The organism is Arthrobacter sp. OV608, from assembly GCA_900110595.1.
GTDB lineage: Bacteria > Actinomycetota > Actinomycetes > Actinomycetales > Micrococcaceae > Arthrobacter.
The window spans coordinates 514,691-572,361 of the sequence record FOEZ01000001.1; the positions used below are offsets into that span (position 1 = coordinate 514,691).

The 57,671-nt window shown below is 65.2% G+C and carries 47 protein-coding genes, 2 tRNA genes and 1 pseudogene (2 of these 50 running past the window's edge); 39 read left to right on the forward strand and 11 right to left on the reverse strand.

The features are described from left to right. The 5 genes from BMX78_RS02405 to BMX78_RS02425 form a co-directional block, all read left to right on the forward strand. A protein-coding gene (locus BMX78_RS02405) for an ABC transporter permease (protein WP_091415828.1) crosses the window boundary here: on the forward strand, window positions 1–1,537 show its 3' portion. Its footprint begins 1,262 nt before the window's first position; 1,537 of the gene's 2,799 nt are visible here — the last part of the coding sequence; its start codon lies off the left edge, out of view; the stop codon is at window positions 1,535–1,537. After that, a complete protein-coding gene (locus BMX78_RS02410; RefSeq protein WP_091415831.1) occupies window positions 1,534–2,289 on the forward strand; it encodes an ABC transporter ATP-binding protein in 756 nt (251 codons plus the stop codon). The genes BMX78_RS02405 and BMX78_RS02410 overlap by 4 nt, the downstream gene beginning before the upstream one ends. 33 nt (window positions 2,290–2,322) lie before the next feature. Further along, window positions 2,323–3,882, forward strand: a complete 1,560-nt coding sequence (gene metG / locus BMX78_RS02415) for a methionine--tRNA ligase (RefSeq protein WP_091415834.1) — start codon at window positions 2,323–2,325, stop codon at window positions 3,880–3,882. 70 nt (window positions 3,883–3,952) lie between these two features. Beyond that, window positions 3,953–5,005, forward strand: coding sequence for a 3-isopropylmalate dehydrogenase (locus BMX78_RS02420; RefSeq protein ID WP_091415837.1), 1,053 nt, complete (start codon window positions 3,953–3,955; stop codon window positions 5,003–5,005). Window positions 5,006–5,108: 103 nt separating this feature from the next. After that, window positions 5,109–6,221 carry a branched-chain amino acid aminotransferase gene (locus BMX78_RS02425; RefSeq protein ID WP_091415840.1) on the forward strand — a complete coding sequence of 371 codons (1,113 nt, stop codon included), beginning with the start codon at window positions 5,109–5,111 and terminating at the stop codon, window positions 6,219–6,221. 102 nt (window positions 6,222–6,323) lie between these two features. Here BMX78_RS02425 and BMX78_RS02430 read toward each other — a convergent pair whose 3' ends face one another. Beyond that, window positions 6,324–6,932 (reverse strand): hypothetical protein, encoded by a 609-nt coding sequence (locus tag BMX78_RS02430; protein WP_091415843.1) that lies wholly within the window; start codon window positions 6,930–6,932, stop codon window positions 6,324–6,326. A gap of 88 nt (window positions 6,933–7,020) precedes the next feature. Between BMX78_RS02430 and BMX78_RS02435 the strand changes: the two genes are divergently transcribed. The 9 genes from BMX78_RS02435 to BMX78_RS02475 all read left to right on the forward strand — a co-directional run bounded on the left by BMX78_RS02435 (window position 7,021) and on the right by BMX78_RS02475 (window position 15,967). Beyond that, window positions 7,021–7,824: an MBL fold metallo-hydrolase gene (locus BMX78_RS02435; RefSeq protein ID WP_091415845.1), complete on the forward strand. Its 804-nt coding sequence runs from the start codon at window positions 7,021–7,023 to the stop codon at window positions 7,822–7,824. Window positions 7,825–7,867: 43 nt separating this feature from the next. Then, on the forward strand, window positions 7,868–8,644 hold the full coding sequence (locus BMX78_RS02440) for a fumarylacetoacetate hydrolase family protein (protein ID WP_091415848.1): 777 nt from the start codon (window positions 7,868–7,870) through the stop codon (window positions 8,642–8,644). A gap of 48 nt (window positions 8,645–8,692) precedes the next feature. Next, on the forward strand, window positions 8,693–10,207 hold the full coding sequence (gene gltX / locus BMX78_RS02445; RefSeq protein WP_091415850.1) for a glutamate--tRNA ligase: 1,515 nt from the start codon (window positions 8,693–8,695) through the stop codon (window positions 10,205–10,207). Beyond that, complete coding sequence (locus BMX78_RS02450; RefSeq protein ID WP_091415852.1) at window positions 10,207–10,944, forward strand: HAD family hydrolase; 738 nt, start codon at window positions 10,207–10,209, stop codon at window positions 10,942–10,944. The genes gltX and BMX78_RS02450 overlap by 1 nt, the downstream gene beginning before the upstream one ends. 161 nt (window positions 10,945–11,105) lie before the next feature. Then, window positions 11,106–11,177, forward strand: a tRNA-Gln gene (locus tag BMX78_RS02455). A 138-nt stretch (window positions 11,178–11,315) separates the two neighbouring features. Next, window positions 11,316–11,391, forward strand: a tRNA-Glu gene (locus BMX78_RS02460). Between the two features lie 121 nt (window positions 11,392–11,512). Then, window positions 11,513–12,568, forward strand: a complete 1,056-nt coding sequence (locus BMX78_RS02465; protein WP_170850660.1) for an acyltransferase family protein — start codon at window positions 11,513–11,515, stop codon at window positions 12,566–12,568. Between the two features lie 7 nt (window positions 12,569–12,575). Then, window positions 12,576–14,357, forward strand: coding sequence for a dynamin family protein (locus tag BMX78_RS02470; RefSeq protein ID WP_091415858.1), 1,782 nt, complete (start codon window positions 12,576–12,578; stop codon window positions 14,355–14,357). Next, window positions 14,354–15,967: a GTPase gene (locus BMX78_RS02475; RefSeq protein WP_091415861.1), complete on the forward strand. Its 1,614-nt coding sequence runs from the start codon at window positions 14,354–14,356 to the stop codon at window positions 15,965–15,967. Before BMX78_RS02470 ends, BMX78_RS02475 begins: the two co-directional genes overlap by 4 nt. A gap of 25 nt (window positions 15,968–15,992) precedes the next feature. On the opposite strand, the gene BMX78_RS02480 is transcribed toward BMX78_RS02475, so the two are convergent. Next, complete coding sequence (locus BMX78_RS02480) at window positions 15,993–16,541, reverse strand: DUF1697 domain-containing protein (protein ID WP_091415863.1); 549 nt, start codon at window positions 16,539–16,541, stop codon at window positions 15,993–15,995. Window positions 16,542–16,603: 62 nt separating this feature from the next. Beyond that, window positions 16,604–17,323 (reverse strand): IclR family transcriptional regulator, encoded by a 720-nt coding sequence (locus tag BMX78_RS02485; RefSeq protein ID WP_009356552.1) that lies wholly within the window; start codon window positions 17,321–17,323, stop codon window positions 16,604–16,606. A 111-nt stretch (window positions 17,324–17,434) separates the two neighbouring features. On the opposite strand from BMX78_RS02485, the gene leuC reads away from it, so the two are divergent. From leuC to BMX78_RS02515, 6 genes are all read left to right on the forward strand, one after another. Then, window positions 17,435–18,901 carry a 3-isopropylmalate dehydratase large subunit gene (gene leuC / locus BMX78_RS02490; RefSeq protein ID WP_091416072.1) on the forward strand — a complete coding sequence of 489 codons (1,467 nt, stop codon included), beginning with the start codon at window positions 17,435–17,437 and terminating at the stop codon, window positions 18,899–18,901. An 8-nt stretch (window positions 18,902–18,909) separates the two neighbouring features. Then, window positions 18,910–19,512, forward strand: a complete 603-nt coding sequence (leuD, locus tag BMX78_RS02495; RefSeq protein WP_091415866.1) for a 3-isopropylmalate dehydratase small subunit — start codon at window positions 18,910–18,912, stop codon at window positions 19,510–19,512. A gap of 149 nt (window positions 19,513–19,661) precedes the next feature. Continuing rightward, window positions 19,662–20,987, forward strand: coding sequence for a UDP-N-acetylglucosamine 1-carboxyvinyltransferase (gene murA, locus BMX78_RS02500; protein WP_050054700.1), 1,326 nt, complete (start codon window positions 19,662–19,664; stop codon window positions 20,985–20,987). Window positions 20,988–20,997: 10 nt separating this feature from the next. Continuing rightward, on the forward strand, window positions 20,998–21,774 hold the full coding sequence (locus BMX78_RS02505) for a lysophospholipid acyltransferase family protein (protein ID WP_091415869.1): 777 nt from the start codon (window positions 20,998–21,000) through the stop codon (window positions 21,772–21,774). After that, window positions 21,764–22,816, forward strand: a complete 1,053-nt coding sequence (locus BMX78_RS02510) for an NAD(P)H-dependent glycerol-3-phosphate dehydrogenase (protein WP_091415872.1) — start codon at window positions 21,764–21,766, stop codon at window positions 22,814–22,816. Before BMX78_RS02505 ends, BMX78_RS02510 begins: the two co-directional genes overlap by 11 nt. 2 nt (window positions 22,817–22,818) lie before the next feature. Next, window positions 22,819–23,967 carry a D-alanine--D-alanine ligase family protein gene (locus BMX78_RS02515; protein ID WP_091415875.1) on the forward strand — a complete coding sequence of 383 codons (1,149 nt, stop codon included), beginning with the start codon at window positions 22,819–22,821 and terminating at the stop codon, window positions 23,965–23,967. A 52-nt stretch (window positions 23,968–24,019) separates the two neighbouring features. On the opposite strand, the gene BMX78_RS02520 is transcribed toward BMX78_RS02515, so the two are convergent. Continuing rightward, window positions 24,020–24,523, reverse strand: coding sequence for a DUF3515 domain-containing protein (locus BMX78_RS02520; RefSeq protein ID WP_091415877.1), 504 nt, complete (start codon window positions 24,521–24,523; stop codon window positions 24,020–24,022). Between the two features lie 183 nt (window positions 24,524–24,706). Here BMX78_RS02520 and thiL point away from each other — a divergent pair, with 183 nt between their 5' ends. Genes thiL through rsmD form a run of 4 tightly spaced genes read left to right on the forward strand, consistent with a single transcriptional unit; the run spans window position 24,707 to window position 29,628 of the window. Then, window positions 24,707–25,657: a thiamine-phosphate kinase gene (gene thiL, locus BMX78_RS02525; RefSeq protein ID WP_091416075.1), complete on the forward strand. Its 951-nt coding sequence runs from the start codon at window positions 24,707–24,709 to the stop codon at window positions 25,655–25,657. Between the two features lie 22 nt (window positions 25,658–25,679). Then, the gene (locus BMX78_RS02530; RefSeq protein WP_091415879.1) at window positions 25,680–26,666 is read left to right on the forward strand and encodes a DAK2 domain-containing protein; all 987 of its coding nucleotides are present in this window, start codon (window positions 25,680–25,682) and stop codon (window positions 26,664–26,666) included. After that, window positions 26,656–28,920, forward strand: a complete 2,265-nt coding sequence (locus BMX78_RS02535) for an ATP-dependent DNA helicase RecG (protein ID WP_091415882.1) — start codon at window positions 26,656–26,658, stop codon at window positions 28,918–28,920. The genes BMX78_RS02530 and BMX78_RS02535 overlap by 11 nt, the downstream gene beginning before the upstream one ends. A 45-nt stretch (window positions 28,921–28,965) precedes the next feature. Further along, window positions 28,966–29,628: a 16S rRNA (guanine(966)-N(2))-methyltransferase RsmD gene (gene rsmD, locus BMX78_RS02540; protein ID WP_091415885.1), complete on the forward strand. Its 663-nt coding sequence runs from the start codon at window positions 28,966–28,968 to the stop codon at window positions 29,626–29,628. Window positions 29,629–29,652: 24 nt separating this feature from the next. On the opposite strand, the gene BMX78_RS02545 is transcribed toward rsmD, so the two are convergent. Together BMX78_RS02545 and BMX78_RS02550 are read right to left on the reverse strand one after the other, a co-directional pair. Then, entirely contained in the window at window positions 29,653–30,441 is a 789-nt protein-coding gene (locus BMX78_RS02545) for a spermidine synthase (protein ID WP_170850661.1), read from the reverse strand. Next, entirely contained in the window at window positions 30,441–31,670 is a 1,230-nt protein-coding gene (locus BMX78_RS02550; protein ID WP_286138746.1) for an aminotransferase class I/II-fold pyridoxal phosphate-dependent enzyme, read from the reverse strand. The genes BMX78_RS02545 and BMX78_RS02550 overlap by 1 nt, the downstream gene beginning before the upstream one ends. Before the next feature lie 43 nt (window positions 31,671–31,713). On the opposite strand from BMX78_RS02550, the gene coaD reads away from it, so the two are divergent. The 8 genes from coaD to BMX78_RS23340 all read left to right on the forward strand — a co-directional run bounded on the left by coaD (window position 31,714) and on the right by BMX78_RS23340 (window position 38,115). Beyond that, window positions 31,714–32,214: a pantetheine-phosphate adenylyltransferase gene (gene coaD, locus BMX78_RS02555; RefSeq protein ID WP_091415891.1), complete on the forward strand. Its 501-nt coding sequence runs from the start codon at window positions 31,714–31,716 to the stop codon at window positions 32,212–32,214. A 123-nt stretch (window positions 32,215–32,337) separates the two neighbouring features. Next, window positions 32,338–32,862 (forward strand): YceD family protein, encoded by a 525-nt coding sequence (locus tag BMX78_RS02560; RefSeq protein WP_091415893.1) that lies wholly within the window; start codon window positions 32,338–32,340, stop codon window positions 32,860–32,862. Window positions 32,863–32,898: 36 nt separating this feature from the next. Further along, window positions 32,899–33,102 (forward strand): 50S ribosomal protein L32, encoded by a 204-nt coding sequence (gene rpmF, locus BMX78_RS02565; protein WP_009356569.1) that lies wholly within the window; start codon window positions 32,899–32,901, stop codon window positions 33,100–33,102. 21 nt (window positions 33,103–33,123) lie between these two features. Further along, window positions 33,124–33,867 (forward strand): ribonuclease III, encoded by a 744-nt coding sequence (rnc, locus tag BMX78_RS02570; protein WP_091415895.1) that lies wholly within the window; start codon window positions 33,124–33,126, stop codon window positions 33,865–33,867. A 4-nt stretch (window positions 33,868–33,871) separates the two neighbouring features. Further along, entirely contained in the window at window positions 33,872–34,843 is a 972-nt protein-coding gene (mutM, locus tag BMX78_RS02575; RefSeq protein ID WP_091415898.1) for a bifunctional DNA-formamidopyrimidine glycosylase/DNA-(apurinic or apyrimidinic site) lyase, read from the forward strand. A 595-nt stretch (window positions 34,844–35,438) separates the two neighbouring features. Continuing rightward, complete coding sequence (locus tag BMX78_RS22675) at window positions 35,439–35,759, forward strand: hypothetical protein (RefSeq protein WP_139204858.1); 321 nt, start codon at window positions 35,439–35,441, stop codon at window positions 35,757–35,759. A 53-nt stretch (window positions 35,760–35,812) separates the two neighbouring features. Next, a complete protein-coding gene (locus tag BMX78_RS02585; RefSeq protein WP_286138747.1) occupies window positions 35,813–37,078 on the forward strand; it encodes an MFS transporter in 1,266 nt (421 codons plus the stop codon). Between the two features lie 449 nt (window positions 37,079–37,527). Beyond that, a complete protein-coding gene (locus BMX78_RS23340) occupies window positions 37,528–38,115 on the forward strand; it encodes a TolB-like translocation protein (RefSeq protein ID WP_286138748.1) in 588 nt (195 codons plus the stop codon). A gap of 237 nt (window positions 38,116–38,352) precedes the next feature. Here BMX78_RS23340 and BMX78_RS23345 read toward each other — a convergent pair. After that, a pseudogene (locus BMX78_RS23345) lies at window positions 38,353–38,508 on the reverse strand (transposase); the annotation flags it as partial. A gap of 13 nt (window positions 38,509–38,521) precedes the next feature. On the opposite strand from BMX78_RS23345, the gene BMX78_RS22985 reads away from it, so the two are divergent. Beyond that, window positions 38,522–38,677, forward strand: a complete 156-nt coding sequence (locus BMX78_RS22985; RefSeq protein WP_170850639.1) for a hypothetical protein — start codon at window positions 38,522–38,524, stop codon at window positions 38,675–38,677. A 39-nt stretch (window positions 38,678–38,716) separates the two neighbouring features. Here the strand turns inward: BMX78_RS22985 and BMX78_RS02600 are convergent, their stop codons facing one another. Then, the gene (locus BMX78_RS02600; RefSeq protein WP_091415908.1) at window positions 38,717–44,263 is read right to left on the reverse strand and encodes a DUF4082 domain-containing protein; all 5,547 of its coding nucleotides are present in this window, start codon (window positions 44,261–44,263) and stop codon (window positions 38,717–38,719) included. Window positions 44,264–44,662: 399 nt separating this feature from the next. On the opposite strand from BMX78_RS02600, the gene smc reads away from it, so the two are divergent. Together smc and ftsY are read left to right on the forward strand one after the other, a co-directional pair. Then, complete coding sequence (gene smc, locus BMX78_RS02605; protein WP_170850662.1) at window positions 44,663–48,247, forward strand: chromosome segregation protein SMC; 3,585 nt, start codon at window positions 44,663–44,665, stop codon at window positions 48,245–48,247. A 25-nt stretch (window positions 48,248–48,272) separates the two neighbouring features. Then, a complete protein-coding gene (gene ftsY, locus BMX78_RS02610) occupies window positions 48,273–49,481 on the forward strand; it encodes a signal recognition particle-docking protein FtsY (RefSeq protein WP_091415911.1) in 1,209 nt (402 codons plus the stop codon). 20 nt (window positions 49,482–49,501) lie between these two features. Here ftsY and BMX78_RS02615 read toward each other — a convergent pair whose 3' ends face one another. Further along, entirely contained in the window at window positions 49,502–50,743 is a 1,242-nt protein-coding gene (locus BMX78_RS02615; RefSeq protein ID WP_091415912.1) for an MFS transporter, read from the reverse strand. A 227-nt stretch (window positions 50,744–50,970) separates the two neighbouring features. On the opposite strand from BMX78_RS02615, the gene BMX78_RS02620 reads away from it, so the two are divergent. Then, window positions 50,971–52,329, forward strand: a complete 1,359-nt coding sequence (locus tag BMX78_RS02620; RefSeq protein ID WP_091415915.1) for an ammonium transporter — start codon at window positions 50,971–50,973, stop codon at window positions 52,327–52,329. Beyond that, entirely contained in the window at window positions 52,326–52,664 is a 339-nt protein-coding gene (locus BMX78_RS02625) for a P-II family nitrogen regulator (RefSeq protein ID WP_015937412.1), read from the forward strand. Before BMX78_RS02620 ends, BMX78_RS02625 begins: the two co-directional genes overlap by 4 nt. A gap of 122 nt (window positions 52,665–52,786) precedes the next feature. Here BMX78_RS02625 and BMX78_RS02630 read toward each other — a convergent pair whose 3' ends face one another. After that, window positions 52,787–54,190, reverse strand: a complete 1,404-nt coding sequence (locus BMX78_RS02630) for a glucose-6-phosphate dehydrogenase (protein ID WP_091415917.1) — start codon at window positions 54,188–54,190, stop codon at window positions 52,787–52,789. Between the two features lie 83 nt (window positions 54,191–54,273). Between BMX78_RS02630 and ffh the strand changes: the two genes are divergently transcribed. After that, the gene (gene ffh, locus BMX78_RS02635; RefSeq protein WP_091415919.1) at window positions 54,274–55,857 is read left to right on the forward strand and encodes a signal recognition particle protein; all 1,584 of its coding nucleotides are present in this window, start codon (window positions 54,274–54,276) and stop codon (window positions 55,855–55,857) included. A gap of 113 nt (window positions 55,858–55,970) precedes the next feature. After that, window positions 55,971–56,705, forward strand: a complete 735-nt coding sequence (locus BMX78_RS02640) for an alpha/beta fold hydrolase (protein WP_091415921.1) — start codon at window positions 55,971–55,973, stop codon at window positions 56,703–56,705. Here the strand turns inward: BMX78_RS02640 and thiC are convergent. Further along, window positions 56,692–57,671 carry the 3' portion of a phosphomethylpyrimidine synthase ThiC gene (gene thiC, locus BMX78_RS02645; RefSeq protein WP_091416084.1) on the reverse strand. 865 nt of this gene lie beyond the right edge of the window, so the window shows 980 of its 1,845 coding nt (coding positions 866–1,845); the start codon falls outside the window, past its right edge; it ends in the stop codon at window positions 56,692–56,694. The genes BMX78_RS02640 and thiC overlap by 14 nt on opposite strands.

Below are 57,671 nucleotides of genomic sequence, written 5' to 3' on the forward strand. Positions count from 1 at the left end.
CAAAACTGCCTCCAACGGAGCAGTGGACAAGGCAGCGGTCCCCGGCGAGTGGGTCACCGTAAACCGGCTGCCCGAAAAGAGCGCCAATGGCGCCCCTGTGGACCAGACCCAGCGCGAACCCGTGGACGAGCGGTCCTACCGCGAGAACCTCGAGACCGGCGGGAAGAAGGTCGCAGCCCCGCTGGCCATGGTGTACGGAACCTTCGACCCCTCCGCTGTGTCAAAGGCGGCCGGTGACGTGAACAGGCTTCCGCTGGGCGGCTATGACCCCACTCCGTTCAGCCTCGTCAAGGACCCCGAGGGCAAGGACGTTTCGGCCGCGGAGCTGAAGCCTTCCCTGAGTGCCACGGGCCTTGCGAGCCAGTCCGCCGGGGCCATCACCGACTACTACGGCCTCGCGGCTGCCCGCGGCTATACGCAAAACGCCTCGGTCATCGACGCCGTGCGTGTCCGTGCAGACGCTCCCGGAAGCTGGAAGGAGGCCCAGCCGGAGGTGGAAAAGCTGGCCGCCGAGATCCGCAGCATGGGACTGGAAGCCACCATCGTGGCCGGCTCCGCCCGTGAAGATGCCAGCATCTTCGTTCCCGGCTACTCCAAGGACGACGCCGGCAAGGAATCTGCCCTGGGCACGGTCCAGCAGTCCTGGGTCCGGCAGAACGCTGCCGAGGCCGTGACGGGGTCCCTCTCCGGAACCAACGTCACGCTGCTCTTCCTCACGCTGTGCGGAGCCGCACTTCTGACCGGCGCCTCCACCGTCAGCTACATCCGCAAACGGCGGTCCGAAGCCGGAACCCTCCGCGCGATGGGCTGGACCCAGCGCAGGATCCGCAGCTGGGTGCTGGAGGAATTCGGCGTGGGCGCGGTCCTGCTGGCCGTGGCGGGGGTCGTCCTGAGCCTCGTCAGCTGGAGCGTCGCCACTGCACTGGTGTCCGTTTCCGTCCTGGTCCTCTACGCTGCCGCGGCCTTCTTCGCCGCCCAGCAACTGCGCCACCGCGACGTCATTGACCAGGAGCCGCAGCACGACGAAAGGCTCATCCCGGTGGACTCGCCGCTGACCTTTGCGAACCGGCAGTTGGGCACCAACAAGTTCAATACCTTGTCCCTGGCCGTTGCGGTGGGCGTCTTCGGCGCCGCCGTGGGCGGGCTGATCGCGCTGCTGATCGACATTCCCCGCGCAGCCGGTGCCAGCGCACTGAGCGGCCTCGCGGCCGCCAGCGTGGCCCTGCCGAGCATCCTCCTGGCGCTCTCCGGCGTGGTGGTGGGACTGGTGCTGACCCTGGTCACCGGACGCTTTGAACTCAATGCCAAACGCCAGTACCTTGGCATCCTCGAAGCCATGGGCTGGAACCCGGACATGCTCCGCCAGGTCCGGTTGTTCGAGAATGCGCTGGTGGGAACCGTGGCCCTGCCGCTGGGCGTGCTGGGCGCCCTGGGCATCGGCCTGCTGCTGGCCCCCTACGCCGCCCTGTGGGCAGGCGTGGCCGGGCTTGTGGCTGTACTTTGCTGGATACCGATTGCAACGAAAGTGGTCCAATGACAAACCAGACGAATGTCCAGCGGAGCCGCCGGTCCGGCTCCGGCGACGTCCCCCTGCAGACGCGCGCCAACACCATCGTCAAGGCCGCTGACCACGGGACGCCGCTGGAACTGAGCGACATCACCATCCGCTACGGTGGCGGCAAGGGCGGTGCCGAAGCCGTCAGCGTGGTGGAAGGCTTCGACCTGACGCTGCACGCGGGGGAGATGCACTGCGTCGCCGGCCGAAGCGGCTCCGGCAAGACCAGCATCCTCACCGTCAGCGCCGGCCTGACCCTGCCGACGTCGGGCCGCGTTTTCTGGGAAGGCGACTCCCTCGAAAGCATGGGCGACGACGAAATCGCCGACCGCCGTCGTGCCCTCATCGGGTACGTGGACCAGGGCGGTGCGCTGATTGACGGCATGAGCGCGCTGGAGAACGTGCTGTTGCCGGCCGTTCCCGACGGCGAAGTGGACCAGCGCCGGGACATGGCCAAGGACCTGCTGGACCTGGTGGGCCTGGGCCGCCGCATGCGGCACCGCCCCGCCCAGCTCTCCGGCGGCGAACGCCAGCGTGTTGCCATCGCCCGCGCACTGATCCTGGGCACCAGGGTCCTGGTGGTGGACGAACCCACGGCGAGCCTTGACCGTGCCTCCGCCAACCGCATCATCAGCATCCTGAAGGACACCACGTCGGACGGCATCGCGGTACTCGTTGCCTCGCACGACCACGAACTCGTCCGGCTCAGCGATACCCTGACTGAACTGATCTAGCCTGTCCCTCCGCACCGAAGGTAACGTCCTCCCGTGACTGCTTCAGAGAAAACGCCGTTCTACATCACCACGGCCATCACCTACCCCAACGGCGTGCCCCACATCGGCCACGCCTACGAGTACATAGCCACCGACGCCATGGCGCGCTTCAAGCGGCTGGACGGCTATGACGTGATGTTCCTGACCGGCACGGACGAGCACGGGATGAAGATCGCCCAGACGGCGGAGAAGGAAGGCATCACTCCCAAGGAGTTGGTGGACCGCAACGCTGAGGTCTACAAGGCCGCGCATTCCGCCCTGGGCATCACCTACGACCGCTTCATCCGGACCACGGACCAGGACCACTACGCCGCCTCGCAGGCCATCTGGAAAAAGATGGAGGCCAACGGGGACATCTACCTGTCCAAGTACGAGGGCTGGTATTCCGTCCGGGACGAGGCGTTCTACGGCGAGGATGACACCGTGGTCAAGGACGACGGCGTTCGCTACTCCAAGGAGACGGACACCGAAGTGACCTGGACGGCCGAGGAGAGCTATTTCTTCCGGCTTTCGGCCTACCAGGACAAGCTCCTGGCGCTCTACGAGGCGCAGCCGGAGTTTGGCGCCCCGCAGTACCGCTTCAACGAGGTCATCAGCTTCGTCAAGCGCGGCCTGGAGGACCTGTCCATCAGCCGCACCACGTTCGACTGGGGCGTCCCCGTCCCGGGCAACGACAAGCATGTAATGTACGTCTGGGTGGACGCGCTCACCAACTACCTCACCGGTGTGGGCTACCCCGACGTCGAATCCGAGAAGTTCCGGAAGTTCTGGCCCGCAGATGTCCACGTCATCGGCAAGGACATCTCCCGCTTCCACGCCATTTACTGGCCCGCCTTCCTGATGAGCGCGGGGCTGGAGCTGCCCAAACGCGTGATGATCCACGGGTTCCTGCACAACAACGGCGTGAAGATGTCCAAGTCGCTGGGCAACGTGGTGGCCCCGGCCGACTTCGTGGCACAGTACGGCCTTGACCAGGTGCGGTTCTTCTTCCTGCGTGAAGTGCCGTTCGGCGCAGACGGCAGCTACAACCATGAGGCGATCGTTGGCCGGATGAACGCCGACCTCGCCAACAACTTCGGGAACCTGGCACAGCGTTCACTGTCCATGGTGGCGAAGAACTGCGATGCGAAAGTGCCTGTTCCCGGCGCGTTCACCGCCGAAGACAACGCAATCCTTGCCCAGGCCGGCGGCCTCCTCGACAGTGCACGGGCGGCGTTTGACAAGCAGGAATTCAGCCGCGCCCTCGAAGCAATCTGGGCCGTGCTGGGCGACACCAACGCCTACTTCGCCGAGCAGGCCCCCTGGGTGCTGCGGAAGACCGACGTCGAACGCATGAATACGGTGCTGTACGTCACGCTGGAAGTCCTGCGCATCGTGGCCATCCTGGCCCAGCCGGTAATGCCCACGGCAACTGCTGCACTTCTGGACACCCTGGGCCAGGCCGAAGGGGAGGCCCGCCAGTTCTCCGCCATCGGTACGCCCATCGCGGCCGGGACGGCACTGCCGGCACCGGCACCGGTGTTCCCAAAGTACGAGGAGCCGGCCGAGTCCTGAAGCGCTGTTGCCGTGTTCGCATAATGAGACAGCTTGACCAGCATATGGATGTCTTGGCTACCCTGAAAACATGAGCGCATCCTCCATCGATCTTGCAGTTATCCCCGGCGACGGCATCGGCCCCGAAGTCATCGCAGAGGCACTTAAGGTGCTGGAAAAGGCTGTGGCCGCGGAGGGCGTGGAGCTCAAGCCAACGCATTACGAACTCGGCGCCGAGCACTGGCTCCGCACCGGCGAGACCCTTCCGGAGGAGGTCCTGGCTGACCTGAAGACGCGCGACGCCATCCTCTTCGGTGCCGTGGGGGCGGCACCCGGCGACACCCGGATCCCGTCCGGAATCATCGAGCGTGAGTTGCTCCTCAAGCTCCGGTTCAGCCTGGACCACTACGTCAACCTGCGTCCTTCCCGGCTCTACGGCACCGTCGGCAGCCCCCTGGCCAACCCGGGCACCATCGACTTCATCGTGGTGCGCGAAGGAACCGAAGGCCCTTACGTCGGCAACGGCGGCACCCTGCGCGCAGGAACCCCGCACGAGGTTGCCACCGAGGTCTCGCTGAACACCGCCCACGGCGTGGAGCGCGTGGTCCGCGACGCTTTCCGCCGGGCAAGCGCAAGGGAGCGCAAGCACGTCACCCTGGTGCACAAGCACAACGTCCTGGTCTTCGCCGGACACCTGTGGAAGCGCACCGTCGAAGCCGTGGCCCAGGAATTCCCGGAGGTCACCCACGACTACCTGCACGTGGACGCGGCCACCATCTTCATGGTCACGGACCCGTCCCGTTTCGATGTCATCGTGACCGACAACCTGTTCGGCGACATCATCACCGACCTCGCCGCGGCCATTACCGGCGGCATCGGCCTGGCCGCGTCCGGCAACATCAACATGGACCGCACCGCGCCGTCCATGTTCGAGCCGGTCCACGGATCCGCACCGGACATCGCCGGCCAGGGCAAGGCAGATCCCACCGCGGCGATCCTCTCCGCGGCGCTGCTGCTGGACCACCTCGGTTACACCACGGCGGCCCGCAGGATCGAGGCAGCAGTGGTTGCCGACGTCGAAAAGCGCGACGGCGGTGCGCGCAGCACCAGCGCTGTGGGCGACGCCATCGCCGCAGGCCTCTAGCCGCGCCAGGGCCGGCCGGCAACGGGCGTAAGCTTGTCTCGAATCACCAAATGCCGCCTTGCCGTTCAACGCTGAAGCCAGGGCGGCCGATCGTGGAGGAACCATGACCCAGACTGCCCACGGCGTCGAATTCAGCCAGCAGCTTTCGGCCAACCCGAAATCTGCGCAAGAGCGTGCAGCCATCCTGGCGAACCCGGGATTCGGCAACTACTTCACCGACAACACCGCCATCGTCGACTACCGCGTGGACGAGCACGGCAACGGCGGCTGGCACAACGCCCGGATTGAAGCGTACGGGCCGATCGTCCTGGATCCCTCCGCCGCTGTTTTCCACTACGGCCAGGAGATCTTCGAGGGGCTCAAGGCCTACCGCCACGCCGATGGATCCATCTGGACCTTCCGGCCCGAGGCCAACGCCGCCCGCCTGAACAAGTCCGCCCGCAGGCTCGCCCTGCCCGAGCTGCCCGCGGAGTACTTCCTGGGCGCCATCCGGGAACTGGTCGCAGCCGACAAGGAATGGGTTCCCAGCGGCGACGGCGAAGCACTGTACCTGCGGCCGTTTATGATCGCCACCGAAGCGTTCCTGGGTGTCCGCGCGGCGCGTGAGGTCTCTTTCCGAGTGATCGCCTCCCCGGCCGGCAATTACTTCGGCGGCGAATTGAAGCCCGTGTCCATCTGGATCTCCCGCGAATACGCCCGCGCCGGCCGCGGCGGAACAGGCGATGCCAAGTGCGGCGGCAACTACGCGGCCTCGCTCATCGCCCAGCAGGAGGCTGAAGCCAATGGCTGCAAGCAGGTCCTCTTCCTGGACCACTTCAATGACGACGCCGTCGAAGAACTGGGCGGCATGAACGTCTTCTTCGTCATGAAGGACGGTTCTCTGGTCACCCCCGCACTGACCGGCACCATCCTCGAAGGCGTCACCCGGATGTCCGTCATCCAGGTGGCCAAGGACATGGGCCGCGAAGTCACCGAGCGGAAGATCACCCTCGACGAGTGGCGCGACGGCGTTGCTTCCGGTGACATCGCGGAAGTCTTCGCCTGCGGCACGGCGGCAGTCATCACGCCCATCGGTGTATTGAAGGATGCCACCGAGTTCATCGGCTCAGAAGATGCCAAGGCAGGGGAGACCACCATGGCCATCCGCGAACAGCTGCTCGGCATCCAGACCGGAGCGGTTCCCGATACCCACGGCTGGCTCACCCGCCTCGCCTAGTCCGCTTTTCCTGACTGCAAAATTACGACGGCGCCTGCCGGGCTCATTCCCGGCAGGCGCCGTCGTCTTTTATTGCAATGTGGAGGACCAGCCCGGGGAAGATTAGCGCCGGGCAGCCTTCCGTGCGGCATTCTTCAACGCCTTGCGGGAAACGGGCTTCCGGGCCTTCCTGGCCGCTTCCTCCTCCAGGGCCCGCCGGCGCCGGGCATCAAGGAGGTCGTTCCACAGTGTGGTAGCGAAAACTCCGCCGTCCTGGGTGTACAACTCATAGGGATACGAGGCAAACCCGGCCGGGGGAGTGCCGTTAGGAAGCTGTTCCCCGGCGGACCGGGCCACGGCATCCGCTAGCGCCCACGTTTCGGTCAGGTGGGGCACCAGGTTGGCTCCCACAAACGCGTTCGGGTCGGCGGATACGGCAGCCCTCTCGAGCAGGATCTCGAGCTGCTGCTCCAGGTGTTCCGCGGCTGCCTCTGCAACTGACGTCCCCTCCTCGGTGGCCCTGGCCAGCACGGCTTCCTGTTCGGCCACCGCCTCCGCCCAGTCTTCTGTACGGCGGAATGCCTGCCAGGTGGGGAACCAGACCACGGCGCCGGTGGCGTGGTTGTGGATGTGCCGGAGGCCGGTGCTCTTCTCGGTTCCTGCGTGGTCGTTTCCGGCCGCGGCAGCACCGGCAAGGAGCTCTGACAGGGCGGGTGATGGTGCGGTGCTCATGATGGCGGTGCTTTCGGTAGGGAGGTGGTGATCTGTAGCCACAACCCGCCGCAGGGTCCCGCTTATTCCGCCGGACTGCAAAGATGGGATGGTGACTTCAGCTTCCGGCCCCGTCCTTCAGCGCAGCTCGCCCCTCACGCAGTTCATCCTGGCCCCCAACCCCGGGCCCATGAGCCTGGAGGGAACCAACTCCTACATCCTCCGTGCCCCCGGATCCGACGGTGCCGTGGTAGTGGACCCGGGGCCGCTGGACGAGCCGCACCTCCAAGCCCTTGCCGCCGCGGGGCCCGTGGAACTCATCCTTATCACCCACCGCCACGCCGACCACACCGCCGGTTCGTCGCGGCTGCACCAGCTCACCGGAGCTCCTGTCCGTGCCGCAGATCCCGCCCACTGCCACGGAAGCGGCACGGCTCTGCAGGGCGGCGAGGCAATTTCGGCAGGCGGACTTGAGATCAGGGTTGTGGCCACGCCGGGGCACACGTCCGATTCGGTATGCTTCCACCTTCCCGGTGACGGCCCGCATGGTTCAGTGCTTTCCGGGGATACCATCCTTGGCCGCGGCACCACCGTGCTTGATTACCCTGACGGCAAACTGGCTGACTACCTCGCGTCGCTGGACCGGCTGGAGGAGCTGGGACCCGCCGTCGTCCTTCCCGCCCACGGTCCGGTGCTGCCGTCCCTGGTGGACATCGCCAGGGCCTACCGCAGCCACCGCCTCGAACGGCTCGCGCAGATCCGCGCCGTCCTTGACGGACTGGGCCGGGACGCAGCCGTGGGTGAGGTGACAGACGCCGTCTATTCCGACGTCGACCGTTCCGTCCGGCGGGCCGCTGAGACCTCTGTTGCGGCGCAGCTTGACTACCTGCGCGGCGAAGCGGCGCGGCAGTAGCGCTGCCCCGGAGGGGATAGGGCGAGGCGGTAGGGTAGGAGCCATGCGTATTGCCAGGTTTGTTGTTGATTCTGATCCCCTGTACGGCGTCGTCGAAGGTGACCCAGGCAGTGAAGTTGTCACTGTTATCCAAGGAGACCCCTTCTTCAACGGGGTAGAGCGCACCTCCGTCCGGCACAAGCTGGAAGATGTGCGGCTCCTGGCGCCCATCATCCCCCGCAGCAAGGTAGTGGGCGTAGGCCGCAACTTTGTGGAGCACGCGCACGAGCTCGGCAACGAAGTTCCCGCCCAGCCGCTCCTCTTCCTTAAGCCCAACACCGCCGTCGTGGGCCCGAACGATCCCGTGGTGCTCCCGGAGTTCTCGGAGGAAGTCTCCTTTGAAGCGGAACTGTGCGTGGTGATCGGCCGGATCTGCAAGGACGTGCCGGAGGAACGCGTTGATGACGTCATCTTCGGCTACACGTGCGGCAATGACCTCACTGCGCGGGATGTCCAAAAAAGCGACCTCCAGTGGACCCGCGCCAAAGGCTTTGACACCTCAGCGCCGCTGGGGCCCTGGATCGAGACGGAACTTGATCCCGAGGACGTGCAGATCCAGGCCCGGCTCAACGGTGAGCTGCGGCAGGACGGCAGCACCAGCCAGATGATCAGGGGCGTGCGGGAACTCGTGTCCTTGGTCTCCCAGGCGTTCACCCTCCTGCCCGGCGACGTCATCATGACCGGAACACCGGCAGGGGTTGGCCTGGTCAGTGCCGGCGACCGCATTGAGGTGGAGATCGAGGGCATCGGCCGCCTGTCCAACCCCATCGTCCGCCGCTGACCCCTGCCGCGGTGGCGGCAGGCGGCAGACGGTAAAGTTGAAGCCACTATGACTACTGCTTCTGCGTCGAATGCTGCCTCCATCCCGCCCGTCACCGCGGAGACGCCCGTACGGGTGCGCTTCTGCCCTTCACCCACCGGCACCCCGCACGTGGGGCTGATCCGTACCGCCCTGTTCAACTGGGCCTACGCCCGCCACACCAAGGGCACCATGGTGTTCCGGATCGAGGACACCGATGCAGCCCGTGACAGCGAGGAAAGCTACCACCAGCTGCTCGATGCGCTGAAGTGGCTGGGCATCGACTGGGACGAGGGTGTTGAGGTGGGCGGCCCGCACGAACCCTACCGGCAGTCGCAGCGCAGCGGCATCTACCAGGACGTGATCGCAAAGCTGCTCGAGGGCGGATTCATTTATGAGTCCTATTCCACTCCCGAGGAGATCGAGGCCCGCCACCGCGCCGCGGGCCGTGATCCGAAGTTGGGCTACGACGGCTTTGACCGCCACCTGACGGACGAGCAGCTCGCCCAGTACAAGGCCGAAGGCCGCGACGCTGTCCTGCGGCTCCGCATGCCGGACGAGGACATCACCTTCACCGACCTGGTGCGCGGCGACATCACCTTCCGCGCCGGATCCGTGCCGGACTTTGCAGTGGTTCGTGCCAACGGCGCGCCGTTGTACACCCTGGTCAACCCCGTGGACGACGCCCTGATGGGCATCACCCACGTGCTCCGCGGGGAAGACCTGCTCAGCTCCACGCCCCGGCAGATCGCCCTGTACCGTGCCCTCTACGCCGTGGGCGTGGCACAGTACATGCCGGAGTTCGGCCACCTGCCGTACGTGATGGGGCAGGGCAACAAGAAGCTCTCCAAGCGCGATCCCGAGTCCAGCCTGTTCCTGCACCGGGAGCGCGGCTTCATCCCCGAGGGCCTGCTGAACTACCTCTCCCTGCTGGGCTGGTCGCTCAGCGCTGACGAGGACATTTTCACCGTTGAACAGCTGGTGGAGCACTTCGACATCCACGATGTCCTGGGCAACCCGGCGCGTTTCGACCTCAAGAAGGCCGAAGCCATCAACGGAACGCACGTCCGGATGCTTGCACCGGAGGTTTTCCGGGAGCGGTTGGCGCCGTACCTGCGCGCCGCGGATCTCGTGGGCGAGATCCTGACCGACCGGGAAGAGCAGATCCTCACCGAGGCTGCGCCGCTGATCCAGGAGCGCATCACGCTGCTGGGGGAGGCGCCCGAAATGCTGGCCTTCCTCTTCAAGGCAGATGACGCCATCGACGTTGCCGCTGACGCCCTGAAGGGCCTGCCGGAGAACCTGACCGAGGTCCTGGACGCTGCTATCGCTGTCCTCGAACCCGTGGAGGACTGGACGCCGGACAACATCCAGGCTGCCCTAAAGCAGGCACTGGTCGAGGACCTGGGCCTCAAGCCCCGCCTTGCCTTCGGGCCTGTGCGGACCGCCGTTTCCGGCCGGCGCATCTCGCCGCCGCTGTTCGAGTCCATGGTGATCCTCGGCAAGGAGTCCTCCCTCCGCCGGCTCAAGAGCTTCCGCGGCTGATGACGGCTCCCAGCCAGGCAGAGGGCGCCGTCCTGGAGACGCCCTTCGGCGCAGTCCGCGGGGTGCTGTTCGACATCGACGACACCCTGGTTGACCTCGAATATTCGATGACCACCGCCCTGCGCGAGGTCAGCGAACACCTACTGCCCGGCCTCGACCAGGCCGGGTGGGAGCGGTTCGGGCGGATCTTCACGCACGAAACCACGCACTATTACGACCGGTACCTGGCCGGTGAATTGACGTTCAACGAACAAAGGCTGCTCCGCGGCCGCGCTGCGCTGGGACACTTCGGGGTGGAGCTGGGGGAAGGGGAGCAATCCCACCAGTGGCTGAACGCGTACATGGAGAAACAGCCGGCCTATGTGAAGCAATTTCCGGATGTGATGCCGCTGCTGGACAGGCTGGACCGGGCAGGCATTCCGTACGGTGCGGTCAGCAATAACGTCCATGATTACCAGCGGGCAAAGCTTGATGGGGCAGGACTTGAACGCGTGCGCCGCCTCGTAGGAACAGACACCCTGGGCGTGGCTAAACCTGATCCGGCGATTTACCTCGAAGGAGTCCGGCTGCTGGGCACGGACCCTGCCCACACGTTGTATGTCGGTGACAACCGCCTGCTCGATGCTGAGGGCTCGACGGCGGCCGGCCTTCTTGGCGTCTGGCTCAACCGGGCGGGGGAGCTGGTGCAGGGATTCGAGGGCAACTCGGTGTCTTCGCTCCAGGAATTGATCCTTTAGGACTTGGTGTGTGCGTGCCGCCGGAGACGGCGGCCCGCACACGCCACTGCCCCGGGGGAGGGGCCGATTTGTGCGAGCCGGAAGTCTCGGGTAAAGTAATTTCTCGTGCTGAGGGGCACGGAGCAGGGCAAAAGCCCTGAAATCCGGCCCGAAAGTATCATTGGGATATGGTGTAATTGGCAACACTACGGTTTCTGGTACCGTCATTCTAGGTTCGAGTCCTGGTATCCCAGCTCTGTTCAGAGCCCGCTAACGGGCAGGAAAGCAGACGGTTTCAGCCGGTCCGCCGATTTGAAACCACAGCGAAGTGTATGAAACAATCACTGAGCTTGACCAGCGGAAACGCCGGTCAGAAGTACGGTAAAGTACACGGCCCCATCGTATAGCGGCCTAGTACGCCGCCCTCTCACGGCGGTAACGCGGGTTCGAATCCCGCTGGGGTCACCAACGAAACGGTCCCGGGCAGACGCCCGGGACCGTTTCTTTCGTTAAAACTTCGCTGATCCCACTGAAAGCTTGCGGGACCCTTCCTACGCTGAATCCAGTCGCCGATACTGGGGGAGAATCTGTGCTGGGACAGCGGTTTGCCGAGAGCAAGAATTCATTGAACGCCGTTCGGTTGCTGTTGGCCGCGGCTGTCATCCTGTCGCATTCCTGGTGGTTGGGCGGCTATGGACCAGAGCCCCAACCCGGCGGGGTAAAACTCGGCAGCTGGGCGGTGCTGGGCTTCTTCGGAATTTCGGGATTCTTGATAACCCGAAGCAGAACAGGGGCGATTACAGCGGGGAGTTACTGGCGGGCCAGGTTTCTCCGGATTTTCCCCGGCCTTGCCGTTTGTGTGGCCTCGGTAGCTTTTGTGATAGCTCCCGTTACAGCTGGCGTTGCCGGAAAGAGATACTCCCTACCTGACGCCGTACTCTTTTTTGTGTCTAATCTTTCGGCGGGAGCCCCCGGGCTTGCCGTTCGCGGCATTCCGGGAACACTGGACGGGCTTAACGATCCGGGGTCCTGGAACGGCCCGCTGTGGACTCTCTTCTGGGAGATCGTTTGTTATGTCGTGGTCGGCATCGTGCTCGGACTACTGCGACCTCAACTAGCACGCATTGCTTTGCTCGTGCCTTTTCTTGTGGGTTCGGCCTTTGTCTTTTCTCTGGATGCTGGCTGGGGCCCTGTTCCTACGCCGCCGGACTGGCCCCTGGTCCCTATCTTGACGTTTCTCGCAGGATCACTTGTCTACCTCTTCCAGGACATCATCCCCGCCAACCCGCTAACGGGCATTCTTGCTGGAAGTCTGGTGGTCTTGGTGTCCGCCCTAGGTTTTACAACTTCCCTGGTCCATCTACCCGTAAGCCTTTTCCTACTCATAGGGTCGCTGTATCTGCCGATGTACAAGGTCGGATCCCGCTTCGACATTTCTTACGGTGTCTATATCTACGGTTGGCCCGTCCAGCAGTTCCTCGCTTCCCTGGGGCTTAACTTCGCCGTGCAACCCTTAGGGTTCGCTGCTGCCTCATTGATGCTGGTCACGCCCATAGCCTGGATGTCCTGCCGCTATGTAGAGAAGCCTGCACAGCTGTGGCACCGTTCGCTCCATATGCAACGAAAGATCCCTGAACTGGCATGATGTTCCTGTGACCTCCCAGAGCGAGCAGGACCCACCGTACGACGCACAGCCAGCGCCGCCGGCGCTGGCGGCTGTGGCCCTGCTGGAAGAGGTGCGGGAAGACCTGGCCGCTGCCGCGCTGCCGCTGGCCTTACCTGAGGCGGAACAGGCCAGGCGCGACGTCGCCAACGCCGTGGCCCAGCTGGATGACTACATCCTCCCGCGGTACCGCAGCCTGGACGCCCCGCTGCTGGCCGTCGTCGGAGGCTCCACAGGTGCGGGCAAATCCACGCTCGTCAACGCCTTGGTAGGCCATCCCGTCACACGATCCGGAGCCATCCGCCCCACCACCCGCCAGCCCATCCTGCTGCATCACCCGTCGGAAGCGGCCTGGTTTGAGGGCCAGCGCGTCCTGCCATCCCTCAGCCGCATCCGTGGATACGTCGCCAGCAGCGCGGTCCCGGCCACCAGCGCCGGACCGGTCCCCGACCCCGGAGCCATGTCCTCCCTTGTCCTCGTAGCCGACCCCGCAATGCCCGAAGGCATCGCACTCCTGGATGCGCCCGACGTCGACTCCATCTCCGACGACAACCGTAAGCTTGCGGGGCAGCTCCTCGCCGCGGCAGACTTGTGGATTTTTGTCACTACTGCCAACCGCTATGCCGACGCCGTTCCCTGGAGACTGCTCCTTGACGCAGCCGGCCGGGACATCATGGTTGCGGTAGTACTGGACCGGGTGCCGCCAGGGGCGGAAGCCGAAGTCAGCGAGGACCTGCGCGGGCTCCTGGACCGTGAAGGCCTGGGCGCCGCGCAGCTGTTCATCATCCCGGAGACGGCCCTCGACCCGCTGGGGATGCTCCCCGCCACCACAGTCCTCCTGCTGCGCACCTGGCTGGCGGATCTTGCTGCCGACTCCGCCGGCCGTTCCGACATCGCCCGCCGCACCCTGAACGGGACTGTCAGAGCCTTGGCTGCCCGCGTTGCTGAAGTGGCCCAGGCCGCGCGGGAACAGCAGCGGGCCGCAGGCAACCTGGAAGCCGCTGCCGTATCGGCCTACAACAGCGCTGCCACCCGAATCCTCGATGCCACCAGGGACGGATCACTCCTTCGCGGCGAGGTGCTGGCCCGCTGGCAGGACTTTGTGGGCACTGGGGAATTCTTCCGGACCCTGGAACAAAACGTTGGCCGGTTCCGCGACCGGCTGGGCGCCGTTTTTCGGGGCGAACCGCCGCCCGCCATCCGGGTGGAAGCAGCCATCGAGACAGGCCTGCAGGCCGTCATCGTGGACGAAGCCGCAAATGCTGCCGAGGATACTGACCAGCGCTGGCGGACTGATCCCGCCGGGCGCCATCTGCTGGGAACCGACGACCTTTCCGGAACCACACCCGGGTTCGAAGGCAGGGCGGCCGCCGAAATCAGGGCCTGGCAGGAAGCCCTGATGGAGATGATCCGGACTGAGGGCCAGGGAAAACGGACCCAGGCACGCTGGCTGTCCTTCGGCATCAACGGCCTGGGCGCTGCCCTGATGATCGTGGTGTTCTCCATGACGGCCGGACTGACAGGACTCGAAGTGGGTGTGGCGGGTGGAACCGCCGTGGTGGGCCAGCGGCTGCTGGAAGCTGTCTTCGGCGAAGATGCTGTCCGGCGTATGGCCGAAAAGGCCCGGGAAGACCTGCATGTGCGCTGCCAGCGGCTGCTCCAGGACGAACAGCAGAAATTCCTGACGCGGCTCCCCGAACATGACGACCCTGCCGCCGGGTCCCTAGCAGCCCACGCGGAGGCGCTGGCCCGGCTGGCGGCCGCTGCATGAGCCGCCACAGCGACACCCGGGATTCGTCGCGGCTGGACCGCAGGCTCATGGCACTTAACGACGCCCGGGAATTGGGCGAAGGTGTCCTTCCCGACGAGTCGCTCCAGGACGTGTTCAGCGTGCTGGAGCGTGCCAGCTCCCGGCGGTCGCTTTCCGCCGACCACACAGTGGTGGGGTTCTTCGGTGCCACCGGCAGCGGCAAGTCCTCGCTGTTCAACGCCGTGAGTGGAGCTGAAATCGCGACGGCGGCAGCGCGGCGTCCCACCACTTCGGAACCTCTGGCGGGGGTGTGGGGAGCTGGGGGCAGCGAACCGCTGCTGGACTGGCTGGACGTCCGGAACCGGCATCATGCGGCAGCCGTGGATGGCTTCGCCGGCGAGGACACGGGGCTGATCCTGTTGGACCTGCCGGACTTCGATTCCACCAAGGCAGCGAACCGGGAAGTGGTCCAGCGGATGGTGGGCCTGGTGGACGTCCTGGTCTGGGTCCTTGATCCCCAAAAGTACGCCGACGCAGCTGTCCACAATGACTTCCTGTCACGCCTGGCCTCGCACGGGGCCGTCACCCTGGTGGTCCTTAACCAGGTGGATCGCCTTCCTGCCCACGACGTGCAGCCGGTCCTGGAATCCCTGCGGGCAATCCTTGCCCGCGACGGACTCGCCAAGGTCCAGGTTCTCGCGGCGTCAGCACTCACCGGGACAGGAGTGGACAAGGTCCGGGATGCCATCCGCGGCGTCGCGGTGAAACGCAAAGCCCAATCACAGCGGCTCACTGCCGACATCACCCGGGCCTCAGCGGAATTGGGCGCAGTATCCGGTGCCGGAGAGGCGGCCGGGGTCCGGCCCGCTGCAACGACGCGCCTTGCGGACGAGCTGGCAATTGCCGCGAACGTTCCTGCTGTGGTCCGGGCCGTGAGGCAGTCCTACCGGCTCGAATCGGTGAGGCGGACAGGCTGGCCCGTCACACGCTGGCTTTCCCGCTTCCGGCCGGATCCGCTGCGACGCCTTAATCTGCGCAGCACGGCACCTTCTGAGCTGAACCGGACCTCGCTGCCCTCAGCCGGAGCACCGGAGCGCGCCCGGACCGATGCGGCGGTGCGGGAATTTGCCGACGCCGCCAGCGCGGGCGCCCCTGGTCCGTGGCGGGCAGCTATCCGGAGCGCCGCGAGGGAAGGCAGGGAGCGGCTGCCCGATGCCCTTGACCAGGCCATCGCCGGAACCGACCTGGCCGCCAACCGAAGGTCGTGGTGGTGGGGTTTGTTCAATGTGGTGCAATGGCTGGCGCTGCTCACAGTCCTGGGCGGGCTCGGCTGGCTCGGCGTCCTGGCGGCGCGTGGCTACTTCCAAATGCCAGTACCGGAAGTGCCCAGGGTGGATGGCTGGCCGGTGCCGACGCTGATGATTGCCTTGGGGGTGGTCCTGGGGATCTTCCTGGCCATCACCGGCCGTTTCATTGCTGCGGCCGCGGCAAACGCCCGGGCGGCGCGGGCCAGGAAACGGCTGAACGCAGCGGTTGCCGCCGTGGCCCAGGAACTCGTTGTAGAACCTGTGGAGGTTGAAGTCAGCAGGCTTTCAGCCTTCAATGCGGCACTGAAGGCGGCGGCCGGGTAGAAGTACGACGCCGGCCGGGAGTCAGTCAGCCGGCGGCGGACAGCTCGGCAGCGGCATCCCTGACCTTGATGAGGGTGCGCAGGTTCCGTGTGGTGGTGGACGCCTTGAACTTCGACTTGGCCGTGATTTTGCTGAAGGGGCTGTCCAGGGTTCCCCCGGCTGGGGCCAGCCAGGCCAGCGCCTCGGGGCCGAGCCGCTTTTGCTCCGCACCCGCCAGCGCGGCGCCGGCTGCCTCAAGTTCGTCCAGCATGCCAATATCGGACGAGAGTGTGATATAAGTGTGCGTCGTCTTATCGTCATCCGGGTAGGGGCAGGCACTTACCAGTTCTGCCACCCGGGCTGCGTCCAGGACTACCACCCAGGCGTCATAGCCGAAGGTGTCCCGGAGGCATTTTTCGCACTCCCGCTTCACGGCGGCGGCGTCCTGGGTGCTGCCCAGCACCACGTTTCCGCTGGCAAGCAGGGTCCGCGCGTCCGGAAAACCGCCGGACTTGAGCGCCTCCCGGAGCTCGGCCATCTTGATGTTGATGCCGCCCACGTTGATGCCCCGAAGAAACACTGCATAGCTGCCCATGGCGAAAGCCTAGCGTCCGCAGCGCCGCTGCGAGGGCAATCCGGCGGGCAGGCGCGACTGCGTCAGTCGTTGTTTTTGCGGAGTGCCTCGGTAAGGATGCGGCCGGCGTTGCAGACAACTTCCGCATGCAGCCTGCCGGGCTGGCGGGTGAGCCGCTCGATGGGACCGGAAATTGAAACTGCCGCAATCACCCGGCCGGAGGGTCCGCGCACCGGTGCGGAAACTGACGCGACCCCGGGCTCGCGTTCGCCAAGGCTCTGGCCCCAGCCCCGCCGTCGTACTCCTGCCAGGACTGTAGGCGTAAAGCGGGCAGACTGCAGCCCTTCGAGCAGCCGGTCGTGGTCCTCCCAGGCGAGCAGCACCTGGGCGGCCGATCCGGCCTTCATGGACAACTGCGTGCCCACCGGAATGGTGTCGCGCAGGCCGATGGGGCGCTCGGCGGAGGCAACGCAAACGCGCCAATCGCCCTGCCGGCGGAAAATCTGGGCACTTTCGCCGGTGGCGTCACGCAGCTGCATCAGCACCGGTCCGGCGGAGGCGATCAACCTGTCCTCACCGGCAGCGGACGCCAGTTCCACCAGGCGGCTTCCCAGGACAAAGCGGCCCTGGATGTCACGGCTGACCAGCCGGTGGTGGACCAGGGCCAAAGCAAGGCGATGGACCGTGGGCCGGGCCAGGCCCGTTGCCGCCACAAGCTGCGCAAGCGTGGTGGGCCCGGCCTCAAGTGCATCGAGCACCTGGGCCGCTTTATCAATGACGCCGACTCCACTAGAATTGTCCATGTAATGATATTGCCGTCTCATTATCTGAGATGCAAATCTTTCGGCTGGCGCAGTACGAAGCCGTACTGGTTCAGTGGAACTATCAGCCAACAGCAGTGAAGGGAGATGGCCATGGCAAAGACATTGGCCGAGAAAGTCTGGGACGCGCACGTGGTGCGCAAAGGCGACGGCGAAGGTGCCAATGCCCAGCCCGACCTTCTTTTCATCGACCTCCACCTCGTCCATGAGGTCACGTCGCCGCAGGCGTTCGAAGGCCTGCGCCTGGCCGGACGCCCGCTGCGGCGCCCGGACCTGACCATCGCCACGGAGGACCACAACACTCCCACGCTGGACATCGACAAGCCTATCGCCGATCTGACCAGCCGCACGCAGATCCAGACACTGCGCAACAACTGCGCCGAGTTCGGTGTGCGCCTGCACTCCCTTGGGGATGCCGAGCAGGGCATCGTCCACGTCGTGGGTCCGCAGCTGGGCCTCACCCAGCCGGGCATGACGGTTGTCTGCGGCGACTCGCACACCTCCACCCACGGTGCCTTCGGGGCGCTGGCCATGGGCATCGGAACCTCCGAGGTGGAGCACGTGATGGCCACCCAGACGCTGTCCCTGAAGCCGTTCAAGACCATGGCTATCAATGTCGAAGGCACGCTCCGTCCGGGCGTCACCGCCAAGGACATCATCCTGGCCGTCATCGCCAAGATCGGCACCGGCGGCGGCCAGGGCTACGTCCTGGAATATCGGGGTTCCGCCATCCGCGCCCTGTCCATGGACGCCCGCATGACCATCTGCAACATGTCCATCGAAGCAGGTGCCCGCGCCGGAATGGTGGCTCCGGACGAGACCACCTACGAGTACATGTTGGGCCGCCCGCACGCGCCCCAGGGCGCCGACTGGGACGCCGCCGTCGAGTACTGGAACACCCTGCGGACCGACGATGACGCCACCTTCGACGTCCAGGTTGACCTGGACGCCAACACGCTGGAGCCGTTCGTCACCTGGGGCACCAACCCCGGCCAGGGCGTTTCGCTGTCCGAATCCGTGCCCTCGCCGGAGGACTTCGGCGACGAGAACGCCAAGGCCGCCGCCGAGCGCGCCCTGCAGTACATGGGCCTCGAGGCCGGAACACCCATGAAGGACATCAGGGTGGACACCGTCTTCCTCGGCTCCTGCACCAACTCCCGGATGGAAGATCTCCGCGCAGCTGCTGACATCATCCGGGGACGCCAGAAGGACCCCAACATCCGGATGCTGGTGGTCCCGGGCTCGGCACGGGTCCGCCTGGAAGCCGAGGCCGAAGGCCTGGACAAGGTCTTCAAGGACTTCGGGGCCGAATGGCGTTTTGCCGGCTGCTCCATGTGCCTGGGCATGAACCCTGACCAGCTGGAGGTGGGGGAGCGTTGCGCCTCCACGTCCAACCGCAACTTCGAAGGGCGCCAGGGCAAGGGCGGCCGGACCCACCTCGTGTCCCCGGTCGTAGCCGCAGCCACGGCCATCCGCGGCACCCTGAGTTCGCCGTCGGACCTTGATCCCGATCCGGTGGTTGAGCCTGTCGAAACCCCAATCCGTACCGACGCAGCCTAGGACACGCCATGGAAAAGTTCACCACCCACACCGGAATCGGCGTCCCGCTGCGCCAGAGCAACGTGGACACGGACCAGATCATCCCCGCTGTCTACCTCAAGCGCATCACCCGCACAGGCTTTGAGGACGCCCTGTTTTCCGCGTGGCGCAAGGACCCGTCCTTCATTCTGAACCAGGAACCGTTCAACGCGGGCTCCGTGTTGGTGGCGGGCCCCGACTTCGGCACCGGCTCCTCCCGGGAACACGCGGTCTGGGCGCTGAAGGACTACGGCTTCAAAACTGTGCTCTCGTCCCGGTTCGCCGATATCTTCCGCGGCAACTCCGGCAAGCAGGGGCTGCTCGCAGCCCAGGTGGCGCAGGACGATATCGAACTGATCTGGAAGGAGCTCGAGAACGCTCCCGGTACCCCGGTCACCGTGGACCTCGTCTCCAAGACGGTGGTGTGCGGCAACATCGTCGCGCCCTTCGATATCGACGACTACACGCGCTGGCGCCTGCTCGAAGGCCTGGACGATATCGGGCTGACTCTCCAGCACGAGGCGGACATCACTGCCTACGAGGCCACGCGCCCGGCCTTCCTCCCGAAAACCCTGCCGGCACGCCTCTCCTGAGCGGCCGGAAGTACCTCTGACCGTGCGACGGCGGCCCGCCACGCCCTGCCGCCGTCGCCCGCGTATTTCGGTTCGGTAACGCGACCTCCTATGCTTGGTTGGAGCCTTTGCAAGGTTTTGTGGGCTAGTTATCGTGAGGAAACCGGTATATGAGTAGTGTTCTGACAATCCGTGGCGGAGTCCCGCTGACGGGCCGCGTGAGCGTCCGGGGAGCGAAAAACCTCGTTCCCAAGGCGATGGTGGCAGCGTTGCTGGGCAACGAGCCGTCCGTATTGCGGAACGTGCCGGAGATCAAGGATGTGGAGGTCGTCACCTCCCTCCTTCAGCTCCACGGCGTGACGGTCGTCAAGGACCCGGTCAACGGGGACCTGACGTTGGACCCGAAGGCTGCCAAGACGGCGCCAAGCACCGCAATTGACGCCCACGCCGGCGACTCCCGGATTCCCATCCTGCTGTGCGGCCCCCTGATCCACGCCATCGGGGAAGCGTTCATTCCCGACCTGGGCGGCTGCAAGATCGGCGACCGTCCCATCGACTACCACCTTGATGTGCTGCGCCAGTTCGGTGCCGTGGTGGAGAAGCGGCCGGGCGGCATCCACATCTCCGCCCCCAAAGGCCTGCACGGCGCCAAGATTTCCCTGCCCTATCCGTCCGTCGGGGCCACGGAGCAGGTGCTGCTGAGCGCCACCCGCGCGGAGGGCATCACTGAACTCTCCGGAGCGGCAACGGAACCGGAAATCATCGACCTGATTGCCGTGCTGCAGAAGATGGGCGCCATCATCAGCGTCCAGACCGACCGCACCATCCGCATCGAAGGCGTCCGCGACCTCGGCGGCTACAACCACCGGGCGCTCTCGGACCGCAACGAATCGGCGTCGTGGGCATCTGCGGCGCTGGTGACCAAGGGTGACATCTTCGTTGAGGGCGCCTCCCAGCGCGACATGATGACGTTCCTGAACACCTACCGCAAGGTAGGCGGCGGCATGGACATCGGCGAGGACGGCATCCGCTTCTACCACAAGGGTGGAAAGCTCAACCCCCTGGTCCTGGAAACGGACGTGCACCCCGGTTTTATGACTGACTGGCAGCAGCCGCTGGTGGTGGCGCTGACCCAGGCTGAAGGTGTTTCGATCGTCCACGAGACCGTGTACGAAAACCGCTTCGGCTTCACCGATGCACTGATCCGGATGGGCGCCAGCATCCAGGTGCACCGTGAGTGCCTGGGCAGCGTGCCCTGCCGGTTCGGCCAGCGGAACTTCCTGCATTCGGCAGTCATTTCCGGGCCCACCCAGCTCAAGGGAACCGACATCGACGTGCCGGACCTCCGCGGCGGCTTCAGCCACCTGATCGCGGCCCTCGCCGCAACGGGAACATCCCGGGTGACCGGCATCGACATCATCAACCGGGGCTACGAGCGCTTCACCGAAAAGCTTGCCGGGCTGGGTGCCGACTTCGACATCACCCCCACAAAGTAGCGGAACCGACGTGAAAGAGTCTGCGAAAAGCAGGGCCACCTTTATGTTCATTGCCGGCATTGTCCGGCCCTTGATGAACGCCATGATGAGCAAGGAGTGGGAGGGGACGGAGAAGCTTCCCGCCGGCGGGTTCATCGCGGCCCCCAACCACTGCACCGAAATTGATCCGCTGGTAGTGGGCCACATGCTGTACAACCAGAAGCGTGCCCCGCACTTCCTTGCCAAAGCGGGCCTCTTCAAGGTTCCCGCCTTTGGTTGGCTGCTGCATGCCACCAAGCAGGTCCCCGTGGAGCGTTCGACGGCGGGAGCGAACCGCTCGCTGCAGGTCGCACAGGAGATTGTCGCCGAGGGCGGGGCCATCATAATCTATCCGGAGGGCACCCTCACGCGTGACCCGGACCTGTGGCCGATGAAGGGCCATACCGGCGCGGCGCGGCTGGCCCTTGAGGGCGGCATTCCCGTGGTTCCGATCGCACACTGGGGCGCGCATGAGGTGTTTCCGCGGTACGGCAAGAGGTTCCACCTCTTCCCGCGCAAGCGGTCCCGTGTTGTAGTGGGCGATCCTGTGGACCTCAGCGCCTTCTCCGGCCGTCCCCTGGACAAGGCCACGCTGGCCGGAGCAACCGACGCCATCATGGACGCCATCACCGGCCTCCTTGCGGAGCTCAGGGGAGAGCAGCCCCCGGCGGTGCGTTGGGATCCGGCAAAGCAGCAGCAGTCCAAGCACGGGCGTTTCGTGGAGCGCGGCCAGGGCCAGACCGGGGAACGGACGCCCGGTGATTCCTGAGGGGACACAGGGCGGGTCGGCCCGCTCTGTTGCCGTGCTTGGGGCCGGCTCCTGGGGAACCACGTTTGCGAAGATCCTGGCCGATGCCGCCACCGCCGCCGGTGAGCCCCGCGCCATCCGGTTGTGGGGCCGGCGCACCGAAGTGGTGGAGGAAATTAACACCTTCCACCGCAACAGCCAATACCTGAAGGACATTGCCCTCCCGGAGAGCATTACCGCTTCCACTGAGGTCCCTGAGGTGCTGGCCGGCGCCGATCTGGTGATATTGGCTGTGCCGGCCCAGTCCCTCCGGCCGCAATTGCGCGGATGGAAGGACATGATCGCCCCCGGTGCCATGGTGGTTTCACTGATGAAGGGGCTGGAACTGGGCACCGATGCCCGGATGAGCGAGGTCATCAGTGAGGAACTCGGCGTTCCAACGGAACGCATCGCCGTCGTTTCCGGTCCCAACCTGGCCATGGAGATCGCCCGCGAGGAACCTACCGCATCCGTGGTGGCCTGCACTGATTCCGCTGCTGCCGGCTGGATAGCCCGCAGCTGCACGGCACCATACTTCCGGCCGTACACCACCTCGGACATCGTGGGTGTGGAAATCGGCGGCATCGTTAAGAACGTCATCGCGCTGGCAGTAGGTATTTGCGAGGGCCGGCAAATGGGGGACAATACCAAGGCTTCCGTTATTACCCGCGGCCTCGCCGAAACATCCCGCCTGGCGTTGGCGCTGGGCGGGGACGCGAAAACCATGGCGGGTCTGGCTGGCCTGGGTGACCTGGTGGCCACATGCTCTTCTCCGCTGTCGAGGAACCATACCGCCGGGCGGCTGCTGGGCCAGGGCCTGACGCTGGAGGAAGTAGGCCAGAAGATGACCCAAACCGCCGAAGGCATTAAATCCGGCCAGGCCGTCCACGAACTCGCGGCAAAGCTCGGGGTCGAGATGCCCATCACGGCCGCCGTCGTCGCCGTGCTGGCAGGCAAGCTGTCCGTTGACCAACTGGGGCCTGTCCTGCTGGCCCGGGAACTGAAACCTGAAGGCGATTACTGACCATGTCCCACCACAATCTCACCGCATCAGAACCGGCCCGCGGGGCAAAGCCCCGGGTGGCGGTATTGTTCGGCGGACGGTCCAGCGAGCATGCCGTGAGCTGCGTTACCGCCGCCGGTGTCCTTGGTGCCATTAACAGGGACAAGTACGAGGTGATCCCGATCGGAATCGCCAAGACGGGGCAGTGGGTCCTTGCCGCCGAGGACACCGCCCAGTGGTCCCTCTCCGCATCCTCGCTGCCTGAGGTGGTCCCGTCACAGAAGACGGTGACGCTGGCCGAGATCGGCGGCGAACACCAGCTGATCGTGGCTTCCCCGAACGAGGTTCCGCAGGAGCTCGGCACCGTGGATGTGGTGTTCCCGCTGCTGCACGGCCCGTTCGGCGAGGACGGTACCATCCAGGGGCTCCTGGAACTCTCGGACACGAGGTACGTCGGAGCCGGCGTCCTGGCTTCCGCTGTGGGGATGGACAAGCACTACATGAAGGTGGTCTTTGAAGCGGCCGGCCTTCAGGTAGGCCCCTACATTGCCGTGACCGACAGGCAGTGGCGCAAGGACGCGGAGTCCGTACGGAAGCAGGTGGACCGCCTCGGGTTCCCCGTCTTCGTCAAGCCCGCCAGGGCCGGATCCTCGATGGGTATTTCCAAGGTGGACTCGCTGGATGAGCTGGACGCTGCCATTGAGGAAGCACGGCTGCACGACCTCAAACTCGTCATTGAGGCGGGAATTGTGGGCCGCGAGATTGAATGCGCAGTGCTCGAAGGCAGGGGGACCGATGCCCCCCGCACCTCCATGCCCGGCGAGATCTCCGTGGCAGGCGGCACGCACGAGTTCTACGACTTCAACGCGAAGTATGTCGAGGACGACGCCGCAGCGCTCAGCTGCCCCGCGGACCTGCCCGAGGATGCCATTACCAGGGTGCGTGAACTCTCGGCGGCTGCCTTTGATGCCGTGGGTGCAGAGGGATTGAGCCGGGTGGACTTCTTCTACACACCGGACGGCCAGCTGATCATCAACGAGATCAACACCATGCCGGGCTTCACCCCCAAGAGCATGTACCCGCAGATGTGGGCCGCCTCCGGCCTGGGCTACGCCGACCTGATCGACGAACTCATCCACCTGGCACTGAACCGCAAAACCGGACTCCGCTGACCCCGTTCCGGTGGTTGAGCGGACCCTTTCCGGTGGTTGAGCTTGTCGAAACCTACTGGCTTTGCGGGAGGTCCTGCAGTTCCTCCTGGCCCACGCAGTTGCGGCTGGCCGGGACTTCCGCGGCGGCAACCGCCAGGTCTGCAAGCACCGTGGCGGAACTGATCTTGTCGGGGTTCATCAGGATCTCCGTGGCGGGCTCCCGGCCGTAAGTGGTAAGCGTCCACACCGGGTCGCCTTCCTTGATGACCCAGTCGATCCCGTTGACGGTAACGCACCGGTCGGTGGTGGGCCCCGGCACATTGACGCCGCAACGCAGGACCACCAGTGAGGGATCGCCCCAGGCGGCAGTTGCCTGGCTGTTTGTCTTACGGAGGGCTGAGTCCCCGATGGCCTCGGGGAGAGCCACCATCATGGGGGCGCAGGCCGGGTTCGCCGCATCCTTGGCGGCCGGCACGTCCACCACTGGGGAACACGCAGCCAGCGGAAGGGCGGCTAAAGCCCCGATCAGCGCCATCCTGGCACGGCGGGCGGTCAGGGAAGCGAGGGGGCGGTGCATGCTCCAAGCCTATCGCCGCAGCCGGGTTGGCCAGGACACCAGGAGGTGCGGCCAGCCAATGTCCGTGGCCCGCTGTAGCGTAGTGGCGTGCCAGAAAACCGTTTGACCGTCCACCCGCAGCCCCCAGCCGTTGCTGCCCTCTCCGAAGCCGAATTGCTGGCCCGGATCTTCCCCCGCCTCTCCATGGCCGGGTCCTACTCAGAGGCCACGCTGCTGGGTCCGGGGGATGACGCTGCCGTGGTGGCGGCACCGGACGGCAGGACGCTCATCAGCATCGACACGCAGGTCCAGGACCAGGATTTCCGCCTGGAATGGCCAAATGGCTACCGGACCACCGGGTTCGACGTCGGCTGGAAGGCCGCGGCGCAGAACCTCAGCGACATCAATGCCATGGGGGCCACCGCCACGTCACTCGTCGTGAGCCTCACCCTCCCGCCCGAGACGCCGGTGAGCTGGGTGGAGGACCTTGCGGATGGGCTCACTGCCGGCATCAAGGACCTCGGAGCCACCAGATGCTCGGTGGCGGGCGGCGACCTCGGCCGCGGCCGGGAAATTTCGGTCACCGTCGCCGTCCTCGGCACCCTCGACGGCGGTCCTGCAGTGCTCCGGTCCGGGGCACAGCCGGGGGATGTCCTTGCGCTTGCCGGTACGGCCGGGCATGCTGCTGCGGGCCTGGCCCTCCTGGAGTCGGCCGAGAACGTTGATGCCCTTGGGGAACGTGAGCGTGCGTTCCTCGACCTGCAGTGCAGGCCGCGGCCGCCGCTGGAAGCAGGCCCTGCAGCGCGGACGGCCGGTGCCACGGCCATGCTGGATGTTTCGGACGGACTGCTGCGGGATGGACTGCGGCTGGCGACGGCCAGCAGCGCCGCAATCGACCTGGATCCGGCGCAACTGCACGTGCTGGGGGAGGTGCTGCGGCCTGCCTCGGAGCTGCTGGGCACGGAACCGGCGGCCTGGGTGCTCAACGGCGGGGAGGACCACGGCCTGCTCGCCACATTCCCTGCTGATGTTCAGCTGCCACCCGGATTCACTGCGATAGGCTCAGTACAAGCATTGGGAAGCAATGAAAGCCCGAGCGTCAAAATTGCGGGCCGGCCCGCGGACGCCGGGGGATGGGATCACTTTGCACACTAAGGTTGCCGCCAACGCGCAAGCGATGAAGAGGTGGTTGGGCAAGGCTGAGACCGTCATTGGAAACCATAGCGACCGCCTCAACGCCATCAATATCTTCCCGGTAGCGGACGGCGACACGGGCACCAACCTGTACTTGACCGTGCGCGCGGCTGCCCGGTCCGCGGCCGCCGCGGATGACCAGCCTGCGCAGCTGGACGTCGGCGTCGTACTGGCTGCTGCCGGCCAGGCTGCGATGGAGGAAGCCCGCGGAAACTCAGGGACCCTTTTGTCGGTGTTCCTGTGCGCCGCAGCGGAACCGCTCGCGGGCCACACCCGGCTGACGTCCACCCTGTTGGCCGCCGCACTGAACCGGGCCCAGATCAGGGCATGGTCCGCCCTCAGCGACCCGGTTCCCGGAACCATGCTTTCCGTGATGGAGGCTGCCGCACGGGCAGCGGCCGCGGTGGACGCCGGGCAGAACGGGGACGACAGCAACCACGCCCTGGGCCTGGCACTGGACGCCGCCGTTGAAGGTGCCTTGGCCGCGGTGATCCGCACGGAGGACCAGCTGGACGCGCTGACCTCGGCCCGGGTGGTGGACGCGGGTGGAGTGGGCATGCTCCTGATCCTGGACTGCCTCCGTTCCGCCGTCCTGGGTGAGGAGCTCCAGAGCGAACTGCTGGACGGACTCCACGGCTATGACGTCTCCGATCCCCACATCCATGCGGCCCTGCCGGACGATGACGGCGTCGAAGTCATGTGCACCATCAATCTTTCACCGCTTCATGCGGCCACGCTGCGCCAGCAGCTCGACGAAATCGGTGAATCCGTGATCATGAGCCAGGTGGGGGGCAACGAAGACGCCGATGGGAACTACCGCTGGCGGGTCCATGTGCACGTTCCGGATCCCGAGCCTGCTGTCAGTATCATCCGTGCCCTGGGAGAACCGTCCCACATCAGCATCAGCGAACTCGCCCTGCCGCGGGAACCCCACACAGACGCAGTGAACTCCAGTGGGCATGACCGCTGAACTCGACCTTGTGCTGGAATGGCGGATCGGCAAGCGGTCCGCATCGGTCATCGAAAAGCACCTGGGCATCACCACGGTTGACGGGCTGCTGAACTACTTCCCGCGCCGCTACATGAACCGCGGTGAGCTCACGCCCATCAGCGAACTCCCCCTCGACGAGGAGGTCACCCTCATCGCCCGGGTGCTCTCCAGCAGCACCCGGAACATGCAGGTCCGCCGCGGGACCATCACCGACGTCATAGTGTCCGATGACGACGGGCGGCAAGGGCTGCGGCTGGTCGGCGGAACGGACTACCGGGGGAAAGTCCCCGGCACCCTCAAAATCACCTTCTTCAACGGTTTCAAAGCAAAAACAGATCTACTGCAGGGGCGCCGGGCCCTGTTCTCCGGAAAGGTCACCAAATTCAAGGGACAACTGGGCCTGACCAACCCGGACTTCCAGCTGCTGGATGACGATCCCTTCAGCGAGGGCAGCCAGGACCCGGAAAAACTCGCCGCCATGCCCATCCCGGTCTACCCGGCCACTGCCAAACTGCCCAGCTGGAAGATCCAGAAGGCCATCCACACCCTGCTGGAAACGCTGGAACTGGACGCGTTGCCCGATCCCGTTCCGCCCGCCGTCGCCCGGCGTGAAAAATTCCTGCCGGTGGCCGAGGCATACCGCCTCATCCACGCGCCCGAAACCGCTGAGGACTGGCGCCGGGCGCGGGACAGGCTCCGCTACCACGAAGCACTGGTGCTGCAGTCCGCCCTGGCCCGCCGCCGGGCGCAGCTGGCCGCGGAGGAAGCCACAGCACGGCGCCAGGTTCCCGGCGGGCTGCTGGCAGCCTTCGATGCTGACCTGCCGTTCACCCTCACCGCGGGGCAGGCCGCCGTCGGTGAAACCTTGGCCTCGGAACTTGCCCGCGACTCACCGATGAACCGGCTGCTGCAGGGTGAAGTGGGCTCGGGCAAAACCATCGTGGCGCTGCGGGCCATGCTGCAGGTGGTGGACGCCGGGGGACAGGCCGCGCTGCTGGCACCCACCGAAGTACTCGCCGCCCAGCACTATGATTCGATCCGCCGCTCCCTGGGGCCGCTGTCCAGGGACGGCCTGCTGGGGGGTCTCGGCGATACCTCGGTCCAGGTCACGCTGCTCACGGGTTCCATGCCCACGGCAGCCCGCAAGCAGGCCCTGCTTGATGCCGCCTCCGGGACAGCGGGAATCATCATCGGCACCCACGCCCTGCTCAGCGGCAACGTGACGTTCTTCGATCTTGGCCTGATCGTGGTGGATGAGCAGCACCGCTTTGGCGTGGAGCAACGGGATGCCCTCCGGGCCAAGGCACGGAAGCCGCCCCACCTGCTGGTCATGACCGCCACGCCCATCCCGCGAACCGTTGCCATGACCGTGTTTGGTGACCTTGAAACGTCGGTGCTGGACGAACTGCCCGCAGGCCGGGCCCCGATCAGCACCCATCTGGTGGGCCTGGCAGAAAACCGTGCGTGGGCCGGCCGCATTTGGGCCCGTTCCCGGGAGGAAATTGACAACGGGCACCAGGTGTATGTGGTCTGTCCCAAGATCGGCGCGGACGACGATGGCGACTTCAGTCCGGAGGAAGCGGACCTGGCTGATGGCCTCGAGGGGGAAAACGGGCGGGAACTCGCATCGGTGACTGCCGTCGTCGAACATCTCCAGGCCGAGCCGGCACTCACCGGTGTTCCCCTTGCTCCACTGCACGGGCGCCAGCTGCCCGACGTGAAAGCCGCCGCCATGGCCGGCTTCGTGGACAACCAGGTCAAACTGCTTGTCTCCACTACCGTCATTGAGGTGGGCGTTGACGTTCCCAACGCCACCCTGATGGTCATCCTCGACGCCGACCGGTTCGGCATCTCCCAGCTGCACCAGCTGCGTGGCCGGGTGGGCAGGGGCGGGCTGCCCGGAACGTGCCTGCTGGTCACGGCGCTGGAGCCCGGCCACCCCAGCCGGAAGAGGCTGGAGGCGGTGGCCGCCACCACGGACGGGTTCGCCCTTTCCCAGGAGGACCTCAAGCTGCGCCGCGAGGGCGACATCCTCGGTGCCTCCCAGTCCGGCGGCCGCTCCACGCTTAGGCTTCTGCGTGTCCTTGAGCATGAAGCTGTCATCAGCCGGGCGAGGGACGATGCCCAGCAGATCGTGTCACAGGACCCGATGCTGGCTGCGCACCACGAACTGGCTGAAGCAATCGACAAGTACCTCAACCCCGAAAAGGAGGCGTTCCTTGAACGCGGTTAGCACGGTGGGATCCGAAATGCGCGCCGGCGGAAGCCGAGGCCGCCAGTGAGCCGGATCATTTCCGGGGCAGCCGGCGGCACCCCGCTGCAGGCTGTCCCTGGCTCCCTGACCAGGCCCACCACGGACCGGGTCAAAGAAGCGCTCTTCTCGCGGCTCGAGGCCTTTGACGTCATCAGCGGCGCCAGGGTGCTGGACCTCTACGCCGGCTCGGGATCCCTGGGCGTGGAGAGCGGCAGCAGGGGAGCCCAAACCGTGGACCTGGTGGAGTCCGACGCGAAGGCCAGTGCTGTATGCCAGCGCAACGCCGATCTCATTAACGGGGTTCTGGGCCGAAAAGCCGTGACGGTCCACCGGTCAAAGGTAGAGCCTTTCCTGGAGCGTGCCGCGGCATCGGCGGCCTGGGACCTGGTGTTCCTGGACCCGCCCTATCCGCTGGAGGAGGTGGCTTTGGCCGCAGTCCTCGAAAAACTGGCCGGCCACCTGGCGCCGGCGGCCGTGGTGGTGGTGGAGAGGTCATCCCGCTCGCCCGAGCCGGGGTGGCCCGGCGGGCTGGCGCGGTTCGCGGAGAAGAAGTACGGCGAAACCAAGCTGTGGTTCGCTGAGCCCTTTGTCCCTGACGCCGTCGATGCCGAGGTGCTCGACGACGAAGGCGTGGATGCGGACGGGAGTGGCTCCGGTTCCGTCGAGGCGGACGGGAACGGCCGGTAGGAAAGTGTTCCGGCGAAGGCCTGATCAGACCGCGAGGGCGTCCAGGTCCACACCGGCCAGGACCCTGGCCGGATGCGGCCCCCGGGCGGTCAGTTCCTCGGACCAGCCCGATGGCCAGGATGTTTGGGTGCCGGCCAGGATGATGTTCCCCGGGTAGCGGCCATCGAACATGCCTGCTTCAGCAACAGCGGCGACGTCACCCATTGCACGCCGCATCGCCGCCGCCTGGCTGCGGACCAGAGTAAGGCCGGGTTCGTCCCCCACGTTAACGATCAGGAGGCCCTTAGGGGCCAGCCGCTCCCTCAGCTCGCTGTAAAACTCTGTGGAGGCAAGGTGCGCGGGGGCCTCCGGGCCGGAAAAGATGTCAAGGATAACGACGTCGAAGCGGAGTCCGGGATCAAGCTCCGTGAGTGCGTCCCGGGCGTCTCCGATGATGGCGTGCAGGTCTGTCCCTTCAGGGAGTGGCAGCTGCCGGAGGACGAAATCGAGAAGTTCCCGTTCCAGCTCCACCGTGTACTGAATGGATCCTGGCCTGGTCGCCTGGATGTAGCGGGCCAGTGTCAGGGCGCCTGCCCCCAGGTGCAGCGCCGTGACCGGCGTTCCTGCGGGGGCCGCGAGGTCCACCAGATGCCCGATCCGCCTCAGGTACTCGTAAAAGATATGGTCGGGCCGTGCCAGGTCCACGTGGGACTGTTCTGCCCCGCCGATACTGAGCACGTAGCCGCCCCCGGTGAAAGCATCCGGCTCGATGGATGCGTGCTGTCCGCTGGTGCGAAGGAACCGGGCCGCACTCCGCCCGCTGCCCGCCTGCATCAGACCAGCCCGCCAAGGGTTGCCAGCCTGGCTGCGGCCTCCTCAAGGACCTCCGTCTTTTTGCAGAACGCAAAGCGAAGCAGGCTGCGTGTCCTCTCTGCCCCTTCCGGGTGGCAGAAAACGGGGACCGGGATTGCTGCAACGCCCACCAGTCCGGGCAGCCTTCGGGCCAGGTCCACGGAGTCGTGGATTCCCAGCGGCGCCGTGTCGACGTTGACGAAGTACGTACCCTGCGGGGAGTAGACATCGAAGCCTGCTGCCCTCAGCCCTTCGCTCAGGATGTCCCGCTTGCGCTGCAGCGTGGCGGCAACGTCATCGTAGAAGGCGTCCGGCAGGCCCAGCCCGGTGGCAATGGCCGCCTGGAACGGGGTGCCGGAACTGTAGGTGAGGAACTGCTTGACCGTCCGGACAGCGGAGACAAGGTCCTCGGGGCCTGTTACCCAGCCGATCTTCCAGCCCGTGAGCGAAAATGTCTTGCCGGCCGAGGAGATGGTGATGGTACGGTCGCCCGCTCCGGGCAGGGAAGCCACCGGCACGTGGCGGGCGCCAAACGTGAGGTGTTCGTACACTTCGTCGGTGATGATCAGGCAGTCATGCTTCCGGGCCAGGTCAACGACGCGCTGCAGGATGCTCCGGGGAAATACCGCACCCGTGGGGTTGTGCGGGTTGTTCAGCAGCACCGCCCTGGTCCGCCCGCTGAAGGCCGCTTCCAGGGCGGCCAGGTCCGGCATGAAGTCCGGGGCCAGCAGCGGTGCCGTGACGTGGGTGGCGCCGGAGAGCCCGATCACCGCTCCGTAGGAATCGTAGAACGGCTCGAAGGTCAGGACCTCGTCCCCGGGGCCGGTAAAGGCCAGCAGGGCGGCAGCGATGCCTTCGGTGGCGCCGGTGGTGATGATCACTTCGGTCTGCGGGTCAGGGGTGAGGCCATAGAACCTTTCCTGGTGCACAGCCACCGCTTCGCGCAGTTCCAGGATGCCCTTGCCGGGCGCGTACTGGTTCACCCCGGCGGCGATGGCGGCGCGGGCAGCTTCCCTGATCTCCAGCGGCCCGTCCTCATCCGGGAAGCCCTGGCCCAGGTTGATCGCACCGGTCTGCGCCGCGAGGGTGGTCATCTCTTCGAAGATGGTCACGCCCAGCCCGCCATCGGCTCCGAGGAGGTTGGCTCCGAGCGCGGTCCGCTGCCAGGGGGCAGGGGGCATGGGGGTGGAAACTTCCCGTGGTGGATGCATCCAGTCATGGTATCCCGGCCTTTCCATGGGGTAGGTTCGGAGCATGAGACGCGCTGTCTGCCCCGGATCCTTCGACCCCATCCACAACGGCCATCTCGAGGTTATTGCCCGGGCGGCCAGCCTGTTTGATGAAGTCATCGTGGCGGTCTCCACCAACCCGGCCAAGAAGTACAGGTTCACGCTGGCGGAGCGGCTGGAGATGGCCCGCGAAACCCTGGCGTCGCTCAAGGGCATCGTGGTGGAACCCGTAGGCGAAGGGCTGCTCGCAGAATATTGCCGGCAGCGGGGTGTGTCAGCCATCGTCAAGGGCCTGAGATCGTCCTCCGACTTCGACTACGAGCTGCCCATGGCCACAATGAACCGGCAGCTGAGCGGGGTGGAAACGGTCTTCCTGCCCGCCGAGGCGCACTACATCCACCTGTCCTCCACCTTGATCAAGGAAGTCGCGGGCCTGGGCGGAAGCGTCTCCGATTACGTTCCCAGATCAGTGCACCGGAGGATGCTTGCGGGCGGGTCGGCGGACGATCAGCAGCCAAGAGGGTAGGCTTGTCAGGTACTTCGGCGGTCCCCGCTGGCTGGTTTGAGTCCCCGCGGCTCTTCAGGCTAAGATGGTACGTCGGTCATATGTTCAACAGGAGTTCTCATTAAAAGAGATGCTGGTTCGCCCCTGGCGTTCGACGTCAAGGACCTCGGACGCAGTCCGGGAAGCATGCGGACACTGAAGGAACATGTACCCGCACCGGGTGATCTTGGTGTGGCGCTCATTGGTGTTCAGGAAGGCTCGGATATCGAGCTGGATCTGAGGCTTGAGGCCGTACACGAAGGAATTCTGGTATCCGGAACCGCACTCGCCGAAGTAACCGGTGAATGCGGCCGATGCCTGGATCCCCTTGCGTATGACCTTGAGGTCAATGTGCAAGAACTTTTCTTCTATGAGGGCGTACAGCTTTCGGACGAAGAAGATGATGAAGAGCAACGTCGAGTCGAGCACGATGTAATCGATCTTGAACCGGTGTTGCGGGACGCGGTTGTCACCAATCTGCCGTTCCAGCCGGTGTGCCGGGAAGACTGCCAGGGCCTTTGCTCCGAATGTGGAGTTCGCCTGGAAGACGAGCCGGGGCACCACCACGAGGTCTTGGATCCTCGCTGGGCTGCCCTAGCTGATATGGCTAAGCCTGACCGGCAAAATTGATTTGTACGTGTTTGTCTAGAGAGAAATGAGTTAGCCGTGGCTGTTCCCAAGCGGAAAATGTCTCGCTCGAATACCCGCGCCCGCCGCTCGCAGTGGAAGGCGACCGCCCCCCACCTGGTGAAGACCGTGGAGAACGGCCAGGTTACCTACAGCCTGCCGCACCAGGCGAAGGTCGTCACCGATTCGGCCGGCACCGCGCTGTTCCTTGAGTACAAGGGCCGCAAGGTCGCGGACGTCTAATCGGCCCCTCAGGCTGACATGATGTCTTCAACTGAAGAGCTTTTGAAGCGTCTCGGTGTCTCAATTGACGCCGGGACGCTTCGTCTTGCGCTCACACACCGTTCCTACGCCTACGAAAACGGCGGCATCCCCACCAACGAGCGGCTCGAATTCCTGGGTGACTCCATCCTGGGGTTCTCCGTGACGGACGCCTTGTACCGGGACAATCCGGACCTGCCCGAAGGTGACCTGGCGAAGCGCCGCTCGGCCGTAGTCAGCACCCGTGCCCTTGCCGGCATCGGGCGCAGCCTGGGGATTGGCGACTACATCTACCTCGGGCAGGGCGAAAAGCTCACCGAGGGCAAAAACAAGGCGTCCATCCTTGCGGACACCATGGAGGCGCTGATCGGTGCCACCTACGTGTCCAACGACATCGAGACGGCCCGCCAGCTGGTGATGCGCCTGATCGGGCCCCTGCTCAAAGACGCTGCTGCCCTTGGCGCCGGGACCGACTGGAAAACGAGCATCCAGGAACTTGCGGCAAGCCGGCAGCTTGGAACCATCCACTATGCGGTGGAGGGCTCCGGCCCGGACCATGCGCGCGTTTTTACCGCAGTCCTGCACATCGGCGGCACGGCGTACGGCCGGGGAACGGGCCACTCCAAAAAGGAAGCGGAGCAGGAAGCAGCTGCTGACGCCTGGCGCGCCCTTTCCGGCACTGCGGCTTCAAGCGCTGCGGCTTCCGCCACCGGGGGCAAGTCCGCCGGTTCCATAGCCGCCAAGTAGCGCTGTGCCCGAACTTCCCGAAGTTGAGGTGGTCCGCCGCGGCCTGGTGAGCTGGGTCCGCGGCCGGACCATCGAATCCGTGGAAGTCCTGGACGAACGCTCCATCCGCCGCCACGCGCTCGGGACCGCGGATTTCGTCGGGAACCTCGAAGGGGCCACAGTCGCCGACGTCGTGCGCCGGGGAAAATTCCTGTGGCTGCCATTGGTGGACGCGGCTGCCGGTCCCGCTCATGGCGATGCTCCTGGGAAGGGGCGTCCCGCCGTCGCGCTGATGGCCCACCTGGGCATGAGCGGCCAACTCCTCATGCAGGACGCGGATGTCCCGGACGAGAAGCACCTCAAAGTACGGTTCCGGCTGAGCTCCAGCGACGGCATGCCCGGACAGCTGCGGTTCGTGGACCAGCGGATCTTCGGGGGCCTGTTCGTCACCGCACTGGTACCAACGGACGACGGCGGCCCTGGCGGACTCGCCGAATCGCCCCTGCCGCTGATAGCACAGGAAGCGGCCCACATCGCCCGCGATCCGTTGGACCCTGCCTTCTCCTTCGACCTTTTCTTCCGCCGCCTCCGCAAACGCAAAACGGGATTGAAGCGGGCACTGCTGGATCAGGGCCTCGTGTCGGGCATCGGCAATATTTATGCGGATGAAGCCCTGTGGCGTGCCCGCCTCCACTTCGCCCGGCCCACAGACACCCTCCGCAGGGCCGAAGCCGAGAGGGTGCTGGACTCCTCCCGTGACGTTATGCTCGATGCCCTGGCCGCCGGCGGGACGAGCTTCGACTCCCTCTATATCAATGTCAATGGCGCCTCGGGATACTTCGACCGGTCCCTCAACGCCTACGGCCGGGAGGGCCAGCCGTGCCGGCGGTGTGCCGCTGCGGGAATCCACGCAGTCATCCGGCGCGACCAGTTCATGAACCGCTCCTCGCACACCTGTCCCGTGTGCCAGCCCCGTCCGCGCAACGGCCGCTGGTAAAAAGCGCCACAAAGGCGCGAGGATTCTGCCTCAAACGGCGGGAAAGATGTGGAAATCCACCTATTCTGCACCCAAGCGTGATGTCAGACTGTGGCCATGGATGTCCCAGGAACTGATGATTTCAAGGGTAGTGCCGCAAGGCAAACCGGCCCGTGCTGCAGGCGGTGAAGCCGTGCTTGTGAAGCGCGTGGTCCTTATTGGAGCCACTGCAGCGGTCATCCTCGGCGGCACCGCTTTGGTCCTGGACAATTTGGCACATGAACAGCCGGCGCCTTCGGCCGCGGGAGCCGGGAATACCTCCTCTGCCGATAGCGGATCCGCGACCGACGGCGTAACTCCTTTGGGGGCCGGCGAGACAAGCGCACCGCTGCCAGACGGGCCGAGTACCGAAGGGGCCGGCGGTGACCCCGCCGGTAACCCTGCGACCGGCGGGGACCTCGTCGGTGGCCCTGCGACAGGCGGGGCTGGAGACCAACGCCGGCTGGAGGTCCTGCCCCCTGTGAGCGCTTCGCCAACGGGGCTGCCGATACCGTCGTCGCCGCCAGCCTTGGTAAGTAAGCCGTTGCCGGCAACAGCTTCATCCCAAGGGAAGATTGTGGAGGGCTTTCCCTCGCAAGTACTTCCCTTTCCCGACCGGACTGTCATTGTTTTCACGGGCGTAAGCTCAACAGGAGATCTCCTTCAATCGACCGCAGAAGGCATCGTCGATTTGGCCGTTGAAAAGGTGACAGGGCATTTCCAGCAGGTTCTGCAAGGTGCCGGATTCCGCTCGGAGGAAGCCGCGGCTGGCGCTGGGCGGCAAGCCCTCCATCTGACCCGCGGAAGCGATTCAGTCTCCATCGCCCTGTCCATGACCGGCACCGGCAGCACCCGATTCTCGCTGTTGGCAAACTTCCATACAGAGCCGGGGTCATAGCTTTGTACATCTCGATGTCCGACCGTCACGGCGGAAAGGGAAACGCTCAGGGAATGGCGGTGGATAAGGCACATCGTCCGGCCGTCCGGTTCAGGCTTTCGCCAGTTATCCTTTGGCTGGGTGTGGTGAGTATGGCCACTGACATCTCTTCGGAATCAGTGGCCGCAATCCTTCCGCTTTACATCACCGGATTCCTGGGGCTTTCCGTGATCGCCTTCGGGATCATCGACGGAATTAACCAGGGTGCAAGTGCTTTGGTGCGTATAGCGGCAGGCTGGGCGTCCGACAGACTGGGAAGGCCGAAGCCTGTAGCGCTTGCCGGATACGGATTGTCCTTGCTGGCGCGCGTGGGATTCCTCTTCGCGGGCGGATTTTGGTCACTTGCTGCGGTCGTCACCGGCGACCGGATCGGCAAGGGCATCAGGACAGCCCCACGCGATGCCCTTATCTCCACTGCGGCCCAGCCGGAATACTTGGCACGGCACTTCGGCGTGCACCGAATGCTCGACAACATCGGAGCCGCAGCGGGGCCCCTGATCGCCTTTGTGACACTTTTCCTGATTCCCGGCGGATATGGCACGGTTTTCGTGGTGTCCCTGGCTTTCGCAGCGATCGGTGTCGCAGCCCTCGCCCTGGTGGTGCCAGACCGGAGAAGCGTGCGATCGCCGCGCTCGTCCAGCCGGGGGCGAGAGTTCGACAACCAAGTCCGGGGACGTGGCGGGCTACTGCGGATTCATTGGCATTTGTTCCGTAAACCCGGGCTTGGCCGACTACTGACCGCATCCGCGTTGCTTGGCCTGCTCACTGTAGGAGACGGGTTCATCTATCTGGCCCTGCAGGATCGGGATGACTTCGCGGTTCACTGGTTTCCCTTGCTGTACGTCGGCACCAATGTCGTCTTCCTGTTACTGGCAATCCCCATGGGCCGACTCGCCGACCGCTACGGCAGGGGGAAGGTGTTCCTGGCTGGTCATCTGGCGCTGCTGGCATGCTACTGCTGTGCAGCAGTACCGGTAGGCGGACTTGGGCCGACACTGCTGTGCCTGACGCTGTTGGGAGCCTTCTATGCGGCAACTGACGGAGTCCTTGCCGCCTTTGCCAGCCAACTGACCCCGCCGGACCTCCTTGCTACCGGCATTGGGACCGTGCAGACCGTGATGGCGCTGAGCCGCGTAGCTTCATCCACCCTCTTCGGCCTTCTGTGGTTCACCTGGGGGCCGGCAGCAGCCATGGTTGTGGTCGGTAGTCTCCTTGCCGTTGCGCTTCCTGCCTCTTTCGTTATTCTGCGGAAAGCCGAACGGCAGGCAGCGTCGGCATGATCCAAGGGGCCACGGGTGGCGGTCGTCTCCGCTGGATTGTTCTTCTGATGGTGACGGGCCTCGTCCTTGCAGGCGCGGGCCTCTATGCCGTGTCTGCCTTCCAGCGCCTGCAGGAGAGCAGTGCCGCTGCGCCATCCGTTGAGGTCATTTCGGAAGGCAAGGTCTTGCCAAGTGGCTCCTTTGTTCTTTTCCGCAATACTGCCGCCGGGCAGGGGTATGGAATGGCGGCTACTGTTTCCTCGGCTGACCCTGCGGGCCCAAGGACCATGGGCGGAGCATTTTGCGACAGGGTGTACTCCGCTGGGTCGAAAGTCATCTGCCTCAGCACAAACCGTGGTCTGCTCACAAGCTTCGAGGCCTCAGTCTACGCACCCGACTGGAAACGGCTTGAAAGTTGGGCACTTCGGGGAATCCCCAGCAGAACACGACTGAGCGGGGACGGCGCACTTGTGGCAACCACTGTTTTTGTCACGGGCCACTCATACGCGGGCACGGGGTTTTCCACTGAAACTGTCATTAGGAGTCTGGACGGCACAACGCCGGCGGCCAATCTGGAGGCCTTTGCACTGCTGGTGAATGGCCAGCAGGTTACTGCCGCTGACCGAAACATCTGGGGTGTTACCTTCGTCCCAAGCCAGGCAGACGTCTTTTACGCCACAGCAGCATCTTCCGGACGTCATTGGCTGGTACGAGGCAGCATTGCCAACCGCACCTTGACAGCAATTCACGACGGTGTTGAATGCCCGTCCATCTCGCCGGACGGGACCCGGATTGCTTACAAGAAGAACACTGGAGCGGGCCTCATTCCCCATTGGAAGGCTGCAGTCCTTGACCTGGCCACTGGAACGGAAACAGTCTTGGGCGAGACCCGAAGCATAGATGACCAGATTGAGTGGCTCGACAACGCTTCCCTACTGTACGGACTGCCGCGAACAGGTGAGGCAGGGGACTCAGATATCTGGCGGATTCCTGCTCGCGCCGGAAGTAGCCCGGAGCTGTATATAGAGCATGCTTGGTCGCCCTCTGTGGCGCCATAGGGCAGAAGCCTGACCCGCAGGCCCTCAGGTGGGGCGTACAGCAGTCGTTGGCCGGTTCCTCAGCAGTCCCCGGTAACAGGGGGGTCATCCAGGCCTCGTGCATCCCTGGTTGAAGACAAATCGGACGGTGGGTGAGTCGATAAGGTCAAGAGCCGCGCGGTTGGGGTTCTCCAGGAATACGGTTCCGAGGCTGTCAGCTCCGAGGGTCCACCATCGTACGTTCGGTCGCGGCGATTGTTCGGGGAATCCGGCGAGGCCGCCACAGCACACAATGAGCGCATCCTTGACGCCGCGGTTGGCCACTCCGGCACAGAGACCTGCCCAGAGTTTCGCGCCTTCGCTGGCTCCGATCAAGATGCCCAGGACGTGTTTGATGCCCTCCGTGTCTATGCCATGCCCAGGGTATATGCGCGGCGCGGTTCTGGACCAGGTGCCCGGTCAGTTCCGCCTGCAACCCGCGTTGAATCGTGGCTTTGAGTTGCTGGATGAAGCCGTCCTTGCCATCAAGCTCAAGCCGGCCGGCATCTATTTGTTCACCACCCTGCAGTTTCCACCAACCTGAGGTCTGCTAACGAGTAGCGAACGTGATGGGCCGGTACTGCTAAACAGCAGGAGAAAACACCACATCCACGAAATAGTTGGTGGCGTTTGCGGTGCGGTTGGGCACAGCGGTGCCGGAGCCGTAGCGGTACAGGCCGTTCTTTGCGGCCGGAGCCGTCAGATATCCACTTGTCCAGGCGCGTGTAAAGAATGCGGACGTGAAGGAGTACCGGCCTACGGGAGCGTTGTATGAAACGACGTAGTCGGTGCCCTCGGCCAACCTGATAGCGGGGGACAGAACTGCCGTCTGCCAGCCAGTCGCAGTCTCATTCACAAAGGCAACCCGGGCGAGACGGGTGCCCGCGGAGTTCCAGAGTGACCCGTAGTGAACGCCTGTGTTGAGGGGGCCCTTGAAGAAGCGGATTCCAGTCACCATTCCCGTCCGGGAGGCGCGGAAGGTTACTCCCAGTTCAATCGCGCTGGTTTCGCTTGAGCTCGTAACCGTCGGCGTGAGCGTGCCGAAGAGGGACTGGTCCGGCGGGTTGGCCGTGGTGAATGCCCAGCTCGTAGCTGGCAGCGGTGTCCCATCCGTGGATGCGACGCTGACGGTCCGCACGGTTACCTGGACGTTGGCAGGAAGTAGTTGGGCAGGCGAAAAGGTGATGGTCCGTCCGTCGGTGGAGAGAGCTGACGTGCCGGCGATGGAAGTCCCTGCCAACAACAGCTCAAGAGTGGATCCGGACCCGGCACTTGAGGAAAGCGACAGTGCCGGTTTTACATCCCGCGCGACGTTGGTGGCATCGGATGCTGGCGACTGCGACATGATGGTGAAGGAAGCCGAGGGAGGGGCTGGCGTCCCTCCAAATATTACGTCTACCAAGTAGCTGGTGGTGGAGCTGTTGACCGGATAGGCGGAGCCATTGGCGTAGGCGCCTGATCCGCCGGTGGTGCGTAGTGGTCCGCTGGTGAAGCCGGTGTTGAAGCCGCCGGGTGTTGCTGAGTAGGTGCCGGTTGGGGTGGTGTAGGCGGCGATGTATTCGGTGTTGGCGGTGATGGGGACGGGTTGGCTGAAGTTCATGCTCTGCCAGCCGGCGGTGGTTTCGTTGGTGAAGGTGATGGTGGCCAGTTGTTGGCCGCCTGTGGTGAAGAGGGTGCCGGTGTGGGTTCCGGTGTTGCCGGCTGCTTTGTAGAAGCGAAGGCCGGTGATGTTTCCGTCGGCTGAGCTGGCGAAGCGTACGCCGAGGGTGAGCGGGACGCCGTCTTTGATTTCCATGGTGGTGGGGGTGACGGTGTCCTGGTAGAGGGTGCAGGGGCATGTGCCTTCAGTCCGCGGTGCGGGCACCGTGGTGAAGGTCCAGGTGTTGCCTGCGCTGAGTTGCTGTCCTGTGGTGGAGGTCGCGCTCAGGGTTGCGGTGTAGGTGGTTGCGGTCGCCAGAGCGGCAGCGGGTGTGAAGGTGGTTTTGCCCGTGGCCGCGTCGTAGGCGGAGGTCCCGTTCACGGCTGTTGTGCCGGGGCCGGTGAGGGTGAGTTTTACCGTGGATGCGGTGGCGGGTTTGGACAGAATTACGGACACCGGGCTGTCCACCGCGACGCTTGACGAGCCAGGCAGCGGTGACTGGTTCACCCCGGCAAAGGGCGGGTCAGCCTGCTGGAACACAAGGTCCACGAGGTAACTGGAATTGGATGATGAGCCTGGGAAGGCGCCTGAATAGGTGAAGGCGCCTGATCCGCCGGTGGTGCGTAGTGGTCCGCTGGTGAAGCCGGTGTTGAAGCCGCCGGGTGTTGCTGAGTAGGTGCCGGTTGGGGTGGTGTAGGCGGCGATGTATTCGGTGTTGGCGGTGATGGGGACGGGTTGGCTGAAGTTCATGCTCTGCCAGCCGGCGGTGGTTTCGTTGGTGAAGGTGATGGTGGCCAGTTGTTGGCCGCCTGTGGTGAAGAGGGTGCCGGTGTGGGTTCCGGTGTTGCCGGCTGCTTTGTAGAAGCGAAGGCCGGTGATGTTTCCGTCGGCTGAGCTGGCGAAGCGTACGCCGAGGGTGAGCGGGACGCCGTCTTTGATTTCCATGGTGGTGGGGGTGACGGTGTCCTGGTAGAGGGTGCAGGGGCATGTGCCTTCAGTCCGCGGTGCGGGCACCGTGGTGAAGGTCCAGGTGTTGCCTGCGCTGAGTTGCTGTCCTGTGGTGGAGGTCGCGCTCAGGGTTGCGGTGTAGGTGGTTGCGGTCGCCAGAGCGGCAGCGGGTGTGAAGGTGGTTTTGCCCGTGGCCGCGTCGTAGGCGGAGGTCCCGTTCACGGCTGTTGTGCCGGGGCCGGTGAGGGTGAGTTTTACCGTGGATGCGGTGGCGGGTTTGGACAGAATTACGGACACCGGGCTGTCCACCGCGACGCTTGACGAGCCAGGCAGCGGTGACTGGTTCACCCCGATGAAGGGCGGGTCCGGGTATTGCACCACCACATCAACGAGGTAGCTGGCGGACGAGCGGGACCCGGGGAAATCGGTGGAGTAGGAGTAGGCTCCCGCGTCGGAGGCCGCCCGCAGGTTCCCAACGCTCAGACCCGAACCAAAACCATTAACAGTCGCGGAATAGGTGCCGGTTGTCGACTTGTAGGCCACAACGTACTCGGTGTTCGCATTCATGGCCACTGGCTCATTGAAGTACGCCGTCTGCCAGCCCGAAGTACTTTCGTTGGCGAAAGTAACGGTGGCCAACTGTTCCCCGGAGGCCGTGAAGAGGAATCCGTTGTGGGTTCCGTTGTTCCCTGCGGACTTGAAGAACCTGACGCCGGTAACGGTCCCGCCGGCAGTGCTGGAGAACCTCACCCCTAAGGTGAGCGGTACGCCATCGCGGATCTCCTGGATGCCGGGAGCCACGGAATCGTCATAGAAGCTGCAGGGGCAGGTACCGGGCGGCGGCGGCGAAACCACCGTGGTGAAGGACCAGCTTCCCCCTGCTGTCAGCGACCCTCCCCCCGTTGCCGCGGCGCTCAACGTGACCGTGAACTTCGTGGCCAAGGCCAGCGGAGCGCTCGGGGTGAAGGTGACCTTGCGGGCCACAGAATCGTAGGCTGTGGAGCCGGCAACGGTTGATCCATCGGCCGCCTTGAGTGTGAAGTTTATAGTCGACGCCGTGACAGGCTTTGAGAAGACGGCCCCGGCTGTAGTGCCCTGGGGCACACTCGATGAGCCGTCCAATGGCCATTGCCCGCCGGCGGTCAGCGGGGTGTTGTCGACGGTATCAAAAACGGCATCGACGAAGTAGTTGCCGTTGCCGTAGCTGTTGGTGGGGTAGGAATCGGCCGATCCGTAGACACCTGCCGGCTCACTCCCGAATCCGCCGGCGACAGTCAGCGGGGGCTCCGAAAAGCCGAAGCTGGCCCACTGATAATCTTTGATGGCGTAATGCCCGTTGGGCGCCTTGTACGAGACTGTGTATTTGGTGCCGGCCGTCACGGCAACTGGCTGTGAAAAGAGGACCTTTTGCCAGCCTGAGGAAGTTTCGTTGCCGAAAGTCGCTGTTGCCAGCCGCTGGCCGGCTGCATTCCATAGTGACCCCGTGTGGGTTCCGATGTTGGCAGTGCTCTTGTAGAACCGAACGCCGGTGACGAAGCCGTCCAGAGTGGGAGTGATTTTCATACCCAACTCGTACGCACCGCCGTCCTTGGAATCCGGCACTGCCGGCACCTGCTGGCCAAAGACAGTGTAAGGTCCGGGCACCTGGATGTTGCGGGTGGCGGTGGCTCCGATGTTGGCGCTGTCGTCGACCGCACGAACTTGGAACATGGAGGTGGTCAGCCCTTTTTGAATGTACGTGTAGGTCCAGTTCTGCTTTCCTTGGGCAGGATGCCACGATTTGCCGCCGTCTGTAGAGACTTCGACGCCAGACACAACGCCGCCGGGGTCCGTCGCGGTCCCTGAAGCGGTGACGCTGGTGCCGTGAGGAACGCTCGCACCCTCAGCGGGTGAACTGATGGTAACTGACGGTCCGGCCACATCAGTGCTGGCCACAGCCGCTGCGAGGGCTGGGTCCCGGGTGCCCGGTTGCGCACCCATGTCGGCAAGCAGGTTGATCTGTGCCTGCTGGATCCGAGGATCAGCAGCCGCGCCTTCACCGTCGTGTTCCTGGTCAAGGCCCCATGTCCACTGGACGGTACCTGCACCGAACACGAGCGCTCCGCTTGGCGCTCTGTAGAGCGTCAGGTTGTGTGTCGTCGTTCCCGGCTGGACGGTGTTGCCGAAATCCTGGAGGTATTGGACTGTTGGCCCAGTAGTAGTGGACAACCGAATCAGCCCGGCTGGACGGAACCCGTTGTCCAGGTCTTCGTCGGATTCGTAGCCGACAGTGTGCTGTGCCAAAGCGGCGGACGCTCCGGGTGCAAGGGATGCAAGAGAAGTGTTCCGCCACAGCCGGGTTTTGCCTTCAGCTGCACTGACGGTGATGGGAAGGTCAGTGTAGTTCGACATGTAAATCGTCCCGGTCAACGCATTCTCGGGCAATCCGCCTCCGTTTGCCGGCGCTGCGTAGCGGGGGTCACGCCAAGTACCCGTCCATTCCATGCTCGGGTCAATCTTTCCACTGGCCCAGGTTTCCTTGTAGGACGTAATCGTGCGGTGGGCAGCACCGTCCACCGGCGACGGCTCGTAGCGGGTGCGCCAGTACACTTCATTGCCCGAGAGGAACTGCAGGTTTACACCGGCATCGCGGGCAGCCTCAACATTGGTCCGCTGTGCGCCGGACCAGTATTCGTCGTGGCCAACAGACAGGAAGGCTTTGTGGTTGCGCAGCAACGCGCCGCTGCGGTCCGTGTCCAGGCCGCTGATGTAGCTGACGTCGTAGCCATTCTTTTCCAGGAAGCGGACCAGGGGGTATTCGTTGCTGAAATAGAAGTCCCTTCCTTCCGAATCACCTCTGGTTGCAAAGGGCCTGTTGTAGCTGATCTTGTAGGCGCGGCCATTCACTGCACCCTGGTAGAAGTCAGCTCCGCCATAAGTGTTGTACGCCTGCCAGGTTGTATCCGAGGTCTGGAAAACGATATTCGAGCGGCTGCTGTCGTTGCGGACGATGAATGCAATGTGGCTTTGGCCACCTGTGTCCGGCCTGCTGAGCAATGCGACGTAAACACCGGACACAGCGTCTGCCGGCACCTGCCAAGTGGCTGAAACCGCCCAAGTGCCGCAGTCGTACAGCTCGGTGGTGTTATCGGACAGACACTGTGGCTGGGACTGTCGCAGGACCGACGGGGTGACGTCAGCGATCTTACGGGCGCCCAAGCCCTGGTACCAGCCGGTGCGGTAGATTCGGATGGAGTAATTGGCCGCGTTGGTATCAATCTTGAATCGCACCGCCTGTCCCGCATTGGTGCTCATCTCCGTGGCGAAGCCCTGAATGTCGGAATCCCCGGCGCCGTTGATGTCCCATTCTGAGGGCGGACTGCCGGGCTTGGAGTTTTCGCACGCAATTGGGTTGATTAGCGGAGCACAGGGGTCTGCCGCCGCAGCCCTGGTGAGGAGGTTTGGCAGCCCCACTGGAAGCAGGGCCGCTACGAGTGCGATGACAAGCGGGAGGACAACCCGCTGGAAGGCTGTCAGTTGTCGCACGGCGGTGGATGCGGGCATGTGAACTCCTGGATTGAGTGCGCTTTCGCAAAGCTGGTCCAAGGCGAATTGCCTTTGGATCTATGCCGCACCCCCAGGGGCAGCCAAGCCAAGATATTCAGTTGTCCAGCGGCCGATCGTTGATACTGCCCACCCATGCCGTCTGCACCAGCGTGGATTAGGCCTGGAGGAACCGGTCCGTCGGACCCGCATGAGACCACCAAGCCAAGCAGCGTCTAGCAACCTGTTGCTGCGAGTGTAGGCTCGGCAAAAATCGGCTGCAAGGCATCTTGCGCCTTATCGGCGGAACCCGCAAAACTGTGTGGAACCCCGCAATCAGCCGCCTTTGGACCACGACGCAGTAGATTTGGTGCAGGGAAGAAGCACTCGCCCCACGCCATCCAGGAGATCCGAAAAGCCTTGCACCTCAAAAGCCTGACCGTCCGGGGGTTCAAGTCCTTTGCGTCCGCCACCACCTTCGAGTTCGAACCCGGCGTCACCGCCGTGGTGGGCCCGAACGGCTCCGGCAAGTCCAATGTGGTGGATGCCCTGGCCTGGGTCATGGGGGAGCAAGGGGCCAAGACCCTGCGCGGCGGGAAGATGGAAGATGTCATCTTCGCGGGAACCTCTGGCCGGCCACCACTGGGGCGCGCCCACGTCTCGCTGACGATTGACAACACCGACGGCGCACTGCCCATCGAGTACAGCGAGGTGACCATCTCGCGGACACTATTCCGGGCGGGCGGCTCCGAGTACGCCATCAATGGCGCAAGCTGCCGCCTGCTCGATATCCAGGAGCTGCTGTCCGATTCCGGACTGGGCCGCGAGATGCACGTCATCGTGGGCCAGGGCCAGCTGGACAGAGTCCTGCATGCCACTCCGGAGGACCGCCGCGGTTTTATCGAGGAAGCCGCCGGCATCCTCAAACACCGGCGCCGCAAGGAACGGACCGTGCGCAAGCTCGAGGCCATGCAGGCCAACCTGCAGCGCCTGACCGACCTCACCGGAGAAATCAGGCGCCAGCTGACCCCGCTGGGCAAACAGGCCGAGGTTGCCCGCAGGGCCCAGCGCGTCCAGTTCGACGTCCGTGACGCCAGGGCAAGGCTTTTGGCGGATGACCTTGTCCAGTTGCAGCAGGCCCTCGAGCAGGACGTCGCCGACGAAGCCGCCCTGAAAACCCGGCGGGCCGCCGTCGAACAGGAACTTGAGGCCGGCCGCCGGCAGCAGGCCGCCCTGGAGCAGCTGGCCGCCGAGGCTACGCCGAAACTCAATGCCGCACGCGACAGCTGGTACCGGTTGACGGCTTCGCGTGAGCGGCTCCGCTCCCTCGGCTCGCTGGCCCAGGAACGCAGCCGCCTGCTCGGTTCCGCCGAGCCCGCCCCGGCCGGCCGTGATCCCGAACAGCTGGAACGCCAGGCCGCCCGGGTCCGCGAAGAACTGGCAGAACTCGAACGCCACATCCTGGACAAGCGCAGGGCCCTTGAGACCGCCAGCGCAGCAAAGGCGGACGCCGAAGCCGCCGCGCTGGCCGAAGACAAGCGGCTGACCGCAGTGTTGCGGGCCGCCGCCGACCGGCGTGAAGGACTGGCGCGGCTGGCCGGGCAGGTTGCCGCTGCGCGGTCACGGGTGGAATCCGCGCAGGCCGAATTGGGCCGGCTCCGGGAATCCCAGTCCGCCGGGCTGGAGCGCCGCGCCCGCGCCCAATCCGAGTTCACCGCGCTGGAAAACCAGGTGGCAGGGGTTGAAGAGGGCGAGGAATCCCTTGATGCCGAGTACGAGGCCGCCAGCGAGGCCCTGGACGCGGTGTTGCAGGACATCTCGTCGCTGACCGCCGCGGTCAGCGAGGGAATCCGGAAGCGTGATGCCCTCGCGGCGCGCCTCGACGCCCTGAGACTTGGCCTCACCAGGAAAGACGGCGCAGGGCACGTCCTGCAGGCAGGCCTGGACGGAGTGCTGGGGACCCTCGCCGCGGAGCTCACCGTGGAACCCGGCTTCGAATCTGCAATAGCCGCTGCGTTGGGGGAGGCCTCGGAGGCGGTACTCGTCCGGGACGGCGAAACAGCGGCCGCAGTGGTTCAGGTCCTTAAGGATGACGACGCCGGGCGCGCGGCGCTCCTGCTGGCTTCCGCGGGTGCCACGTCCGGAGCCGGGGGCCGCCCGCCTTCCCTCCCCGAGGGAGCCGTCTGGGCTGCAAGTCTCATCACGGACGCCGGCGGCTTCGGCCCTGCAGTGGGGAGCCTGCTGGACGGCACCGCCGTCGTCGCCGATATCGAGGCGGCCGCCCACGTGGTGTCAGCCCATCCAGCGATCACCGCGGTCACCCGGGATGGGGATATTTTCACAGCGGTATCCGTCACGGGCGGATCAGCCAAGGCGCCGTCGCTCCTGGAAGTCCAGGCGGCGGTGGACGACGCCGAAGGCCGGCTTTCAGCCGTCACAGCTGAGCTTGAGCGGAGCAGGTTCGCCCTTGCCGGCGCCGAGGCCCGGCGGTCCGGGGCGCAGGAACGTGCCGACGCCGCCCTCGACCGCCTGCATGAATCGGATGCACGGCTCGCTGCCGTCGCCGAACGCCTGGGACACCTCAACTCCGTCCTCCGCAGCGCCGTGGGTGAAAGCGAGAGACTCGCGGCGTCGCTGGCGCGGGCCGAAGAAAATGTCGGAGCGGAGGAGGAAGCGCTCGCGGCCGTGGCCGCGAGGCTGGCAGCTGCCCAGGAAGCACCATTGGAGCAGGAGCCTTCCACGGAACATCGTGATGCCCTGGCCGCGGCCGCATCCGCCGCCCGCGCTGCCGAGGTGGAGGCCCGCCTCTCGCTGCGCAGTGCCGAGGAACAACTGGCGGCCACCAGAAACCGGGTCTCCTCCCTGGAGCGAGCGGCGGCTGCTGAGCGCCGCGCGCGGGAGGAAGCAGCCGAACGCGCCCGGCGCCGCCGCGCCCAGGCGAAACGTGCAGCGGCAGTCGGAGCCGCCGTCGAACTGGCCCTGCGGTACATGGATGTGTCCGTGGACCTCGCACGGCACGAACGCGACCTTGCGGAGGAGAACCGGGAACAGCGGGACCGTGAACTGCTGCACCTCCGGACAACGAACGACACCTTCGCCCGCGAACTCGCCGAGCTCACGGACAACGTGCACCGGGATGAGCTGGCCCGCGCACAGCAGCTGGCCCGGATCGAGGCCCTCGAAAGCCGGTCCATTGATGAGCTGGGAATTACCCCGGACGCCCTGGTGGCGGACTACGGGCCCAATGTGCCCGTTCCGGTTCCCGCCGAAGAAAGCGGCGACAAATGGGCTGCCCTGCGCGCCCCGGTGGATGCCGGCGGAACAGAGATTGTCGAAGGAAAGCCCTACGTCCGCGAGGAGCAGGAGAAACGGCTCCGCAAGGCCGAACGTGATCTCGCCAGCCTGGGCCGCGTCAACCCCCTGGCGCTGGAGGAATTCGCCGCGCTCGAGGAGCGCCACCAGTTCCTCAGCACCCAGCTGGAAGACCTCAAAGCCAGCCGCAAGGACCTGCTGGACATCATCAAGGAAGTGGATGACCGCGTGCAGCGGGTCTTCACCGAAGCCTTCGAAGACACCCAGGCGCAGTTCATCCGGGTCTTTGCCAGGTTGTTCCCCGGCGGCGAGGGACGGCTGGTGCTCACCGACCCGGCGGACATGCTGACCACCGGCATCGAGGTGGAGGCCCGGCCTGCCGGCAAAAAGATCAAGCGCCTCTCGCTCCTGTCCGGCGGTGAGCGCTCGCTGACCGCCGTCGCCCTGCTGGTGGCCATCTTCAAAGCCCGCCCGTCGCCGTTCTACGTGATGGATGAAGTGGAGGCTGCCCTTGACGACACCAACCTGGGCCGGCTCATCACCATCTTCGAGGAGCTCCGGGAATCGAGCCAGCTCATTGTCATCACCCACCAGAAGCGGACCATGGAAGTGGCCGATGCCCTGTACGGCGTGACCATGAGGGGCGACGGCGTCTCCACCGTGATCAGCCAGCGCCTCGGCGCGGAGTTGTAGGCAGGCCGTATGAGAAGCTAGGGGAGTGAATGACATCCTCCCCATAATTCTGTCCATTGTTGCTGCCTTGGCGGTTATTGGCGGGCTGATTCCGGTCCTGCTCAAGACGCGGAAAAACATCAACCAGTACCCGGGTACCCGCGACGCCAACGATCCCGTCATGCCGCGCGGCGGCAGCACAGCCGTCGATGACAGGCCGTCCACCACAACGGATATCCAAGCGGCCGGCCCGGCGGACGTGGAGGACCTCGACACCACCACAGTCCCGGACGATGCCGCGGGGCTGGAAGTCATCCCGGTCGAGACGCCGCTGCCCGTGGCCGGGCGGCTCATGCGCCTTCGCGAACGGCTGGTCCGCTCCAACAACATCATGGGCAAGGGACTCCTGGCGCTGCTGTCCAGCGACAAGATCGACGAAAGCGTCTGGGACGAAGTCGAGGAAACCCTCCTCCTTGCCGACCTTGGCACCGAACCCACCATGCAGCTGGTTGATGCCCTGCGTGAGCGCGTCAAGGTACTGGGCACCCGGACGCCCGAGCAGGTCAAGGTGCTGCTCCGCGAGGAACTCATCAAGCTCGTTGATCCCACCATGGACCGCACCCTCAACGTCCAGCGGCACGACGACAAGCCCGCCGTGATGATGGTGGTGGGCGTCAACGGCGTCGGCAAGACCACCACCGTGGGCAAGCTTGCCCGCGTGCTCGTGGCGGAGGACAAGGACGTGCTCCTGGGCGCCGCCGATACCTTCCGTGCCGCCGCCGCCGAACAGCTGGCAACCTGGGGCCAGCGGGTGGGTGTGCCAACCGTCAAATCGGATATCGACGGCGCAGACCCCGCCTCGGTCGCCTACGAAGCGGTCAAGGCCGGCATCGACCAGGAGGTCGACGTCGTCATGATCGACACCGCCGGCCGGCTCCAGAACAAGGTTGGCCTGATGGACGAGCTCGGCAAGGTCAAGCGGGTGGTCGAAAAGCTGGCCGAAGTGGATGAGGTCCTCCTGGTGCTCGACGCCACCACCGGCCAGAACGGGCTGAACCAGGCACGGGTGTTCTCCGAGGTGGTCAACATCACGGGTATCGTCCTCACCAAGCTGGACGGTACAGCCAAGGGCGGCATCGTCGTCGCCATCCAAAGGAGCCTCGGCGTTCCGGTCAAGCTCATCGGTCTGGGTGAAGGCGCTGACGACCTTGCACCCTTCGAAGCCGAAGCGTTTGTGGACGCCCTCCTGAACTAGCTGGCCTCGCCGCCAGACCCTCAGGCCTTGGCGGGCCTGAGGGTCTCCCTGGTTCCGAGCCACACGCAGGCCGCAACCACCATGACCCCGCCGGTGACCCCGAAAGCCCAGCCATAGCCCAGGCGGTCCGCCAGCAGACCTGCCACAATGGGCCCAACGATCGCGCCGACGTCGGACACCATCTGGTAGACGGCGAGCACCTTGCCCCCTGACCGCTCGTTGCCGATCACGTCCGCGACGGCCGCCTGCTGGGCCGGCCCGAACAGGCCGGAGCCGACGCCGGCCACCGCTGAGGCGGCCAGGAACCATCCGAGCTGGTCAGCGAAGCCGATGGCCGCTGTAGCGGCGCCCGCCACCAGCAACCCCGCGATCATCATGGGCCTTCGCCCCATGCTGTCCGCCAAGCGTCCGGAAAATGTCAGTGCCGCGGCGTTGCCTGCTGCGAACACGGCCAGTGCCAGCCCCGCGGCCTCCGGCCCGGCGCCGAAGACGGCAGCGGCCAGCAGCGGAACGGTGGCCATCCGCACACCGAAGGTGCCCCACCCGTTTGCGAAGCTGGAGGTCAGCGCGGCCCGGTACGCCCCTGTTGCCAGCGCCTGGCCAAAGTTCATCTCGGGTGCGCGCTGCTGTGCGTCCGCAGATCCGCGGCGCTGGTGGCTCAGCTGCGTCTGTACCACCACCGCGGCAACAATCAGGGCCGCGGCGTACGCCAGGAACGGGACCCGCAGGCCGAACCCGGCCAACAGCCCGCCCATGATGGGACCGCACACGCTGCCGACAAGGAACGCCGACGCATAGGCCCCGGACACCCGGCCGCGGCTCTCCGGCGGTGCCAGCCGGATGACCAGCGCCATCGATGCCACCGTGAACATCACCGAGCCGGCGCCGCCGAGACCGCGGAAGAGCAGAAGCTGCCAGTAGTCCTGGGCAAAGGCGCAGGCGGCCGTGGACCCGGCCACGATCAGCAGCCCGGCCACATAGACGGGCCGTTCCCCGAGCTTGCCGATCAGGCTTCCGCCGGCTGGAGCAAAGACCAGCCGCATAAAAGCGAAGATCGCAACAATCACGGAAGCCTCGGTGTTGCCCACCCCGAATGTCCTGGCGAATTGCGGCAATACGGGCGCAACAAGCCCGAAGCCGAGCGCAATCAGGAACGCAGCGGCAAGCATCACCTTGACGTCCCGGGGCAGCGGGTCCCGCTGGGGCCGAAGGCGGGACAGAATCCTTGAAGTGGCGCCGCTTCCGCGGGGTGCTGCCGTCATGGTGGGCAATTCCTTGCAATGGGGTGGGCCGGGTGCCGGCGTGAATCGTGAAACACAACCGTAACAAGTGCGATATGCACCATTTACTTCCTAGAGGTTGTTGTAACAGGCCGGCAATCTAAATCCTCCGCGGTCGAAACACGCCGACGACACACTTTTTACAGGACGCAAAAAGGCGTTGGCAGGCGGAGGACTTCCGCAAGATTCGATGAGAGAGGACGTGCACCATGGAACTTACCGCAGGTCACGTTTGGATCATGGTGGCGGCAGCCCTTGTGCTGTTCATGACACCAGGTCTGGCATTTTTCTATGGCGGCATGACCCGTGCCAAGGCCGCACTGAACATGATGATGATGAGCTTCATCTCCATCGGCATGGTGGGCGTTGTCTGGGTTCTCTGGGGTGCATCCATGAGCTCGGGCGAAGGTTTCCTGCAGATTGTGGGCAACCCGTTCGCCACCTTCGGCCTCGAGGGGATCGACACCCCTGACGGACTGATCAAGGTCGGCTACGCGGCCACCTTCGCGATCATCACCGTGGCACTGATCAGCGGTGCCATCGCGGACCGTGCCAAGTTCGGCGCCTGGACCGTGTTCGTCCCCGTGTGGGTGACGCTCGTTTACTGCCCGCTGGCCTACATGGTGTGGGGCGGCGGACTGTTCGGCCCCGAGGGCGCAGTAGGCCAGGCACTCGGACCGGCCATTGACTTCGCCGGCGGCACCGTGGTCCACATCAACGCAGGTGTCGCGGCCCTGGTGCTGGTCCTCATCATCGGCAACCGCAAGGGCTTCGGCAAGGACCCGAACCACCGCCCGCACAACATTCCGTTCGTGATGCTCGGTGCGGCCATCCTCTGGTTCGGCTGGTTCGGCTTCAACGGCGGCGCCGCCACCACGGCTGAGCAGGGCGGCCTCATCTGGATCAACACGCTCGCAGCACCGGCGGCAGCCATGCTCGGCTGGCTCGTCACCGAGCGCATCCGCGACGGCCACCCCACCTCGCTGGGCGCAGCCTCAGGTGTTGTTGCCGGCCTCGTGGCCATCACCCCCGCCTGCGCCAACGTCAGCCCCGTCGGCGCCCTCGGCCTCGGCGTGGTAGCCGGCGTGGCCTCGGCCCTGGCCGTGGGACTCAAGTTCCGCTGGGGCTTCGATGACTCGCTGGACGTCGTCGGCGTCCACCTCGTCTCCGGCATCATCGGCACCGTGGCATTGGGCTTCATCGCACTGCCCACCGACGGCGTGGGCGGCGGCCTGTTCTACGGCGGCGGCATGACCCAGATGTGGGCACAGCTCGCGGCGGCCGGAATCGCCATTGCCTACTCGGCCATCCTGACGACCATCATCGCCCTGGCCATCCACAAGACCATGGGCTTCCGGGTCTCGCAGGAACAGGAAACGGTGGGTGTGGACCTCAGCCTGCACGCCGAGACCGCCTACGAGTTCGGTGTCAGCGGCCACGGCGGAAGCTTCCAGCCGCTGCACGACTTGATCACCGGCAAGAACCAGCAGGAAGGCGCGCAGGCTGCTGAAGCGGCTGCTGCGCCGAAGAAGGAATCAGCAACAGGCAAGGAAAGCGTGGGGGCATGAAACTGATCACCGCAATCGTCAGGCCGGAAAAGCTCGAAGCCATCCGGGAAGGACTGGAAGCCTACGGCGTACAGGGCCTGACGGTCAGCGCGGCCAGCGGCTACGGCCGGCAGCGCGGCTACACCGAGGTCTACCGCGGAGCCGAGTACAACGTGGACCTGCTGCCAAAGATCCGGGTGGAAGTCCTGGCCACGGATGAGCAGGCCGATGACATCCTGGACGTCATCATCGCCAGTTCGAACACCGGACGTGCCGGGGACGGCAAGGTGTGGACCATGGACGTCTTCGAAGCGGTCCGGGTGCGCACCGGGGAACGCGGAGTTGCCGCCATCTAGGCAGCTTCTCCTTCCGGCAGGCTAATCCAGCAGATTGAAAGAGCGGGCAGGGAACCGAAAGGTTCCCTGCCCGCTCTTCTGTTGCCCTCTAAGCCTGTACGGCTGCCGGCGCCGCCCGCGGCCTACTCTGCCAGCGGGGTACTGGACCAGTCCGCCGGACCGGCCGACCCGGCGTCGTACTCTTCCATGGGGACGCTGTCCTCCTGCCATGCCTTCAGCACGGGTTCAACGATCCGCCAGCATTCCTCTGCTGTATCGCCCCGCACAGAGAGCAGCGGGTCGCCGGTGAGCACACCCTCCAGGACCTCGCCGTAGGGCAGGAGCTCGGAGGCGCTCAGCTCCGCCTCCAGGGTGATCCGGGACAGGCTGAGGATTTCACCGGGTCCGTTCACATCGACGTCGAACTCGAGGGTGTCCGGCCCGAAGCCGATCCGCAGCTGGTTCGGCGAGTCCACCCCGGTAAAGCCCTTGGGCAAATGGGGGACGGGCCGGAACGTCACCACTGCCTCCTTGCGCTTCACACCCATCGCCTTGCCGGACCGCAGGATGAACGGGACGCCCTTCCAGCGCCAGTTGTCGATTCGCACTTCCAGCTCGGCGAGGGTTTCGGTCCCGCGGGAGGCGTCCACGCCCTCCTCCTTTGCGTAATCCGGCACGTCCTTGCCTCCCACAGTGCCTGCCGTGTAGCGCGCCCGGTGCGTGGACTCCGGGTACGGGGCGGGGACGCTGCCAGCGCGCAGGACCGTGGAAATGGAGTCGCGCAGGTCCCGTTCGCTGATGGTCGACGGCGGTTCCATGGCCATCAGGGCCATGATCTGCAGGAGATGGCTCTGGATCATGTCACGCAGTGCGCCTGCGCCGTCGTAGTAGCGGGCCCGGCCTTCCAGCGCGAGGTCTTCGTCGAAAATGATCTCTACTTTTTCCACGTGATGCCGGTTCCAGACCGGTTCCAGGAAGTTGTTGGCGAACCGCAGGCCCAGGATGTTCAGCACCGTGGCTTTGCCCAGGAAGTGGTCCACGCGGTGGATGTGGTCCTCCGGGACCAGGCGGCCCAGGGTCTGGTTGAGCGAACGTGCGGATTCTTCGCTGGAACCGAACGGCTTTTCCATCACCAGCCGGGTGCCTGCCGGAACCTGCTCCGGGCGGAGCGTCTCGCAGGCCAGTTGGCTGATCCGGGGCGGCAGCGCGAAATAAACGGCGGCAGGGCCCTCGAGGGTGGCGAGCAGCGCCGCCAGGGCGCCGTCGGCTGTGACATCGAGCTGGTGGTAGACCGTCTCCTTTTCCAGGTCCGCCAGGGCGCGTTGTCCCTCGGGGCCCGCAGACTCCGCCGACCCGGCAAAGGACTGATGCACCCTGTCCCGCCATTGCTCCGGAGTCCAGGGATCCGAGCCTGCCCCCACCAGCCGCAGCCCTGCCGCCCGGCCTTTTGCCACGAGGCGTGCGAGGCCCGGCAGGAGCAGCCGGCCGGTGAGGTCTCCGGAAGCGCCGAGGATGAGCAGGGTTTTTACAGTTGTTTGGCTCGTCATTTCGCCAGCATGCCACCTTGCGGGCCGGCTTGGTACCCTAGATAGTCGAGTCCCGATCATCCACTGAAAGAAGTGCACGGCACGTGTTCAATTCACTCTCTGACCGGTTGACAGCAACCTTCAAAAATCTCCGCGGCAAAGGCCGCCTCACTGAGGCCGATGTTGATGCCACAGTGCGGGAGATCCGCCGCGCCCTCCTGGACGCGGACGTTGCCGTTCCCGTAGTCCGTGAATTCACCAGCCGGGTGCGTGAACGCGCCCTGGGCGCCGAAGTCTCGGGCGCGTTGAACCCGAGCCAGCAGATCGTCAAGATCGTCAACGAGGAACTCGTGGAGATCCTGGGCGGCGAGACCCGCCGGATCCGACTGGCCAAGAACGGCCCCACCATCATCATGCTGGCCGGCCTCCAGGGCGCCGGTAAGACCACCCTGGCCGGCAAGCTGTCGAAGTGGCTGAAGGCCCAGGGCCACAGCCCCATACTCGTGGCCTGCGACCTGCAGCGCCCCAACGCCGTCACCCAGCTCCAGGTGGTGGGCCAGCGGGCCAAGGTGCCGGTCTTCGCGCCGCACCCGGGAGCCACCTCCTCCGAGCTGGAGCACCCTGCCGGTGATCCTGTGGAGGTTGCCCGCGCCGGTGTTGAGGAAGCCCGCCAGAAGCTCCACGACGTCGTGATCGTGGACACCGCCGGCCGCCTCGGCGTCGACGTTGACATGATGGAGCAGGCACGCCAGATCCGCCGCGCCATCGTGCCCAACGAAGTCCTGTTCGTTATCGACTCGATGATCGGCCAGGACGCCGTGAACACGGCACTCGCCTTCGATGAGGGCGTCAACTTCACCGGCATCGTGTTGTCCAAGCTCGACGGCGACGCCCGCGGCGGTGCAGCCCTCTCGGTCGCGTCGGTCACCGGCAAGCCCGTGATGTTTGCGTCCACGGGCGAAGGCCTGGACGATTTCGAACTCTTCCACCCGGACCGGATGGCCTCGCGCATCCTGGACATGGGCGACGTCCTGACGCTCATCGAGCAGGCGGAGAAGTCCTGGGACAAGGACGAAGCCGCCAGGATGGCGAAGAAGTTCGCCGACCAGGAGGACTTCACCCTCGAGGACTTCCTGGCCCAGATGCAGCAGATCCGCAACATGGGCTCCATGAAGAAGATGCTCATGATGATGCCGGGCGCGCAGAACATCCGCCAGCAGCTCGAGCAGTTCGACGAGCGTGAAATTGACCGCGTGGAAGCCATCGTCCGGTCCATGACGCCGCACGAGCGCCTGGCCCCGAAGATCATCAACGGTTCACGCCGCGCCCGCATCGCCCGCGGTTCGGGCGTACACGTGTCCGAGGTGAACGGCCTGCTGGAGCGTTTTGCGCAGGCCCAGAAGATGATGAAGAAGATGGCCCAGGGCGGCATGCCGGGCATGCCCGGAATGCCGGGGCTTCCCGGCGCCGGCGGCGGCGCCCGGAAGAACGCGAAGAACGCCCCCAAGAAGAAGGCCAAGTCCGGCAACCCGGCCAAGGCTGCCCAGGAGCGCAAGGACGCCGAGGCCCGGCGCGCCAACGCTGCCAAGGCCCTTCCCACCGGTGCCGCTTTCGGCCAGCAATCCGGCGACTTCGATCCCTCGCAGCTGAACCTGCCCAAGGGCTTCGACAAGTTCCTCGGCAAGTAGCCCGCCCGACTGACTGGCAGTTGACGCACTCAAATGCGCTTTTCAGTGCGTCAACTGCGAGTCACTTGGGATGGTTCCCGGGGGAAGTCAGTGCCGTGGAATAGGGTTGGGTCATGTTCAAGCAGAGGGTAGTGTTCGTGCACGGCGCCGGCAGCTTCGGCTCCGCGGCCTGGCCGCGCCAGCACGGGATGGCACTGTCCTACGACGCCTTGTTCCTCCGCCGCCACGGCTATGATCCGGTGGCCGAGCCCGTTGAATCTTCCTTCGAGGAGGATGCCAGGATCGTCCTGCGGTCGCTGGCCGACGACGGCCGGGGCGCCGCCGGCGGACATGTCGTGGCACATTCCCAGGGTGCTGTCGCCGCGATGATGGCCGCCGTCGAACGCCCTGATCTGGTCTTTTCCCTGACCCTGGTGGAACCGGCATGCCTGTCGCTCACCGCAGAACTCCCGGCCACCGCGGCGCACATTGGCCTGATGCAGCCCTTGTTCGATGCCCGTCACCAGATGAGCGACCAGGATTTCCAGCGCGAGTTCGTCCGGCGCGTCTACGCCACAGACCTGCAGCAGCCCGCCACGGCCGAGGAGAAGCGTTCCGCCAGGCGGCTGCGGCTGCAGGCCCCGGCCTGGGAAGCGCCGCTGCACATTGTCCCGGGCGTGCCCACCCTGGTCCTCACCGGAGGATGGGAACCGCTCTACGAGGAAATTGCCGGGTACCTCCGGGAGACCGGCGCCCTGCACCGCACTGCGGCGGGAGGGCACCGGCCCCACGACTCCGTGGAGGGGGACCGCATCCTGCGGTCCTTTATCCGGGATGTGAGCAGGATCCAGTCACCTAGGGCGTCCTGAAGCCCTGGCTTCCGGCGGGAACGCTCAGTTCCGGAAGGTAAACCTTGCCGCCGGCCGCCAGGAATTCCTCGCTCTTTCCGCGCATCCCTGCCGCTGCATCGGCCAGTGCCGCCTGCGCCGCCGCCGAACCGTACTCATCCCGAATGTCCTGGCTGATCCGCATGGAGCAGAACTTGGGTCCGCACATGGAGCAGAAGTGCGCCGTCTTGGCCGGCTCGGCAGGCAGCGTCTCGTCATGGAACGCCTCGGCCGTTACCGGGTCGAGGGACAGCGCGAACTGGTCGCGCCAGCGGAACTCGAACCGTGCCTTGGACAGGGCGTCGTCGCGTTCGTGTGCGCCGGGGTGGCCCTTGGCGAGGTCCGCAGCGTGGGCAGCGATCTTGTAGGTGATCACCCCGGTTTTAACATCATCCTTGTTGGGCAGGCCCAGGTGTTCCTTCGGCGTGACATAGCACAGCATGGCGGTGCCGTAGCGGGCGATCTCGGTGGCGCCGATGGCCGAGGTGATGTGGTCATAGCCGGGGGCCACGTCGGTGACCAGCGGCCCCAGTGTGTAGAACGGGGCACCCTTGCACAGTTCCTGCTGGCGCTCCACGTTTTCGCGCACCAGGTGGAACGGAATGTGGCCGGGGCCTTCCACCATCACCTGCACGTCGTATTCCCATGCCCGCTGCGTAAGCTCAGCCAGCGTGTCCAGTTCGGCGAACTGCGCGGCATCGTTGGCGTCAGCCGTCGCCCCCGGCCGCAGGCCGTCACCCAAGGAGAAGGCGACGTCGTACCGGGCGAAGATTTCGCAGAGTTCGTCAAAGTGTGTGTAGAGGAAGTTCTCCTGGTGATGCGCCAGGCACCAGCCGGCCATGATCGAACCGCCGCGGGACACGATCCCTGTCACCCGGTTGGCCGTCAGGGGCACGTACCGGAGAAGTACCCCGGCGTGGATGGTCATGTAGTCCACACCCTGCTCGC

Bases quoted from the DNA above. Each gene is read 5' to 3' on its own strand.
- BMX78_RS02410 (WP_091415831.1), top strand. From the start codon at position 1,534: ATGACAAACCAGACGAATGTCCAGCGGAGCCGCCGGTCCGGCTCCGGC.
- BMX78_RS02420 (WP_091415837.1), top strand. From the start codon at position 3,953: ATGAGCGCATCCTCCATCGATCTTGCAGTTATCCCCGGCGACGGCATC.
- BMX78_RS02425 (WP_091415840.1), top strand. From the start codon at position 5,109: ATGACCCAGACTGCCCACGGCGTCGAATTCAGCCAGCAGCTTTCGGCC.
- BMX78_RS02430 (WP_091415843.1), bottom strand. From the start codon at position 6,932: ATGAGCACCGCACCATCACCCGCCCTGTCAGAGCTCCTTGCCGGTGCT.
- BMX78_RS02435 (WP_091415845.1), top strand. From the start codon at position 7,021: ATGGTGACTTCAGCTTCCGGCCCCGTCCTTCAGCGCAGCTCGCCCCTC.
- BMX78_RS02440 (WP_091415848.1), top strand. From the start codon at position 7,868: ATGCGTATTGCCAGGTTTGTTGTTGATTCTGATCCCCTGTACGGCGTC.
- gltX (WP_091415850.1), top strand. From the start codon at position 8,693: ATGACTACTGCTTCTGCGTCGAATGCTGCCTCCATCCCGCCCGTCACC.
- BMX78_RS02450 (WP_091415852.1), top strand. From the start codon at position 10,207: ATGACGGCTCCCAGCCAGGCAGAGGGCGCCGTCCTGGAGACGCCCTTC.
- BMX78_RS02475 (WP_091415861.1), top strand. From the start codon at position 14,354: ATGAGCCGCCACAGCGACACCCGGGATTCGTCGCGGCTGGACCGCAGG.
- BMX78_RS02480 (WP_091415863.1), bottom strand. From the start codon at position 16,541: ATGGGCAGCTATGCAGTGTTTCTTCGGGGCATCAACGTGGGCGGCATC.
- BMX78_RS02485 (WP_009356552.1), bottom strand. From the start codon at position 17,323: ATGGACAATTCTAGTGGAGTCGGCGTCATTGATAAAGCGGCCCAGGTG.
- leuC (WP_091416072.1), top strand. From the start codon at position 17,435: ATGGCAAAGACATTGGCCGAGAAAGTCTGGGACGCGCACGTGGTGCGC.
- leuD (WP_091415866.1), top strand. From the start codon at position 18,910: ATGGAAAAGTTCACCACCCACACCGGAATCGGCGTCCCGCTGCGCCAG.
- murA (WP_050054700.1), top strand. From the start codon at position 19,662: ATGAGTAGTGTTCTGACAATCCGTGGCGGAGTCCCGCTGACGGGCCGC.
- BMX78_RS02515 (WP_091415875.1), top strand. From the start codon at position 22,819: ATGTCCCACCACAATCTCACCGCATCAGAACCGGCCCGCGGGGCAAAG.
- BMX78_RS02520 (WP_091415877.1), bottom strand. From the start codon at position 24,523: ATGCACCGCCCCCTCGCTTCCCTGACCGCCCGCCGTGCCAGGATGGCG.
- thiL (WP_091416075.1), top strand. From the start codon at position 24,707: ATGGCCGGGTCCTACTCAGAGGCCACGCTGCTGGGTCCGGGGGATGAC.
- BMX78_RS02530 (WP_091415879.1), top strand. From the start codon at position 25,680: ATGAAGAGGTGGTTGGGCAAGGCTGAGACCGTCATTGGAAACCATAGC.
- BMX78_RS02535 (WP_091415882.1), top strand. From the start codon at position 26,656: ATGACCGCTGAACTCGACCTTGTGCTGGAATGGCGGATCGGCAAGCGG.
- BMX78_RS02545 (WP_170850661.1), bottom strand. From the start codon at position 30,441: ATGCAGGCGGGCAGCGGGCGGAGTGCGGCCCGGTTCCTTCGCACCAGC.
- BMX78_RS02550 (WP_286138746.1), bottom strand. From the start codon at position 31,670: ATGCATCCACCACGGGAAGTTTCCACCCCCATGCCCCCTGCCCCCTGG.
- coaD (WP_091415891.1), top strand. From the start codon at position 31,714: ATGAGACGCGCTGTCTGCCCCGGATCCTTCGACCCCATCCACAACGGC.
- rnc (WP_091415895.1), top strand. From the start codon at position 33,124: ATGTCTTCAACTGAAGAGCTTTTGAAGCGTCTCGGTGTCTCAATTGAC.
- BMX78_RS02585 (WP_286138747.1), top strand. From the start codon at position 35,813: ATGGCGGTGGATAAGGCACATCGTCCGGCCGTCCGGTTCAGGCTTTCG.
- BMX78_RS22985 (WP_170850639.1), top strand. From the start codon at position 38,522: ATGCGCGGCGCGGTTCTGGACCAGGTGCCCGGTCAGTTCCGCCTGCAA.
- BMX78_RS02600 (WP_091415908.1), bottom strand. From the start codon at position 44,263: ATGCCCGCATCCACCGCCGTGCGACAACTGACAGCCTTCCAGCGGGTT.
- BMX78_RS02615 (WP_091415912.1), bottom strand. From the start codon at position 50,743: ATGACGGCAGCACCCCGCGGAAGCGGCGCCACTTCAAGGATTCTGTCC.
- BMX78_RS02620 (WP_091415915.1), top strand. From the start codon at position 50,971: ATGGAACTTACCGCAGGTCACGTTTGGATCATGGTGGCGGCAGCCCTT.
- BMX78_RS02625 (WP_015937412.1), top strand. From the start codon at position 52,326: ATGAAACTGATCACCGCAATCGTCAGGCCGGAAAAGCTCGAAGCCATC.
- BMX78_RS02630 (WP_091415917.1), bottom strand. From the start codon at position 54,190: ATGACGAGCCAAACAACTGTAAAAACCCTGCTCATCCTCGGCGCTTCC.
- BMX78_RS02640 (WP_091415921.1), top strand. From the start codon at position 55,971: ATGTTCAAGCAGAGGGTAGTGTTCGTGCACGGCGCCGGCAGCTTCGGC.